Source organism: Verrucomicrobiota bacterium (assembly GCA_038744685.1).
Taxonomy (GTDB): Bacteria; Verrucomicrobiota; Verrucomicrobiia; order Opitutales; family Puniceicoccaceae; genus Puniceicoccus.
Genome location: JBCDMB010000002.1, coordinates 227,258 through 274,215, shown reverse-complemented (window position 1 = coordinate 274,215; position 46,958 = coordinate 227,258). Strand labels below are relative to the sequence as shown.

Annotated in this window: 34 protein-coding genes (1 of these 34 cut by a window edge); 24 read left to right on the top strand and 10 right to left on the bottom strand. The window is 53.2% G+C overall.

Annotated features, from left to right (window positions below; translation table 11 throughout):
• Window positions 1-723: 723 nt before the first annotated feature.
• Window positions 724-1,170 (bottom strand): MaoC/PaaZ C-terminal domain-containing protein, encoded by a 447-nt coding sequence (locus tag AAGJ81_02410; GenBank protein ID MEM0964992.1) that lies wholly within the window; start codon window positions 1,168-1,170, stop codon window positions 724-726.
• Window positions 1,167-1,946 (bottom strand): IclR family transcriptional regulator, encoded by a 780-nt coding sequence (locus AAGJ81_02405; GenBank protein MEM0964991.1) that lies wholly within the window; start codon window positions 1,944-1,946, stop codon window positions 1,167-1,169. Before AAGJ81_02405 ends, AAGJ81_02410 begins: the two co-directional genes overlap by 4 nt.
• A 98-nt stretch (window positions 1,947-2,044) precedes the next feature.
• Between AAGJ81_02405 and AAGJ81_02400 the strand changes: the two genes are divergently transcribed.
• The 8 genes from AAGJ81_02400 (at window position 2,045) to AAGJ81_02365 (ending at window position 11,037) form a co-directional block, all read left to right on the top strand.
• Window positions 2,045-3,193, top strand: a complete 1,149-nt coding sequence (locus tag AAGJ81_02400; protein ID MEM0964990.1) for an extracellular solute-binding protein — start codon at window positions 2,045-2,047, stop codon at window positions 3,191-3,193.
• Window positions 3,190-4,323 (top strand): CoA transferase, encoded by a 1,134-nt coding sequence (locus tag AAGJ81_02395; GenBank protein MEM0964989.1) that lies wholly within the window; start codon window positions 3,190-3,192, stop codon window positions 4,321-4,323. The genes AAGJ81_02400 and AAGJ81_02395 overlap by 4 nt, the downstream gene beginning before the upstream one ends.
• Complete coding sequence (locus tag AAGJ81_02390; protein MEM0964988.1) at window positions 4,316-5,470, top strand: CaiB/BaiF CoA-transferase family protein; 1,155 nt, start codon at window positions 4,316-4,318, stop codon at window positions 5,468-5,470. The genes AAGJ81_02395 and AAGJ81_02390 overlap by 8 nt, the downstream gene beginning before the upstream one ends.
• Window positions 5,467-6,249, top strand: a complete 783-nt coding sequence (locus AAGJ81_02385; protein MEM0964987.1) for an enoyl-CoA hydratase-related protein — start codon at window positions 5,467-5,469, stop codon at window positions 6,247-6,249. The genes AAGJ81_02390 and AAGJ81_02385 overlap by 4 nt, the downstream gene beginning before the upstream one ends.
• A 30-nt stretch (window positions 6,250-6,279) precedes the next feature.
• Entirely contained in the window at window positions 6,280-7,737 is a 1,458-nt protein-coding gene (locus AAGJ81_02380; GenBank protein ID MEM0964986.1) for an aldehyde dehydrogenase family protein, read from the top strand.
• 49 nt (window positions 7,738-7,786) lie between these two features.
• Entirely contained in the window at window positions 7,787-8,851 is a 1,065-nt protein-coding gene (locus tag AAGJ81_02375) for a Gfo/Idh/MocA family oxidoreductase (GenBank protein ID MEM0964985.1), read from the top strand.
• A gap of 20 nt (window positions 8,852-8,871) precedes the next feature.
• A complete protein-coding gene (locus AAGJ81_02370; protein MEM0964984.1) occupies window positions 8,872-9,888 on the top strand; it encodes a zinc-binding dehydrogenase in 1,017 nt (338 codons plus the stop codon).
• Window positions 9,889-10,272: 384 nt separating this feature from the next.
• The gene (locus AAGJ81_02365) at window positions 10,273-11,037 is read left to right on the top strand and encodes an SDR family NAD(P)-dependent oxidoreductase (protein MEM0964983.1); all 765 of its coding nucleotides are present in this window, start codon (window positions 10,273-10,275) and stop codon (window positions 11,035-11,037) included.
• A 383-nt stretch (window positions 11,038-11,420) separates the two neighbouring features.
• On the opposite strand, the gene AAGJ81_02360 is transcribed toward AAGJ81_02365, so the two are convergent.
• Entirely contained in the window at window positions 11,421-12,209 is a 789-nt protein-coding gene (locus AAGJ81_02360; protein MEM0964982.1) for a PEP-CTERM sorting domain-containing protein, read from the bottom strand.
• Between the two features lie 125 nt (window positions 12,210-12,334).
• Between AAGJ81_02360 and AAGJ81_02355 the strand changes: the two genes are divergently transcribed.
• On the top strand, window positions 12,335-13,171 hold the full coding sequence (locus tag AAGJ81_02355; GenBank protein MEM0964981.1) for a helix-turn-helix transcriptional regulator: 837 nt from the start codon (window positions 12,335-12,337) through the stop codon (window positions 13,169-13,171).
• A gap of 99 nt (window positions 13,172-13,270) precedes the next feature.
• Here AAGJ81_02355 and AAGJ81_02350 read toward each other — a convergent pair whose 3' ends face one another.
• Both AAGJ81_02350 and AAGJ81_02345 read right to left on the bottom strand, forming a co-directional pair.
• Entirely contained in the window at window positions 13,271-14,029 is a 759-nt protein-coding gene (locus tag AAGJ81_02350; protein ID MEM0964980.1) for a hypothetical protein, read from the bottom strand.
• A gap of 671 nt (window positions 14,030-14,700) precedes the next feature.
• On the bottom strand, window positions 14,701-15,507 hold the full coding sequence (locus tag AAGJ81_02345; protein ID MEM0964979.1) for a PEP-CTERM sorting domain-containing protein: 807 nt from the start codon (window positions 15,505-15,507) through the stop codon (window positions 14,701-14,703).
• 544 nt (window positions 15,508-16,051) lie between these two features.
• Here AAGJ81_02345 and AAGJ81_02340 point away from each other — a divergent pair.
• The gene (locus AAGJ81_02340) at window positions 16,052-16,864 is read left to right on the top strand and encodes a PEP-CTERM sorting domain-containing protein (GenBank protein ID MEM0964978.1); all 813 of its coding nucleotides are present in this window, start codon (window positions 16,052-16,054) and stop codon (window positions 16,862-16,864) included.
• 223 nt (window positions 16,865-17,087) lie between these two features.
• Here the strand turns inward: AAGJ81_02340 and AAGJ81_02335 are convergent, their stop codons facing one another.
• The 4 genes from AAGJ81_02335 to AAGJ81_02320 form a co-directional block, all read right to left on the bottom strand.
• Window positions 17,088-18,179, bottom strand: a complete 1,092-nt coding sequence (locus AAGJ81_02335; protein MEM0964977.1) for a mandelate racemase/muconate lactonizing enzyme family protein — start codon at window positions 18,177-18,179, stop codon at window positions 17,088-17,090.
• 55 nt (window positions 18,180-18,234) lie between these two features.
• The gene (locus AAGJ81_02330) at window positions 18,235-19,719 is read right to left on the bottom strand and encodes an arylsulfatase (GenBank protein MEM0964976.1); all 1,485 of its coding nucleotides are present in this window, start codon (window positions 19,717-19,719) and stop codon (window positions 18,235-18,237) included.
• A gap of 122 nt (window positions 19,720-19,841) precedes the next feature.
• Window positions 19,842-21,302: an aldehyde dehydrogenase gene (gene aldA, locus AAGJ81_02325; GenBank protein MEM0964975.1), complete on the bottom strand. Its 1,461-nt coding sequence runs from the start codon at window positions 21,300-21,302 to the stop codon at window positions 19,842-19,844.
• Between the two features lie 20 nt (window positions 21,303-21,322).
• On the bottom strand, window positions 21,323-23,689 hold the full coding sequence (locus AAGJ81_02320; GenBank protein MEM0964974.1) for a sugar-binding domain-containing protein: 2,367 nt from the start codon (window positions 23,687-23,689) through the stop codon (window positions 21,323-21,325).
• 418 nt (window positions 23,690-24,107) lie between these two features.
• Between AAGJ81_02320 and AAGJ81_02315 the strand changes: the two genes are divergently transcribed.
• The 12 genes from AAGJ81_02315 to AAGJ81_02260 all read left to right on the top strand — a co-directional run bounded on the left by AAGJ81_02315 (window position 24,108) and on the right by AAGJ81_02260 (window position 42,932).
• Window positions 24,108-24,887 (top strand): hypothetical protein, encoded by a 780-nt coding sequence (locus AAGJ81_02315; GenBank protein ID MEM0964973.1) that lies wholly within the window; start codon window positions 24,108-24,110, stop codon window positions 24,885-24,887.
• Window positions 24,888-25,039: 152 nt separating this feature from the next.
• The gene (locus AAGJ81_02310) at window positions 25,040-25,882 is read left to right on the top strand and encodes an AraC family transcriptional regulator (protein ID MEM0964972.1); all 843 of its coding nucleotides are present in this window, start codon (window positions 25,040-25,042) and stop codon (window positions 25,880-25,882) included.
• A gap of 40 nt (window positions 25,883-25,922) precedes the next feature.
• On the top strand, window positions 25,923-27,623 hold the full coding sequence (locus tag AAGJ81_02305; GenBank protein ID MEM0964971.1) for a sulfatase-like hydrolase/transferase: 1,701 nt from the start codon (window positions 25,923-25,925) through the stop codon (window positions 27,621-27,623).
• Between the two features lie 52 nt (window positions 27,624-27,675).
• On the top strand, window positions 27,676-30,072 hold the full coding sequence (locus AAGJ81_02300; protein ID MEM0964970.1) for a glycoside hydrolase family 2 TIM barrel-domain containing protein: 2,397 nt from the start codon (window positions 27,676-27,678) through the stop codon (window positions 30,070-30,072).
• On the top strand, window positions 30,056-32,143 hold the full coding sequence (locus tag AAGJ81_02295) for a beta-agarase (GenBank protein ID MEM0964969.1): 2,088 nt from the start codon (window positions 30,056-30,058) through the stop codon (window positions 32,141-32,143). The genes AAGJ81_02300 and AAGJ81_02295 overlap by 17 nt, the downstream gene beginning before the upstream one ends.
• Before the next feature lie 4 nt (window positions 32,144-32,147).
• The gene (locus AAGJ81_02290) at window positions 32,148-33,743 is read left to right on the top strand and encodes an MFS transporter (protein ID MEM0964968.1); all 1,596 of its coding nucleotides are present in this window, start codon (window positions 32,148-32,150) and stop codon (window positions 33,741-33,743) included.
• A gap of 17 nt (window positions 33,744-33,760) precedes the next feature.
• Entirely contained in the window at window positions 33,761-35,620 is a 1,860-nt protein-coding gene (locus AAGJ81_02285; GenBank protein MEM0964967.1) for a beta-agarase, read from the top strand.
• Window positions 35,621-35,623: 3 nt separating this feature from the next.
• Window positions 35,624-36,700, top strand: a complete 1,077-nt coding sequence (locus AAGJ81_02280) for a glycosyl hydrolase (GenBank protein MEM0964966.1) — start codon at window positions 35,624-35,626, stop codon at window positions 36,698-36,700.
• Window positions 36,701-36,710: 10 nt separating this feature from the next.
• Window positions 36,711-38,336 carry a sulfatase-like hydrolase/transferase gene (locus tag AAGJ81_02275; protein ID MEM0964965.1) on the top strand — a complete coding sequence of 542 codons (1,626 nt, stop codon included), beginning with the start codon at window positions 36,711-36,713 and terminating at the stop codon, window positions 38,334-38,336.
• A 20-nt stretch (window positions 38,337-38,356) separates the two neighbouring features.
• Window positions 38,357-40,294, top strand: coding sequence for a beta-agarase (locus AAGJ81_02270; protein MEM0964964.1), 1,938 nt, complete (start codon window positions 38,357-38,359; stop codon window positions 40,292-40,294).
• A 29-nt stretch (window positions 40,295-40,323) separates the two neighbouring features.
• Window positions 40,324-41,742, top strand: coding sequence for a hypothetical protein (locus AAGJ81_02265; GenBank protein ID MEM0964963.1), 1,419 nt, complete (start codon window positions 40,324-40,326; stop codon window positions 41,740-41,742).
• 74 nt (window positions 41,743-41,816) lie between these two features.
• Window positions 41,817-42,932, top strand: coding sequence for a hypothetical protein (locus AAGJ81_02260; protein ID MEM0964962.1), 1,116 nt, complete (start codon window positions 41,817-41,819; stop codon window positions 42,930-42,932).
• A gap of 205 nt (window positions 42,933-43,137) precedes the next feature.
• On the opposite strand, the gene AAGJ81_02255 is transcribed toward AAGJ81_02260, so the two are convergent.
• Window positions 43,138-44,376 (bottom strand): kappa-carrageenase, encoded by a 1,239-nt coding sequence (locus AAGJ81_02255; GenBank protein ID MEM0964961.1) that lies wholly within the window; start codon window positions 44,374-44,376, stop codon window positions 43,138-43,140.
• A 147-nt stretch (window positions 44,377-44,523) separates the two neighbouring features.
• Here AAGJ81_02255 and AAGJ81_02250 point away from each other — a divergent pair, with 147 nt between their 5' ends.
• Complete coding sequence (locus AAGJ81_02250; protein ID MEM0964960.1) at window positions 44,524-45,384, top strand: DUF1080 domain-containing protein; 861 nt, start codon at window positions 44,524-44,526, stop codon at window positions 45,382-45,384.
• 359 nt (window positions 45,385-45,743) lie between these two features.
• Window positions 45,744-46,958 carry the 5' portion of a sulfatase-like hydrolase/transferase gene (locus tag AAGJ81_02245; protein MEM0964959.1) on the top strand. Its footprint extends 660 nt past the window's final position, so the window shows 1,215 of its 1,875 coding nt (coding positions 1-1,215); the start codon lies at window positions 45,744-45,746; its stop codon lies beyond the right edge, outside the window.

Below are 46,958 nucleotides of genomic sequence, written 5' to 3'. Positions count from 1 at the left end.
TCTATATTACTCTCTCCAGCTAGCATCAGCTCTACGGCATTTGCCTTGAACTCTTTGCTGTAGCTGCGACGACTTTCGATTTCCATGGTTTTATCTCCTTATTTAAGATAGACACATGGCAACTTTTTTGGGGGAGGTTCATTCCAGCATGGGCGATTATGATTACGATTAGGATTAAGAATTTCGCTCAGGTGTCCCATTGTTGAACTCAGGTCGGACGGCGGCGATAGCCGCGAGTGTTTTTGGCTGAACAGTCTTTCTGAGCAAATTCACGTGGCATCGGTCGCAAAGACCGATGACCAGAGAGGGCCGACGGTTACCAGTAGAACCGACATCATCCGCCTCGGCGGACTTCGGCGAGCTCAGTCGAGCCGCGGATGCTACACCATCTTTCCGAAAGTAGCTTTTTCTAGTGTGGTGTCAGCAAAGGTTGTTTCTGAAAATATCTCAGGGTAGCCAATTCGCCGTTTCAACCAAAGAGTCGCTGGAGGGTCCGCGTCTCGCGGACCGTTTGATAATCTGAATTGCCAAGCGTTGCGGACGCCGAGACGGCGTCCCTCCATCGTTCGGGATGCCAATCTGTCGGTTAATTCCCTGACACCACACTAGTTTCATTCGGCGATAGCCATTGTGAACGGCTGACCCCGAGCCAACACTATGATCCGGATTTGGAATGGATTTGCCTGTAACAAATGCGCCAGAATTAAAGCGAAGCTGCATCATTCACTTTTCCCTCCGCTGCACCAAGTAAAGATGTTCGCAGACCAAAACGGTTTCTCCCTGCTGATTCGAAACCTCGATTTTTTCGATGACGAATCCTTTGTCGGGCCGCTTGTAATCCCGTTTCTCCGAGATCGTCGCGGTCGTTGTAATGGTATCGTTGATGAAGACCGGTTTGATGAATCGAAGCTTGTCGTAGCCATAGGACATTGCGACGGGGTTGATGTCTTCAGCGGTCGAGCCGATAGCGATGCTGAAGACGAGAGTTCCGTGTGCAATTCTCTGTCCAAAGTCCTGCTTGGAGCACCACTCGGCGTCCATATGGTGCGGAAAGAAATCTCCCGTTTGCCCGGCGTGGATCACGATATCGCTTTCGGTAATCGTGCGTCCGGAGGTCTTGCGGGTCTGACCTACCTCATAATCCTCAAAATAGACTTCTTCCGTTTTCATGATAGCTGCGTGACCCCAAGGGTTTGGTTGATGCGCATGGCGCAGTTCTGGATCGCTTTAAGATTTTGGGAGATTTTCGGTGCTCGAACATCGTTGCCTAACTGACTGACGGCCAGAGAGGCACACAAGCCGGTCGTTGCAATCCCTACAGCAACTGCGATGTCGACCACTCCCTGTGAAACCTCACTTTGTGAAATCTCGAAGCCCCGTTCTCGAACCATTTCGATTCGTTTCAGGTAAGCCTCCTGTTTATTGGATGAGAGTGATAAAAAATGGGAATCCTCGCCAAGGAATGACCGGACAGCCTCTTCGTCCTGAAGGCTGAGCTGAACGCGTCCCGACACAGTTTGAGTAAGTGGAAAGGTGGTTCCTTCGCCAACCGCCAGGCACACCTGGCGAGGCGGCATCCGCTCCATCATGATCAGGAGATTGTTTCCGTTTTGAATGCCGAGGTGACAGGCCTCGCTGATTTCACTGGAAAGCTGCTCCATGGGTATACGGGCTGCCTTGCGAAGGGTGCTAATGGATGCCTGTTGATGACCGAGTTCGAAAAGCCGCATGCTGAGGCCGTAGGCTGCTGTGCCCTCCTGTTTTTGAACATAGCCACGCTCTTCGAGGACGCAGAGCATACGGTAGATTTCACTCGGTGTGCGCTCCAAAGCGTCGCCGATTTCAGATTTTGAGCAAGGTACGTTCCTTCCGGCAAGGAACTCGAGGATGTCGAGCCCCTTTTCAAGAGCGGGGGCACTGTAGCGTTGATCGGAGAGCTCGGTCATTAGCAGGTAACGTTTCCCACATTGAGGAATATTTTCGCTTGATCAATTCATTTATAAATAAAATATTCATATACGAATTGTTTAAACCCTAATCCCTCATGTTTCAAAAAGCTACTCTAAGAGGTATCACCTGGGACCATATGCGCGGCTTCACGTCGGTGGTTAGCACTGCGCAGCGTTTCCATGAGCTGAATCCCGCTGTCGATATCCTCTGGCAAAAGCGTTCGCTACAGGAGTTCGCTGATAAGCCCTTGGCGCAGCTCGCGTCCGAGTATGATCTTTTGGTAATCGACCATCCTTGGGCAGGTTTTGCAGCTGCGAGTGGTGTGCTGGCAAATCTCTCCGAACTTCTGGATGAATCCTTCATGATGGATCAGGCGGAAAATTCCGTGGGCCAGTCTTATGCAAGCTACAACTTTGATGGAAGCCAATGGGCACTTGCAACGGACGCTGCCTGCCCGGTCTCAGTCTACCGACCGGATCTGCTCGAACAGGCTGGTGCTGAAATTCCAAGGACTTACGATCAGCTCATGGATCTGGCGGGGCAGGGGCTGGTTTGTTGTCCGAGTATCCCGCTGGATACCTACGGGAACTTTCTCAATTTACTGACAGCGGCAGGCGAAGAGATCTTCCCGAATGAGGAAGAGGTGGCTGACCGCGATGCCGCGATCCTAGCACTCGAAAGGCTCAAAGCGTTCTCTGATTTAATACCGGACCAGTTTTTCGATTTAAACCCGATCCAAACCCTCGAAGTGATGTCGCAAGGTGGAGAATGGGCCTATGCGCCTTACACTTATGGCTATTCAAACTACTCGCGGAAGGGCTATGCCCCGCATCTTCTCCATTTTGCTGATGTGATCGGAGTCGACGCGGGTAAGCCAGGATCTACTATGCTCGGTGGAGCGGGTCTTGCGGTTTCCTCAAAGTGCAAACATTTGGATATCGCGAAAGCTTACGCTGAATTTACGGGCTGTGCCGCGACGCAAACCGGCATCTACTTTGAGTCCGGCGGGCAACCGGGCCATCGGAGCGCGTGGCTGAATCCTGAACTCAACGGCCAAACCGCCGACTTTTTCAGTGCTACGCTGCCAACATTGGACCGAGCGTTTGTGCGTCCTCGTCACGAGGGCTATCTCCAGTTTCAAGATACCGCGTGTTTGCATATCCACGAGTATCTTCGCAATGGAGGAAATGTTGGAGCGACCTTGGATTTAGTGAACGAGATTTACCGGGAGACGCGCGTATGAAACTTCCCCTCGAAGGGCTGACTGTTCTTGAATTCAGTCAATACTTGGCCGGGCCCTACGCGGGACTTCGTTTGGCGGATTTGGGCGCGCGGGTGATTAAGGTCGAGCGTCCGGGTGCTGGTGATGCTTGCCGGAAGTTGGTCACCAAGAATCTGGTTGTTGATGGCGATAGTCTCGTCTTCCACACCATCAACCGGAACAAGGAATCCTTCGCGGCAAATCTCAAAGACCCGGATGACCTTAAGACGGTGAAGAAGCTCATCGCCACTGCCGATGTGATGACGCATAACTTCCGTCCCGGCGTGATGGAAAAGATCGGGCTCGATTACGAGCAAGTGAAGGCGATCAACCCATCGATTGTTTATGGCACAGTCACTGGGTATGGCAAAGAAGGTCCTTGGAAAGATAAACCAGGGCAGGATCTACTCGCGCAATCCATGTCGGGAATCACTTGGTTGACTGGGAAAGCGGGCGGTCCTCCAGTGCCGCTTGGCATGGCTACAGCCGACATGCTTTGTGGCACACACCTCGCACAGGGAATTCTCGCAGCGTTGATCCATCGCGGAAAAACCGGGGAAGGCACCACGGTCGAGGTCAGCTTGTTGGAATCGATGATTGATTTTCAATTTGAAGTGCTCACCACGCATCTCAACGACGGCCGTAAACCGCCTCAGAGAGCCGAAGTTAGCAATGCACATACTTACCTGGGAGCACCTTATGGCATCTATGCGACAGCCGATGGGCATATCGCGATCGCGATGGGCTGTCTCAATAACCTTGGAAAGCTCATCGGTTGCGTTGGTCTGGAAGGAGATGCGTTCGAGGATCGCACACGACTACAGACCGTTCTTGCGGAGCACCTTGCAACCGAGACGACAGAGCATTGGTTGGATATTTTACAGCCTGCCGACTACTGGTGCGCCGATGTGTTCAACTACGCGAAATTGATCCACCATGCTGCCTTCAGGACCCTGCGAATGGAGCAGACCGTTAGACGTCCGAGCAGTGAACCAGTCAAAACCTTGCGATGCCCAATCAGAATCGATGGGCAGCGAATTTTTTCTGAGAAAGCAGCCCCGGTCCTCGGCGAAGCAAATGAGCGGCTAGCTCGGGAGGTTGCGCATGGCTAAGGAGTCCCTTCCGCTCGAAGGCATCACAGTTGTTGACTTCAGCCAGTTTCTCTCGGCACCTTCAGCCAGTTTGCGAATGGCAGATATGGGCGCGCGAGTCATTAAGATCGAGCGCCCGGAGACGGGCGATATCTGTCGCCAGCTGTATGTTTCAAACACGGAAATCGATGGTGAATCGACCATCTTTCATGCGATCAATCGCAACAAGGAAAGTTACTGTGCCGATTTGAAGGAAGAGAGTGACCGTGAGAAGGTTCGTCAACTCGTCGCGAAGGCAGATGTGGTCATGCACAACTTTCGTCCATCTGTGATGGACCGGCTCGGCTTTGATTTCGAATCGGTGAAGGCACTCAATCCCGACGTGGTCTACGGCGTGATCACGGGCTATGGGGACGAAGGTCCATGGGCGGGAAAACCGGGCCAGGATTTGTTGGTGCAGTCTCTCAGTGGCTTGACTTGGTTGAGCGGCAACCGCGACGACGGACCCGTGCCGATGGGTCTGGCCATCGCGGATATTTTTGCTGGTGCACAGCTTTGTCAGGGGATTCTTGCTGCGCTTGTGCGCCGTGGTATTGGCGGGGGAGGTGCGCTGGTTGAAATCAGCATGTTGGAGTCGATCCTTGATTTTCAGTTCGAGCCGCTGACTGTTCACTTTCAGGACGGGGGAGAAGAGCCGGAAAGGACCGTGAGCAATAATGCTCACGCACTCGTCGGCGCACCCTACGGCGTTTATGAAACTCAAGACGGCTACCTTTCTCTCGCCATGGGCTCAGTGACACAACTCGGCGAGCTTCTAGAGTGTCCAGCTCTCCTCGAGTTCTCGGATCCGTCGCAATGGTTCACTCTCCGGAACGAAATCAAGACCGTCCTCGCCGAACATCTCAAAACCGGGCCGACTGCAAAATGGCTACCTGTCCTTGAAGGTGCCGACATCTGGTGTGCCGAGGTCCTCGATTGGAATGAGCTTCTTCAACACAATGGTTTCAAGGTGCTCGATATGTTGCAGGCAGTAGAACGAACGAGTGGTGCTTCCTACGAGACGACCCGTGTGCCGATTAAGTTTGGTGGTGTCCGCGAAGCCTCTGCGATCGGTTCGCCTGCGATCGGAGAGCACAACGGAAGGATTGAGGAGGATTTCTTGTCATGAGCGAGCTAGTCGTTCGGTATTCAAGCACTGGCAGTGTTGGGTGTATCACTTTTAACCGTCCGCCAGCCAACGCTTATGACCTCGGTTTCCACCTGCAGTTGATTGACGCCGTCGATGCAGCCGATGCGGATAGCGATGCACGGGTGGTCTTGGTGGTTAGTGCGCTGGATCGTTTCTATTGTGCGGGGGCGGACATCAAGGCATTCGCGTCGAATTCGGTTGAGGAAAACAAACGGATGGTGGATACGGCACGCACTGCGCTCTCAAAGATCGAGGCGAGTGGTAAGGCCTTTATAGCCTGTATCTCAGGGCACTGCCTGGGAGGTGGCCTGGAGATTGCGTTGGCCTGCGATCTTCGATTCGGTGCGGAGGGGGAGTACAAGATTGGCCTACCGGAAGCAAAGCTTGGATTGCTGCCGGGTAATGGCGGTTCCCAGCGCCTTCCTCGTATCATCGGTCCGAGCCATGCCTTTGTGCTTCTTGCCAGTGGCGAGAGTATCGACCCGGATGAAGCACTTCGAATCGGTCTGTTGAATCGAATTTTTCCGGAGACTGAACTCATCAGTGGCGCAACCAAACTCGCCAAAGAAATCGCAAAGTCTGCTCCCCTGGCGGTCGCCGCCTGTAAAACGGCTGTACGGAAAGGCCTGTCGATGCCGATGGTCGATGCGTTGGAGCTGGAAGCGAACCTGGTCGAGGAACTCTATACGACAGAAGACGCGCGCGAAGGTTTTCGCGCATCCACTGAGAAACGCGTTCCAATTTTCAAAGGCTGCTAATGACTCCAATCCTCCAAATCCCACACTACCATGAGACATTCTGAAACCATTCACGACTACCGCTGCTATATCAACGGCCAATGGGTCGAATCCGATTCAGGTGCGCGGATCGACGTTGAGAATCCAGCCAATCACGAGGTCTTTGCTACGGTTCCGTCCTGCTCCACGGCGCAGGCGATGGAAGCACTCGAAGCTGCTGAAAAAGCGCAACCGGCCTGGCAGGCCCTCCCACCCATCGAGCGTGCCGGTTACCTCTTCAAGATCGCTGACGGCATCAAGCACCAGCGCGAACACCTTGCAAAGCTTCTTGTGCTGGAGCAAGGCAAGTCACTGGTTGAAGCCTTGGGTGAGGTGGACGACACGATTCGCTACATTAGGTACAGTGCAGAGGCGGCGCGTCGCATTACCGGCGAGATTCTGCCCTCGGATATGCCCAATGAGCAGCTGTTCATTCACCGCGTGCCCTACGGAGTGACCCTTGGGCTTTGTGCGTTCAACTACCCGCTCGCACTCATCGGTCGCAAGATCGGTCCCGCTCTGATTACGGGAAACACGATGGTGGTCAAACCGCATGATGTTACTCCGGTGACCGGTTGTGAGTTCGGAAAAATCATTGAGGCTTCCGGGCTTCCGGCGGGCGTTCTCAGTGTGGTGACCGGAACCCCAACAGAAGTGGGTGTTCCTTTGGTAGAGAGCCCGCTCACGCGTCTGGTTACGATGACGGGCAGCACTCCTGCCGGTCAGGCGATCTATGCAAGTGCCGCGAAGAACATGGCCGGACTTTGTCTCGAGCTTGGAGGTAAAGCCCCGTTTATCGTGCTTGATGATGCGGATATTGACAAAGCCGTCGAAGCAGCCGTCATCGCCCGCTACGCAAACTGTGGTCAGGTCTGCATCTGCAACGAAGCGGTGCTCGTCGATGAACGTGTGGCCGATGAGTTTACTGATAAACTGCTCAAGCGAGTCGCCGAAGTGAAAGTCGGCGATCCGATGCAAAACATCGGGATGGGTCCGAGCACCAGTAAGGCAGGCCTGGATCGAGTGTTCGGAATTGTTGAAAAGACGATCGAGCAAGGGGCTGAGCTTGCCTGCGGTGGTAAGCGCCCGGAAGGGGTCGAGTTCGAGAAGGGAAACTGGATGGAACCAACCGTCCTACTGAACGCCAACCCGTCAATGGCCGCTTTCGCTGAGGAGATTTTTGGCCCGGTAATGCCAGTCGCAAAGATCTCCGGTTACGACGAAGCCCTTTCGATCTGCAACGCCCGTGATGAAGGTCTTTCGGCCTATCTCTGGACCAAGGACTACAATCGCATTATGCACGCGACTCAATACCTCCAGACTGGAACGATCTTTGTGAACAAGGGTATCTGTGGATACATTCAAGGCTATCACAATGGCCACAAGCTGAGTGGCGTTGGTGGTGAGGATGGGACCCATGGTCTCGAAGGCTACCTACAGAAGAAGACCATCTACATGGCTTGGGACTGACCTGCGTTCCTTTTCATTTTGACCGATTGCTGAAACAGACTTTGACGCGATGATCGACTATCTTCCCCAGCTTCCTCAACAAAAGCGCCCGATCTACATTATTGGTGCGGGAGGCATCGTAAAGGATGCGCACCTGCCGGCTTACCGGAAGGCGGGCTTCGAAGTCTTGGGTATTACGAACCGAACTCGGTCGAGGGCAGAAGTGATTGCTGCCGAATTTGGAATTCCGAATGTCTTCGACACGATCGAGGAGTTGATTGCAGCCGCACTCGCCGATGCGGTATTTGATTTGACCCTGATGCCTGCGCAGTTCGTGCCGACGCTTGAACTGCTCCCGGATAAGGCTGCGGTATTGATCCAGAAACCAATGGGCGATTCGCTGGCTGAGGCCTTGGAGATCCTAGAGGTCTGCCGACGCAAACAACTGGTTGCGGCAATCAATTGCCAGCTTCGTTTTGCTCCGTTCGTGATTGCGGCTCGGAATTTGATCGAAAGTGGAAAGATTGGTGAGCTTTACGACCTGGAGGTGCGTGTTTCCGTTCAGACACCTTGGGATCTTTTTCCCAACGTAAAGTTTCATCCGCGTCTCGAAATTGCCCAACACTCCGTTCACTACATCGACCTCGTGAGGTCCTTTCTTGGAGATCCCCGGTCGGTCATGGCGAAGACGGTTGGGCACCCAGCCAAGCCAATGTCGAGCACGCGAACTGGGCTAGTGATGGATTATGGAGAGAAGTGCCGCGCTGTTTTGAACATCAACCATGACCATGATTTTGGTGCTCAAAATCAGGAGAGTTTCATCAAGTGGGAAGGGACCAAGGGAGCGATCAAAGCGAAGATGGGTCTGCTCATGAACTACCCGGACGGCGTTCCCGATGTGTTCGAATATTGTCTTTTGAATGGAGGTGAACCTCCCCAATGGATCGAAGAAAAGCTCGAGGGTTCGTGGTTCCCCGAGGCTTTTATCGGAACGATGGCGAGCCTGATGTGTTTTCTCGAAGGTTCTACGAAAGAGTTGCCCACGAACGTGGAGGACGTAGTCAATACGATGGCGGTTGTTGAAGCGGCCTATGGCTCGAACGATGCCGGTGGAGTGGTTCCAGAGTATCAATAAAAACTTCTAGAAAGAGATTTATGAAAGCAGCCTACTACAATGGAAATCAGGAGTTCGCTATCGATGGATGTGAGCCCGTCGCACCAGCGGCCGGTGACATTCGTCTCAACGTCGCTTACTGTGGTGTTTGTGGAACCGATATTCACATCGCCCACGGTGCGATGGATGCCAGGGTGCCATCGCCAATGGTGATTGGCCATGAAATGTCAGGCACAGTTGCGGAGCTCGGAGAGGGAGTTGATGGATTCTCAGTCGGTGACAAGGTGGTCGTTCGCCCCCTTGACAACCGCGGTGAAACGGATGCAGACCGGGGATTTAGTCATATTTGCAAAGACCTGAAGTTTATCGGTATTGATTCTCCTGGGGCCTTTCAAAGTTCGTGGACGGTCCCTGCGTTTACGGTCCATAAGGTTCCCGCGAATATCGATTTGAAGCTGGCTGCTCTCGCTGAGCCGTTGGCGGTGGCCTGCCATGATGTTCGTCTGGGAAAGGTCCGCGAAGGTGAACTCGCCTTCGTCCTCGGTGGGGGACCCATTGGTATGCTGGTCGCTTTGGTCGCTAAGGCGGCCGGTGCCCGGGTCGTCGTCTCGGAGATCAGTCCGTTTCGTCTCGAATTCGCTCAATCGCTCGGTCTGGAAGCGCTCAGTCCAGTCGATACCGATCTTGAGCGATGGGCGAAAGACGAGAGCGGAGGATTTGGGGCCGACATCGTCTTTGAGGTTTCCGGGGCGAAATCTGCGGCTGCTTCGATGACGAAACTACTCGGGATACGCGGCCGCATCGTCGTGGTGGCAATCTATCCGCAGCCGATCGAGATCAACCTCTTCGACTTCTTCTGGAAAGAGCTCTCGATGAGTGGTGCGCGGGTTTACGAACCGGAAGACTATGAGAAGGCAATCTCATTGATCGCGGGCGGCGATATTCCTTTCGACAAACTCATTTCTCTCGTCGAGCCGCTGGAGAAGTTGCCCGAAGTCTTCCAGCAACTCGATAGCAACCCGGAGGCAATGAAGGTCCTTATTGATTGTCAGTCTTAACTCCACACTTGTAGTGCATATTATCAATTCCCTTGTATCGATTGTAGGGCTCGACCTTGTGTCGATGCCGATAGCCCCTTGTAAATCAGACAAGCCACGAGTGGCGCGCAGACAACCTCCGTCGGTCTTCGAGCTATGGCGGTCGAGAGCTGCTACTCCACAAAGGTTGAATTATCCAAAAAAAGAATGTTCTATGATCAGGCCAGCGGTCAAAGGAGCGATAGAGTCATAGTGGTCTCAAAATCGAAATCGGTATCGAAATCTCTATCGGAAGGCGTCGATGGGCGATTTGGATTTCGATTTCGAACATCGAATATCTTCTATTTCACAGGCGGAGTAATACATCCTGCTAAAACACCAAACAGTTTTTTTTGAATCATGAGCATACTAAACGATTTCGATCTCACCGGTAAGGTAGCGCTTGTTACTGGTGCGAAGCGCGGAATAGGAAAAGCGATGGCCGTCGGCCTGGCAGAAGCTGGGGCAGACATTATTGGTGTGAGCGCCAGCCTGGAAGAGAGCGGCAGCGAGGTAGAACAGGAGATCACGGCGCTTGGGCGTCAGTTTAATGGCTACAGTTGCGACTTTAGCGACCGGGCAGCTCTCTACACCTTCATCGAGCAAGTGAAGGTAGATTACCCGGTGATCGACATTCTCGTAAACAACGCGGGGACAATTCTCCGTGCGCCGGCTGTCGAGCACGGTGACGACCTTTGGGACAAAGTGATCGAGGTGAATCTCAACGCCCAATTTGTTCTCACCCGCGAGCTTGGTAAAGAAATGGTGGCGCGAGGGGAGGGCAAGGTGATCTTTACGGCATCTTTGCTCACTTTTCAGGGTGGAATCACGGTCCCCGGCTATGCCGCCAGCAAGGGCGGGATTGGGCAGCTTACGATGGCCTTCGCCAACGAGTGGGCGGGTAAGGGTGTGAATGTCAACGCCATCGCGCCGGGCTATATCGACACCGACAACACCGAGGCTCTTCGCAACGATCCGGTCCGCAGTGAGCAAATCCTTGCGCGGATTCCAGCCGGACGATGGGGGCAACCTCAGGACTTTAAGGGGCCCGTTGTCTTCCTCGCGTCTCCAGCGGCCAATTACATGAGCGGCCATACGATGTTGGTCGACGGCGGCTGGATGGGACGTTAGATACAGTCCTTTTTCATGTACTTTCTGTTCCTCTCTGTTCGGTAAGTCATTTTATTTCGAAGGGGGAACTGAGGTAGCTCTCGAATCGGGCGCCTTGTCGATCTGCTTTATCGTATGCCAAGACAGTTTCGGACTTTCGGCTACAGGTTTAACTGGTAAAATTCTGCAATGCTCCTCGGGACAGCTCAACAGACGCTCTTTCGCAGTGGGCAGAGGCTCTTTAAATCCAGAACAGCTTTTGGATATACGGTTACTGTAGGACAGGCGTCCCGCTTGGTTGTAAGATTAGAAGAGCCAAGACGGCCGTCCTAATTTAAAAGTGTTCGAAAAAAACGCCTCAACCGCGAACGGTCGAGACGTATCAATAGCTCGACTTTGCAGGCTTACAGGCGGCGGCGAGTTACCGCGAATCCGATTCCAAGCACTCCGAAAAGAAGCGCGAACTGATTTGGCTCGGGAACCGCCGTGTATGAAAAACTCAATGCGTCGATCGTCGCTGCACCACCTCCGAAGTCCTGAAAGTGTCCGACCGCTTGCGTCCCGCTATTACTGAAATTAAAAGACTGTCCAGTTTCAGAAAAAATCAGATTTCCGTTGATGATCTGCTCAACGGTAAATATCTCTGCCGCAGTCGCCGTAAAGCGGACTTCGTAGTTAAAGGTCTCTCCGACATCAACACCCGTATCAATGCGACCGGCTGTGTCCACGCTGAAATTACTGTTTTGCGCGAAGATATTTGTGCCGTCGGACGTCAAATGCCCGCCATCAGCCATCGAAGAATTTCCAAGGATATTTCCGTCATCCACGTTCGAAAGACCTAAAACAAAATTGTTATTTCCGCCCGCGCTGATCGTCACGCCAGTAGCGGCAACCGAGATCGTAGAACCGATGTCCAGAGCCAAAACTTCAGCTTCAGAGAATCCACTATTCCATCCAAACAGTGCGCGATTGAAACTACTCGCGCCGTTGAGTATCCCTGTTGTTGCGGTGTCCGAAAGTGACATACCACCTTGTCCGATGAGGCTATCAGGGTTGTCACCCCCGAAATTTATACCTCCGTCGAACCATCCGTCCGAGGCAGTGAATGAAGTGTCAAAGAGCGTAACTGTCTGTGCGCTCAAAGATGTGGCTAGGGTTGCAATCAAGAGGAATTTCAGGGCGCTTGTTTTCATTGTGGTACTGTTTTGGGGTTTTAGGGGAGTAGGGCTGTAGGATAGCCGCCTACGCAAGACAGTTTACTCTTATCAGGTGTAAAGCAAGTTGACAAAATCGGTCAAAACTTGTCGATTCTGAACATATGAAACCGCTCAAAGAGGCGACCTATCCAATCAATCTATCGGAGAGGCCGCGAATCGTATGGGCGGGGGTAGACACCTACGAGCACATGCTCGGGAATCCATTCAAGCTCGGTAATATCTGGACGCTTCATCTCTACGAGTATTCAGCGAGAATAAGACTCGGTGAAGAAGATCATCCGTTTAGTGCGGGGTCGATTGGCATCTGTGAGCCTTACAGTAGGATTGAGTATCACAGCTGTTGGGCGGGTGAGGGTCGCCATTTCGCGTTTAATTTTCAGGTACCGGATGTCCGCGGTGATGCTATCTGGGAAATCCCCCGTTTTACTAGGGCAGAGGTTTTACAGGGGCAGCACTATGAATCGGGAATTCACAGAGCAATCACGGCCTGCAACGAGTTCCCATTCCGGGCGGAGATCGAGCTCTGGTCGATCCTTCTCAATTTGGCTCATCCACCGGACTCTCAAAAACAACGTGACGAACGTTCGCTTGACCAGCGCCGGATAGATCGGGCCTGCTCCATGATTGATCTTGGTTTGGATAAGCCGATCTACGCCCAACGGATTGCAGACGAGCTCCAAATATCGGTCACCCATGTTGGGCGCTTGTTCAAGAAATACCTCGATTGTCCGGTTGCGACCTACATTCGGCGAAAGCGAGCCCAGCGAGCCCATGAGCTACTGGTCTTTTCGTCGGTCTCGATCAGCGACATCGCAGTGCGGGTTGGAATACCGGATCTGGGAAACTTCAACCGCCTGATCCGCACGACCTACGGACTCTCTCCAAGAAAAGTAAGGGATTTGAAACCGGGGCTTCAGGTTGTCGAGGGACTCGATTAGGGAAGCTACGGCTTTTCAACTTTGGCGAGCTGATCTACGTGCTTCGGCTTGTTGCAACCGAGCGCAAGGCAAAGGCGCTCGCTTAAGGTGTCCGAAGGGTTATTGTCCCGAAGCGACTGTCAGCGAGTAGTCCTCGATGGTCACAGAACTGAATAAACCAGTATCAACTCCGGCGGAACCGAGAGAAGATGGGTGTGTTTGGAAACCTGCTGCAACGCCGGAAGGTGTGTTTTCTAGACCAGAAACTCCGCTTACCGAGTAGGAGAGGGATAGGGGTGAAGCAAGAGTGCCGCCGGTGAGCGTTGTTACCACGTCCCATTTGTCTTCCCCTTTCTTCGTAGTTTTCATCGACAGTGTCCAAGTGGTAGGATCCGTCAGATCCGAGGCGAGATCGATAAAGTGGGTTTCAGAACCTCCACCAAGTCCAGAGCGGAGCTCGAGCTCACCGGTGCTGGGGAAGTAGTAGATTCCGGAGCTAAGGGTGGGGGAGAAGTTCACCTTGCCCACTTCGTCGAAGATTCCGAAAGTCAAAATACCCTCTTCAAAGCTATCAATGTCATTTGAAGGCGTTTGAGCAGCTGAAAGAGTAAATTTTACTGTTTGAGTGATCGACTCGCCGACTGTGTTCGACCCTACAAGGTTTATCTGGTGAGCACGGATGAACGCACCCGAGGTGTCGTTGGCAACAGTGCCCAATCCGTCGGCTTTCCACTGGGTCTGTGCAACCCACCCGTCCTGTCCGTTCAGGTTTCCGGGGATCAGGCCGTCGAATGAGGTCGCATATTCAGATTGAGCTGAAGCAGAACCAGCGATGATTGCTGCAAGAGACACTGCAAGGAGTTTAGTGAGGGTTTGCATAGGGAAGAGGTTTAAAAAATCACACGTGTAAAGTTGGGCCACGAATACCTTGTGTCAAAAGCAAATTTCCTCCGGATCTTGTTTCGGATGTGGTCGTGTTTAATGTGTTTTTTTCGAGGGCTTTAGAAAACCAAGCTTAGCCGAGTACGTAAACAGTCAGAGGCTTTCTTTTTTTACTACCCCTCTTATCCCATTTCCAAACACGTTAGTTCCTCAGCTATCGACCGCGAATTTTTGAGACATCTATTTCATAACATTTGATCTATTCGTTCTAGCCATAGATTCTCAGAGACTGCTCAAGATAAATTTGCCCAACGATTCGACGAGCCGGCTTTTCTGAACGCTGACGAGATGGAACGTTTGAATCTGGGAATTCACCTTGGCTCTTGGAGTCCTGTGAGAGCGCTTTGACGTAAGTGGAAAGAGTAATCGTCTACATCCCCACAGTTAATAGATCCTGTCGAAAATCCGTCTTGGCTTTGGAGTCAACCCCAAGATTTCAAAGGACCAGGGGTCTCTCCCGTCTCGAGCAGTCAACTATACGAGCAGCCGAAGGACGTTGGTCGATGTTGGCTGGATGGGACGGCGACAGTCTTTCGCCTTAAAAGAAAATAAAAAAAAGGCCGACACAGTTTAGGGTGCCGGCCCTTCTCGAATTTACAGGTTCTCGCTTATCTACGACGGCGCATCGCTACGGCTGCTAGACCGAGGACACCTGCCAAAAGCGGGAAAGTTGTAGGCTCAGGGACGACACTGATAGAGAAACTATTGACCGTGACGCCCTGGAATGGTCCGGTCACGACCCCACCAGAAGACAGTGCCGACGGGCGCATTTGGAATCCACCAGCGATGCCTCCACCGTCAGAGTCGGTGTCGATATCTGTAAACCCGGTCGCCGTTCCAGCTATATTTGCGGATCCCGCGCCGGAAATTGATGCAACATAATCCCAGGTTTCCGAGCCAGTTTTTGTGTATGTTGTGGAAAGAATCCAGTTTGATGGGCTGGTGAAACCGTCCGCCGCAGAAAGTGATGCCGACGTGTCGGCAGTGAGGCCTCCTTCTCCGCGTAGTTCAAGGTTGCCTGTGCCCACGTCAAAAAAGAGACCAGCGAAGGGGCCGCTCGCAAACCCTTGAACTCCCTGCTGGTGAGTTAGGTCGAGGGTTACGATACCTTCCTCGAACACTGCGATGTCGGTGGACGGAGTGCGATAAGATGATAGAGTGAAGTCGAGCGTAATCGTCATGCTTTCTCCGATAGCAGTGGATCCCAAAACACCGGTGTTGTGAGCGCGGATAAACGCACCCGATGTGTTGTTTACCACTTCGTTGCTTGCGACTTGCCATTGGGACTGTGCAACCCATCCGTCTTGGCCCTGTAGCGGACCATCGGTAAAGCCATCAAAGTTGGTGTTGTAAGTTATTGCGTAACTCGTCGCCGAGGTTGCTGCGACGATGAGAAGAGGGGCCAGTGATTTCATTGTAGGGATTAGAGGGGTTGGTATAGTTGTGTTTCCCGATAGGGTTAGAGATACGATGTTAGTCGTTCATGGTTTTTGCAAGAAAAACTACATTCGAGTAAAGTATCTTTTGTGTTCAGGGAATAGCTAGCCAGTTTCACGTGGATGTTGCGGCAGTTGCAGGGTTGTAGAGCGTCGCGTCTGCAACACCACGGGTTAAGGGAACAAGTTCGATGGAGTGCCCAAATCTTGTTTGAGCTGTCTTCGATCCACGGGATCCGCGATCATCGCCTCGCAGCACTTGAGGACATGTGCCTTCCAAATTTTCCTTGGGGTTATCCTGATCATCAAATGAGATTGTTCTCAGGTATTACGGCCTGCTCGAGAATCGGCTCTGCGTCACTTGGAAATCCGGTTCGGCTCTGGCCGTGAAAATATTGCCTTTTATCGAGGTGCTTCGAAAAGAGTTGACTTCGGTGATTAGCTGACTTTGCATGTGTAAAGCGTTGGTGATTTTGCGTTTTGTAAAAACCACAACCCTATAAAATTCACCCCATCATCACCCATGAGTTCAATATACAAGCATATCCTCTTCGTTTTTTCCTCAGCCCTCACTGTCTCCGCCGTGGACATTGTTAACTTCACCGCTGGAGAAGGTTACGTAGACGGAAACCTCAACAACAATCCGGCTTGGGTTGCTCAAGCGCAGTGGCAGGTGGACAGCTCGGGAGCTGGGTCTGTTACGTCAAATACCGGAGCTTTTATTCGCGGGTTATACCTCGGCTCATCAAGCACCAATTCGATAGGTGATCAGATTACGATGTCCCTCGATTTCAGCTTCACGAGTAACTACTTCTCTCCTACCAACCCGCCATCAACTAACGGCCAACAACAGTTCTTTCTCATGGGCCTTGCAAACACCGATGGATCAGCTGCAGCCGTGCCACAACTCCTTGGTGTTGCACTCGCCCGGGGGGCCAGCGATGACTCGCTTCAGCTACGTCTTGGGAGCGGTGGTTCGGGAACTTCGCTTGGAAACGCCAGTGACTTCGACGGCGATTCTTTTTTGTTCACAACAACATGGACGAAGCTCGATGCAGACTCTTACGGAATAGCAAGCACAATTGTGGCTTCCAGTGGGCCAACGGTCTACGAACTGAACACAACAGTCGACGACGCAACCGCAGGAGACAGCTCCATTTTTCGCGGTATTTTTAATATACTGCCGTCTGCTGGAACCGCTGGGCCAGACGTGAACTCTTATGATGGGATTTCGATTGACACATTCACTTTCGGCGTCGTCCCTGAGCCTGGGACGTTCCCTCTTCTGGCTGGACTTACGGCTCTCGCGTTCGGTCTTTTTCGCCGTCGTCGTTAGAAAAGGCTTTTCTACCGGCAGACTGTGAACCTCTGTAGCTTCAGGGCTTCGGTAACTAGCGGTTTGATTCTTTCAAAGTCTTCTGCCCCTAAGGCGTGACGGATGGCTAAAGCCAGCCGAAAAGGTTGTGATCGTCTCCCTCGTTGATCTTCTTCTGGTTAGGGGAGTGATTCTAAATCTATAGATTGGGCACACAACAGGCTTAAATCGGCTTCTCCAGATATTACTTCGATTCGTGAACAGATAGCTTATTCCAATCGAAGGTAACGCCGACTCCGGGCTGATCGGGAGCGACGGCTCGGTGGTTTTCTACTACCAGTGGTCGGGTGGTGTATTGGTCGATGGGGAAACTGTGGACCTCTAGCCAGCCTGCGTCGGGTTGGCTGGAGAGGAGACTGACGTGAAGCTCCTGCATGCCGTGGGTGCAGACGGTAACGCCGTGCACGTGGGCTAACTTGGCAGCGGCGAGCCAGCCGCTTACTCCGCCGCAGTTGGAGGCGTCCGGTTGGATATAGCTGAGCTTCGCCTGATTGAGAGCATACCCGTGCTCGTAGATGGTGTGAAGGTTTTCGCCCATCGCGAGAGGCACTCCGGTGGCCTCTGCGATTTTGGCAAATCCTTGGTAGTCGTCCGGTAGGGTGGGCTCTTCGAACCAGAGAATATCGAATTTGGCGAACTCTTTGGCTGCCAGGATCGCCTCGTCGACCGTCATCGAGTAGTTGGCGTCTACCATAAAGGTGATGTCCGGCCCGATCAGCTCGCGCACGGCTTTTACCCTTTCGACATCTTCTTCGAGCTTTTCGCGGCCGACTTTGATCTTTACCCCGTTGAAACCCGCATCGAGATAGCTCTTAATATTTTTCAAAAGCTTCTCGAGTGGGAAGTTCAGGTCGATGCCGCCGCAGTAGGCCTTACAGGTTTGGTCGGCACCACCAGCCATCTTCCAGAGTGGTTGGCCGGCCTTCTTGCAGCGGATATCCCAGAGTGCGATATCGATCGCTGAAATCGCAAAGGAAGCGATGCCTCCCCGGGCCACATAGTGTACATGCCACTCCATGAAGTCGTAGATTCCCTCGATGTCGGTTCCGTCTTTTCCGATGAGAGCCGATTCGAAATCGTGCTCAACCATCGCCTTGATTGCGTAGCCACCTTTGCCACCGGTGTAGGTGTAGCCGGTGCCTTCGGAGCCATCTTCGAGGCGAACGGTAACCGTGATAAGCTCGAAGTGAGTGTGGTCGCCGTGTTTGGCATCAGTCAGCACTTCCGGCAGCGGGACTTCGAAGAGTCGGGTGGTGATGGAACTAATTGTATTCATAGAATAAAGGGATTTGTAGTCGGGAGATCGAAATTCCTGTGGCCGAACCCGTTGCCTATGGTTGGTAAGGTTGGTGACCGGCGGGCGTATCTGCGCCGTGAATTTGTTCAAGGAGTTCATTGAGCTCCTGAACGACTTCGGGATGTTTGTTGGCAAGGTTGGAAAGTTGGGCGATGTCGCCTTCGAGATCATAAAGCTGCGGTTCTCTTGCATTCCCGGTTTCGATATTCTTGAAGGGCATCCATTCCGGTCCGTCGTGGGGAGGGATGAAGACCCACTTGCCTTTGCGCACCACTGTTTTGGCGCCAATGCCCTCGGTGACCAGGCTCTCGCGACCCTTTTCGTCATTACCAAGAATCACGTTGCTCATTTCTTGACTGTCGGCGGTTTCGCCGCTCGTAAGATGCACCCCGGCAAGCTCCGCGAAGCTGGCAAGGAAGTCGTTATGGCTGAACAAGGCCGGACTCTCTCCGGGGGTAATCCGTCCCGGTGACCATGCGATCATCGGCACACGGGAGCCACCGTCGAACAGGCTGTATTTGCCCCCACGTAAAGGTCCGGCCGGACTGTGGTCACCGGTCAGCTCGCGAGCCTGATCAACGTAACCGTCATCCAATACGGGGCCGTTGTCGCTGGAAAAGACGACAATGGTATCTTGATCGAGGCCTTGTTTGCGCAAGTGATTCAGAAGTTCTCCCACAGACCAATCCAGCTCGGCAATCACATCGCCTCGAGGCCCTTTATTTGTCGATCCCTTGAAGCGCGGACTGGGAATGCGCGGTACGTGTGGCTGATGGAGTGCGTAGTAGAGAAAGAAGGGAGTTTCCCGGTTCTCCTCGATGAAGCCTTTGGCACGATTGAGAAAGACATCACTCATGGTTTCGTCATCCCATTGAGCGGACTGGCCACCGCGACTAAATCCAATGCGGCCGACGCCATTCACGATTGTATCGTGGTGGTGATCGTCGCTGTGCGGCATCGTGAGGAGCTCAGGGTTACCTTTTCCGGTTGGGACTTCAGGGAAGGGGTTATTGCCACCATAGCGGACTTCGATGGGGTCCTTGGGATCGAGGTTGTCGACGTGGCTCCCGTCGACATAAACGCAGGGCACACGGTCGTTGGTGGCCGCCATGATGTAACTGGTGTCAAAGCCGACATCAGTGGGGCAGGGATGGATCTCGCCATTCCAGTCGACGTGACCATTGCCAAGCCCGATGTGCCATTTTCCCACCACTCCGGTGCGATAGCCCACCTCTCGAAGCGTTTTTGGCAAGGTGCGTTCGCTCTCGCCGATGATCATGGGCGCATCGCCTGCCAGAATCTGCGCGCGTGGATTCCGCCATGGATAGGAACCCGTCAGGAGGCTGTAGCGCGAAGGGGTACAGGTGGCCGCAGTGGCGTAGCTATTGGTGAAGCGAATGCCTTCGGTCGCCATCCGATCCAGGTTCGGCGTTGGCAGCCCTGAAGCGCTGTAGCAAGAAAGATCCCCAAAACCAAGGTCGTCAGCGTAGATGATGACGAAGTTAGGCTTTTTTTTCATGGGAACCATACTGTAGCAGTTTCTCCGAAGTCGAAATCAGCGGAGCGGAAATCAAACTCGAAATCGATTCGTTTCGCGATTTCCGTTGCGCTTCGTCGACTTCGATTTCGAGGGCAACCTTCTCAGTCAAAGTTTACGTAGTAGGTCTTCTTTTCAAGATACTGTTCGAAGCCGTATTTGCCGTCTTCGCCACCGGTGCCACTAAGCTTGTAGCCATTGTGGAATCCTTGGTGTTGTTCGCCGTGTCCGCGGTTGATGTAGATTTCACCGAACTCGAGCGCTTTGTTGAGGCGAAGAATGGTCTTCATGTCCTTGGTGCAGACCATTGCAGCGAGACCGTAGTCGCAGTCATTGGCGTAGGTCATGACTTCATCGAAGCTGCTGAACTTGAGCACGGGGAGAATCGGACCGAACGACTCTTCGTGCACGATGGTCATCTCCTGTTTCACATCGGTTAGGATGGTCGGTTCGAACCAATAACCTTTGTTAAGGTCGGCACCTTTGGCACGCTTGCCGCCGAATGCGAGCGTAGCTCCTTCCTCAAGACTCACCTTGACGAGTTCTTCCATGTGTTCGAGTTCAGTCTTGCTGACTTTCGGGCCGATGTCGCTGCTTTCCTCCATCGGGTCGCCGACCTTTAGCTGGGCCACTTGAGCCATGAATCTCTCCATGAATGCATCGTAGATGTCTTCATGGAGGTACATGCGTTCGTTGCAGGTACAGACCTGGCCGCAGTTGTCGAAGCGTGAATGGAGCGCGGCTGCGACCGCGGTGTCGAGATCGGCGTCCGGAAAGACGATGAACGGTGCCTTTCCGCCCAGCTCGAGCTGGCAGTGTGCCATGTTGTCGGCAGTGGCCTTGATGATTGCCTGGCCTGCTGGCGTGGAACCGGTCATCGTGACCATGTTGGTCAAGCGGCTCCGGCATAGGGCATCCCCCATGGTGCGTCCGGGCCCTGTGACAATATTGAGAACTCCATCCGGAATGCCAGACTTCTTCGCGAGATTGCCCAGCTCGAGAGTCGCCAAAGGCGTCTCTGTAGTTGGCTTGAGAACGACTGTGTTGCCCGCAACCAAAGCCGGACCGAGCTTTCGTCCTGCAAGTGCCATCGGGAAGTTCCATGCAGTGATGGCAACGACAACCCCGCGCGGATTCTTATGGATCCAAATGTGCTCGTTTTCGTTGTCCGATTGGACGATGTCGCCGTCCATCTGACGCGCCCAGTCGCAGGCGTATTCGATGAAGGAACAGACGACGTCGACTTCAAAGCGGGCTACCTTAAGCAGTTTGCCCTGCTCGCTTACGAGCAAGCGGGCGAGACGTTCATTGTTTGTGCGGACGAGATCGCAAAACTTTCGGAGGAGCTCGGCACGCTGCCGTGCAGGGGTTGCGCCCCAGGCGGGCTGAGCGGCTTTTGCTGCCTCCAGCGCGGCCTGAGCGTCGTCTTCATTACCGTTTTGGACGATACCGGCGACGGATTCGTCGGATGGGTTGATCACCTTTACGGTTTCACCCGATGCGGACTCGACCCACTGGCCGTTGATGAAGAGTTTGTAAGAAGGGGTTTTAGCGGTTTCGCTCATGATACGTTTGTTTTAAAGGGTTATTCAAAGTTCCAGAGTTCTGGGAAGTAACGGTAGTAGCTCTTGCCGTAGGAATTTGCTGAGGCGGCGATTTCCCTGTGCATTTCAGCACAGTGTTTCTTGGCTTTTAACTGGTCACCGATGGTGAGAGTGTGCCAGTTTTCCGCAAGAATATCTCCGTTGCGATCAACGATTTGTAATTCCACACGAAACGTCGAGCTGTCCTTGCCTTCGACCTTCCAGTTGACTCGGCCAAACTCCTTGGAGCTGTTCGCCTCGACTTCGATTTCGATACGGTCTCCCTGCTGCACCTTGCCATTGGAATGGATTACTCTCCATTGTAAATTGAGGTCCTTCAGATCCTTGTGATGGTCGTTGACGACCCAAAGCCCAGCATCAAATAGACTTCCCGGATTCCAGCGCCGTTTGGTGTATTCCAAACTCGGCAGCAAGGGCTGATAGGCGCGTTTCACGTAGTCGAAACAGAGCTTCTTCTCGCCGTAGTAGTCAACGATGCCCCATTTGATGTCGGGCATGTGGGTGATGAAGTGGCAAAGCGAGACACAGCTCACCCGTGGCTTGCGTCGGCGGAAATGTTCCAGTGCAAACTGTGCGATGATGCCGTGTGCGGTTTGGGTGGCTTCAACGAAGTCTTCGAGGGAATCTGTTCGGGGCTCCCCAAAGACTTCGACGTTCAGTGTTTTGAGGATGTCGATGTCGGCCCAGTGGTAGCCCCAGCTCGGTCCCATGGGCCAAAGCTCGTTTTCCGGGATGAATTTTTTCAGGCTTTTGATCGAGGGTGCGGATGCGGCTGTGAGTTCGGGGACTACACAGAAATCGAGCTTTGGATAATACTCTTCCATCAGCACGTCGCCCGCTCCATAGTAGTGCTCGTTCGCATGTGTGGACTCCTTTGGCTTGAAACCGAGCTTGCGTCCGAAGGTTTCACTCATCGGAGAAGCGATTCCGTAAGGGATGTTGGTCACCTTTCGCACGGCTTCGCCGATCGATTCCATGATGAACTTGTTGTCGCTCTCCACGTGGGCGTTGGAGAAAAAGACCTCTTCTCCGCCCATGAACATGATTGCGCTGGGGTGGTTGCGGCGTTGCTCGACGATTTGCACGCACTCGGCTACCGCCGGATGGAAAACCTCGGGATCTGCCTTGTAGGCCTGTGTCGCGAAACAGAAATTGGTCCAGACGGTGATCCCGAGCCGGTCGCAGAGCTCATAGAAGTAGGGGACCTCCGGCGGGTGCCAGCCGAAGATGCGGAGGTTGTTGATATTCGCCTCCCTGACCATCTTCAGTAGTGCATCGTACTTCTCGTTGCGGTTTCGACCGTAGAGCATCGAGGGGGGACCACTCCAGCAAGCGGAGCGCAGAAACATCGGTTTGCCGTTGATGTTGAACGTCCAGTCGTACTCGACCTCGTCCTTCGAAAAGCCGGGGTTTCGGGTCATCTCGACCTCTCTTATTCCAAAGACCTCGCGGTAGCTGTCTTGTTCGGTTCTACCGGTCTTGAGCCCGATTTCGACCTCGTAGAGCCTTTGCTCGCCCATACCCATGGGCCACCAGAGCTTGGCGTTGCGCACCGGGACTTCGACACGCACCACGTTTTTTCCCGGGGCGAGCTGGGCTTTTTGTCGGATGACTATCGGTCTTGAGCGGAAATTTTCTCCCTTAACGGAGAGGTCCAAGGTTCCGAGAACGGGTGCGTCCATTTTACTGCTGATTTCGACATCGATTGAGACCACCGCGTCCTTGCCATCGATGGTGGACTCAATACGGGTCTTTTCGATCCGGTGAGCACCGGTGGCACGGACTCTAACGGGTTGCCAGATGCCCATCGGGATGACATCGGGCATGTAGTCGCCGCCGAAGACGAACTTCCTCCCCATAACACGGCGATGGTTTCGCGGCGGCGGGTCTAGTTTAAGCATGAGGATGTTGCAGCCTTCGGCCCACTTTTCGAATCGAACGAGAGGGCTGATATCAAAATCAAAGTGAGAAAACATGCCCTCGTGGCTCCCGAGGTGCGTGCCGTTGACCCAGGCGTCGCAGCTGTAGTCGACGCCCTCAAACACAAGGCTGATCCGTTTGCCGCGCATCTCCTCTGGCGTTTCGAATTTCGTAATGTACCACCACTCAAGCTCCATGGCCCATTTGGCGCGAATGAAGTTTCGCCCGAAGTAGGGATCGTCGATGGCGCCTGCCCGTTGGAGGTCGGTGTAGACATCGCCGGGAACGCAGCCCTGGTTCCAGTTGTAAAAAGTGCCCTGATACTCGGAGGCAAGCTCATGAAAACCTTCGATGATCCCCTGGCCAGGGCGAATGCCCTGCATCTTCCAGTGGTTACCGCTTAAGTCGATTTCGATACGGGAGGGCATGCTTACCAATTTTTTGGGAACTAGTGTTGATGGGGAAGGGGGATGGAAACCAAGGATCTGTTGTTAAAAATACCAAAAATTACATAGTCAAGGATGATCGTGCTTCTGCCCACTAATATCGTTGGTGAAAAAGATTTGTAAGTTTTGGGTATAAGGGTAAAACCGAAAAACTTACACAAAAACCGCTGTTTGTTGGCGAATAGGGATGACTCGAAAGGGTTCGATTATCCTTTGCACCTTGTTTTTTAGGGATTTTGGTTACAAAATCCGGAAAAAAAAGTAAGGTCCTTATTCGGTCTGTATTTCTGGACTTTAGTAGGGTAATTATTTGTTGAAAATGGTATTGACAGAAAAGATCTTTGGGAGAGACTGAGTTTGTTCAATCGCAAGATTCTTAACGCTAACCCAATCGCCCCATATGAAAAGTAATGTAATAACCCTCGCGCTTGCCGGCCTCATGGTGAGCGCCACAGCGCACTCGGCTGTCGTCACAATCTCCGCTCTTGATCTCCGCTCCGGTGGCGTGTACGGTCACGATGCGAATGTTGGCACCCCGTGGACAGGGACCCCAGCAGTCCCGGGAACGCAGGTAAGCGGTGGTACGGTTTTGATCAACGAGGACCCGCCTACCAACGTGAATACCGCGGCTAATCCCCTAGACTACTTCGTCCGGTACTCGGGTCTCGATCTAGATGGGGACTCGACTGCAAACGACACCGTGTCGTTCACGATGAGGTTTGATGGCTCTGGGGCGTCGCCGAACGCAATGAATCAAGGCATCGATGCTGGTTTTGGTAACTTGGAGGGAATAACTATCTCGATGCTTAGCGTTTCTGGAACGACCACTGACAACGGTGACATTATTGTTTTCGATGGTTTCACCTCGATCAACATCGGCAAGGGTTCTGGTATTCCGGCAAGCGGTTCGGTCGATGTGACTGGAGCTGGTGAAACGACGCAAACAGCTAATGTTTCAACTACCGAAAACACTTTTCAATTTGTCCAAGACTCGATTGATTTCACGGGTCCCGTTGCGAGTATCTTGCTAAACAATTCTGTCCAAGGGGCAGCGGGGACTATGGTCGCTCGGAACTACGATCTTCAGTTCAGCACCACTCCTATTCCGGAGGCAAACTCCTTCGCATTCCTCGGTGGTTTGATTGCGATGGGTTGCGTAGTTGCACGGCGGCGTAGGTAGTTTCCCAGCGTATTTTATCTTCTCAGGCGCTCGCCCACTGTGGCGGGCGCTTTTTTTTGGTTTGTTGAAAGTGGTTCTTCCTGGCTCAGAAATATCAATGGATATAGACTTTTGTAGTGGACGACAGGTGGTCGGTATGTAAGTTTTGGGGTATGGATTTGCCCCGAGAACCCGAGATTTACCACTGGATCGACACTCCGACACCCCTCGGCGCCCTCAACTATGCCGGTTTCTTTGTAACGGATCAGGATTGGGGGTTGAAGCAGATGCGGAGCCTCGAATTCTACTCACTTGCCCTGATCATTGAGGGTGGGGGTGTTTTTCGGGACGAGAACGGCATTGAGACGGAGGTAAAACCAGGGGACTGTATTGTGGTGCCGCCGGGCTTGACTCACCAATACGGCTGTCGGACCGGTGGGTTCTGGAAGGAGATCTACGCTTGTTTCCATGGCGACGCTTTCGATCCGTGGCGGGAGTGTGCAGGTCTTGAACAGCGGCAGGTCTTCCACTTGGGGAGCGTCGATCTGTGGTTGCCGCGTTGGAAGCGGATCGTCGACAGCCGGCCACGAAATCACTTTGAAGCCGTTGTCACGCTATCAGATATCCACCTCCTGCTGAATCACGTCTCGGCTGCGGACCGGGCGGATTGGAGCTTTGAAGAACGCATGATTGCCAGCCGACAGCACCTGCAGTCCCTGCCACCCGAGGATCAGCCGGACTGGGAACTGCTGGCCAACGAATGCGGTTGCAGCTACGAAACCTGGCGCAAGGGCTTTACCAAGCAGTTCAATGTGTCTCCGATGCGCTATCGCAGGGCGGCGTTGATGCGGCAGGCAGGTCGCCTGATGACGCGCACCAGTCTTTCGAACGAAGAGCTAGCCTCTCAATTTGGCTGTAGCGACGGCTTTCACTTTTCCAAACTCTTTAAATCTGTCATGGGAGTGACCCCTCAGGACTTCCGCAAGCAAGTGAAAGCCGTTGCAGAAGGCAACTGAGCTTTCCTCGCTGTTTCTCTCCTACAAACTTTTAACCCCGATGAATTGCACGAGTAAACCCACGCTCGCTTTGAGTTCCTATTTCTTATTTGCGAGTCTCCTTTTGATCGTGAACGGAGTTTCTGGTGAGACGAGGCCGAATGTCATCATTATCCTGTCCGACGATTCCGGTTATTCGGACCTGGGATCCTACGGAGGAGAAATCGAGACACCGAACCTGGATCGGCTCGCAGAGAATGGAATGCGTCTGACGAACTTCTACACGAATGGAAGGTGCAGTCCGACCCGTGCCTCGCTGATGACCGGACTCGAGTCAGCCAAAGTGGGATTTGGTGGCGGTGTGGTGGGCGATTGGTCACGTGAGATGCCTTTCCCAGCAAGGCGCGGCCGCCTGTCGTACGATTTTCCGACCCTTGCCGAGCTTCTGAGAGACGAGGGTTACCAGACCTCAATGGTGGGCAAGTGGCACCTGGGAGGGAGTCTGATGAAGTTTTCGGAGGGACTGCAAAAAGCCTGGAAGCAGTCTCACGAAGGCTGGGAGTTGACGGATGAAGAGATTGAGGCCGATTTCCTCGCTCTGCCGAAACAGCGCGGGTTTGATGAGTACTTTGGTATTTTCAAAGCCCAGGATAATCTCTTTTTCAAACCCGGCCAACCGCACCCGTATGTGGATGGCAATGAAAAGGCCGAGATCGAATACGACCGCGACTACACGATTCACACTTATCCATCCGAGCCGGGCACGCCCTACAGCCAGAATCACGGGAAAAGCGGACCGGTCTTCCACGCCACCGATGGGATCACCGACCGAGCCATCGAAATGATAGAGGATGCCTCTAAGGAAGATGCGCCTTTCTTCCTCTATGTAGCCTATCGCGCTCCCCACCGTCCTTGGCAGGCGCCGGAATCTTTAGTTCAGAAGTACCTTCCGAAATACGAAGACCTACGGGCTGCCCAACGCGAACGTGTGGAGCGCTTGAAGTCCGAGGGTCTTTTCCCCGACGATGGCGCCTACAAGCCGAGCTGGCTTCCGCCGGATCAGGACACCTTCCGTCGGCAGCTGGCGTTGCATGCAGCGATGATGGAGGGTATCGATCAGAACGTGGCTCGCTTGATGCAAGCGCTGGTCGACACTGGCGAGCTGGACAATACGCTCATCCTTTACTTTTCGGACAATGGGTCAGTTTCCAAGCTCCATGAATTCATGAACGCTCCCTACCGGGGGAGTAAAGCTTTGGTCTGGGAGGGCGGACTGAAGTCTCACTGCATTGCCTACTGGAGGGGTCGCATCGCTCCCGGCACGATTTCTAATGAGCAAGTGTGGGTCGGTGATTGGATGCCCACGATACTGGACATCATTGATGCCGATTATCCCACAGAGTTCCGTGGTAACGAACTTGCGCCGATGGACGGGCGTAGTGTGGTCTCTGTCCTCAAGGGCGAGTCCATTGCGCCGCATGAAGTGCTTTATTTTAACGACAAGGGACAACAGAGTGTCATTTACAAAGGCCGGTGGAAGCTTCTGATCGAGCCCGGTTGGTATTTACAGACGATTGCTAAACCCGGGATTGTTCACGAGTTGTACGACCTCGAAAACGATCCTTCTGAGTCGAAGAATCTGGCAAGGCAAAACCCCGAGCTCGTCGAGCAGCTTGCAAAGATCGCCCGGCAACGGGAGTCCGATCAGGAAATCGTCGACTACGCCGAGGTGGTCAAGGTGCGGCCACGTGACCCCTATTGAACTCAGTTTGCTCAACAAAATTGGAAAAAGACCGAAACCGTTGGAAAATTTAATGAGAGTCGATTCAACACCGCGCCAAACCGTTCCGCTTACTGAAGGCTGGCGGTTTCTTCTTGGCGATATGGAGGGTGCCGAAGCACCGGTCTTTGACGATGGTGATTGGCGATCGGTTCATATCCCCCATGACTGGAGCGTCGAATCCTCTTTTGACGAAGGTCTGGAAGGCGCGACGGCCTACCTACCCGGTGGAATCGGCTGGTATCGAAAGAAGTTTCGTCCCCTGGGTACGGAGCGGACGTACCTTCACTTCGATGGCATCTACAATCACTCGACAGTTTATCTGAACGGGAAAAAACTGGGTGACCACCCCTATGGCTATTCGCCGTTTTACTTCGATATCACGGATTGGATTGTTGATGGCGAGAATGTCGTTTCTGTCCGGGTCGATCGTAGCCGTTACTGTGACAGCCGCTGGTATACCGGCTCCGGAATCTACCGACGCGCCGAGCTAATTGGAACATCGGAGACCCACGTTCCCGTCTGGGGCACCTTTGTGACTACTCCGGAAGTTTCGAGGGATCGTGCGACCGTCCGGATCGAAGTCGAGATCGCTGGTCCTCTGGACGAAGTCACAGTGGAAACAGAAATCGTTGATCCGACCGGCGAGACCGTCGCCAAGGTAGAGAGCGCCGCCTTGGACAAGGTCACACAGATTGCGGAAGTTTTGGATCCCGAGTTCTGGGAATTGACTACGCCACAGCTTTACCAAGCGGTGACCCGAGTCTGGATGCGTAGTGAACTTTTGGATACCTACGTCACTCGATTCGGTATCCGCACGATTCATTTCGATGCCGACAAGGGCTTTTTCCTGAACGGGAAGAACACCAAGGTTAAGGGTGTCTGCCTGCATCACGATGCCGGCTGTGTTGGTGCAGCTGTGCCGGATGATGTCTGGCGGCGTCGACTCGAAACACTGAAGGAAGCGGGATGCAATGCGGTCCGGATTGCGCACAATCCGGCTTCCTCTGATTTTCTCAGTCTCTGTGATGAGATCGGACTCCTCGTTCAGGACGAGTTCTTTGATGAGTGGGACAACCCGAAGGACAAACGTCTGAACATGAATGATAGGCACTCGGACTACATTTCGAGGGGTTATGCAGAGCATTTTGAAGAGTGGGCTGAACGGGATTTGAAGGATACGATTCGCTCGCATCGGAACCACCCCTCGATTTTCCAGTGGAGCATTGGAAACGAGATCGAGTGGACCTATCCGCGCAACGCGGAAGCGACTGGTTTCTTCCATGTCGATTGGAGCGGAAATTACTTCTGGGATCAGCCGCCGAATTCGCCAGAGGAAATCAGGCGGTTGCTTGAAACCCTTCCCAATGGCGAACACGGCATCGGTAGAACAGCGCAGAAACTCTCAAAATGGACGAAAGAGCTCGATACCTCGCGTCCGGTAATAGCGAATTGTATCCTTCCTTCCTCCAGCTACCTGTCCGGCTACGCAGACGCTCTCGATGTAATTGGATTTAGCTACCGGAGGGTGATGTACGACTACGGTCACAAGAACTACCCCCGCCTCCCGTTGATGGGAACCGAAAACCTACCTCAGTGGCATGAGTGGAAGGCTGTTGCCGAGCGACCTTTTGTCGCCGGTACCTTTCTTTGGACCGGAATCGACTACCTGGGCGAGGTAGATAACCGCTGGCCGGTCCGTGCCAACGAAAGTGGTTTACTCGACACTGCTGGTTTCCCACGAGGTTCCTACCACATGTTGAAAACCCTCTGGTCTGATGATCCGCATCTCCATCTCACGACCCAGACGCTGGAATGGTCTCCGTACTCTTACGACGAGAAGACTGGTTTCATTGGAGAGGACGATCCCACTGCCTGGGAGCGGAAACTCTGGGCTTGGCAAGAGGTCAACACGCACTGGAACTATACTGACGGCGAGATGATAGCAGTCGAGGTGTATTCGAATTCCGACGACGTTGAACTGTTTCTCAATGGACAATCGCTCGGTTCCAAGAAGCTTTCGGATTTCCCTGACCGGATCTTCAAGTGGGCCGTTCCGTTCGAAGCGGGAAAACTCGAAGCGAGAGCAGCCGCAGCAAGTGATGCGATCGAGACGTCCGGCAGTCCGGTCGGAATTGAGCTCATGCGCGACGGCGTTCACGTCATCGCTCAGCTGGTCGATGAGGAGGGCCGTCCAGTGAAGTCGGAAGAGCGAGAGGTGCGGTTCAGTGTATCGGGGGTTGCCCGTATCCTTGGCGTGGACAATGGCAGCATTTGCAGCACCCAGGATTTTCAGTCGGATCGACTTACAACCTCACAGGGTAGGTGTTTGCTTGTGCTCTCGGATAGTAGTTCGGGAGAGGTTTTTGCCCATTCGCCGGAGATCGAATCGGCTCAAATCGAATTAGAGGCCTATGCAGCGCTATCTTAGAGTCTGTGCCATGGTAGCGACTGCTCCCTTTTTGTCTTGTGCCGAAAGCGAGAACCGGACCCATAGCTTGGTTTCGCTGGAAGAAGGTTCGCTCCACCCGAATATATCGCATTATGATAGCCGCATTTTGGGACACCGCGACGACGGGCTCCTAGTCGAGGCGGGTGGTTCTGAAGCGTGGCCAAGCATTACCTTTAGCTCAGGGGATGACGCTTGGGACTTGAGGGGTTACTTTCGGGTTAAAGTGGATGTAACCAACCTCGGTAGCCTTCCGCTGTTCGCTGGCATTCGGCTTGATTCGAAGAGTGCCGGCCAGACAAATACCCCGCAGCATGCCCAGGGATTTGAGTCCATCGAGCCGGGGCAAACGATGACCATCAGTATGCGTCTCAGCACCGAGGACTGGATTTTTGATGAACCGCTTCCGCTGGTCGGTATGCGGCGTGCGCCGGGAATCGAGCTGATGAATCTCGCTGCTGTTGAAAAGATTCAGGTTTTCATTGGTCACGCTGATGAGCCGAGAACCTTTCTGATACAAAACCTTCGCGCAGAAGGAACTGTTGAGATCCGACCGACAGAGGGATTCTTGCCTTTCGTCGATCGGTATGGACAAAACAAGCACAAGGAGTGGCCGGAAAAGATTCGCGACGACGGCGACTTTGCGAAGGTGATCCGGATTGAAGAGTCAGATCTTTCGCGAAACCCTGGAATTTCCAGCTGGAGCCGATTCGGTGGTTGGAAGGACGGACCGAAGCTCGAGGCGACAGGCTTTTTCCGGGTCGAAAAGGTCGACGGCAAATGGTGGTTCGTTGATCCCGAGGGATACCTCTTTTGGTCGAATGGACCCACCTGCATGAGTCCCGACTTTGGCTACACTGGGGTTGAGGGCCGGGAACACTATTTCGAAGGACTGCCCGAAGATGGGAGTGAACTCGCTCAGTTCTACCAGTTGAGCAATTGGGCACCGCACGGCTTCTACTCAGACAAGATTCCCTATCGAATCCTTCAGGTTTACAAAGCGAACCTTTATCGGAAATACGGAGAGGATTGGCTGGAGAGTTTTATCAAGATGGCTCATCTTCGTTTGCGTAGTTGGGGAATGAATACAGTGGCGAACTGGGCGCTGCCGGAGCTTTACCGTGGAAACGATACCGCCTACATCGCGAGCTTCTTTGTCGTGGGCAATCGCACGCTGGAAGGCTCTGAAGGCTATTGGGGTAAATTTCACGACGTGTTCGATCCCTCGTTTCGCGAGTCGGTCAAGAATGGCTTTCGAGAACGTCGTTTTGAAGCACAGGACCCCTGGTGCATTGGCTTTTTCGTGGATAACGAGCTTTCCTGGGGGAACGACGGGATTTCGCTTTCCTTGGAGACGCTGACAAGTCCGGCCGATCAGCCCGCCAAGATCGAGTTTGGGCGGGACTTGAGACGCAAATACCGTGATATCGAGTCTTTGAATCTTGCCTGGGGAACTGGCTACAGGTCTTGGACGGACTTCCTCGAGACGCGAACGGTTCCCTCTATCGATCGGGCGATCGGAGACCTTCGTAGTTTCTACCGCAAGACAGCGGATACGTACTTTCGGACGATTAGAGAGGAACAAAAGGCTGCAGCCCCAAATCACCTTTACATGGGTTGCCGGTTCGCGTGGGTGAATGACACCGTAGCCCTTTCGTCTGCGGAATACTGCGATGTCGTCAGCTACAACAAATATGAGCGCAGCATCCGAAGCATGCGCTTGCCCTACGATACTGATCGACCGATGATTATCGGAGAGTACCACTTTGGTGCGACCGACAAAGGACACTTTCACCCCGGTTTGCGCGAAGGGAAGGACCAAAACGAACGCGCCGAACTCTTCAAGGACTATCTACAAAGCGCGCTGGAGAATCCTCAAATGGTCGGCGTGCACTGGTTTCAATGGGTAGACGAGCATTTTGCCGGAAGAGCCGATGAAGAGAACTACAACGTCGGTCTCGTCGATATCGCAGACACGCCCTACCGGGAGATGGTCGAGGTCATCCGTTCGGTAGGCAAGAGAATGTACCCCTTCCGATACGAATACAAATAAAGCCATGACTGACACCCCAGCCGAGAACGAAGAATTCGATATTGATAAGACTAGACCAGAGGACGTTGTTCCTCTCAAGGAGAAGATCGCCTACTCTATGGGGGTAGTCTCCGATCACTATGCGAACGTTTGTCTGGCTTTTGTCTTCATTACGCCTTTCTTTGTCGACTTCCTTGGCCTGGGAGCTTCGGTAGTGGGTTTGGCATTGGCAGCGGCACGGTGCTGGGATGCATTTACGGATATATTTGCGGGTCGGTTTTCTGATTCCTGCAAGAGCCGCTTCGGTCGCCGGAAACCTTTTATCTTTGTCGGCGCTATTTTAACTGGCTTGCTCTTCCCGACCATCTGGATGGTTCCTGATGCTTGGTCGACGACGGCGATTACGGTTTATCTCTTCGTCATTCTGATGCTGTTTTACTCGGTTTATTCGATCTTCTCGGTGCCCTACGAAGCATTAGGTGCCGAGCTGACGCCGGACTATAAGGAGCGGAGTCGTATTTTCGTGGTGCGGAAGTATGTGCAGGAATTTTTTAATCTTGGGATTGTCTGGATCTTTCCTCTCGCTGCTTGGTTAGGAACGTTTGATTCAATCGGAGGTGAGATTGGAGGTGTTCGCACGGTAAGTTGGATTGTCGCAGCCGTCATCATCGGTGCGGGTATTCTTCCCTCCATATTCAACGTCGAGCGATACAAGCAAATTGCGGAGAAGGAAGGGGCCGGATCTTTTATAGGTGCGATTAAGGCGCTGCTCGGGAATAAGCCTTTGTTGATCGTTGTGGGTGTGATCTGCATTTACCTTTTCTCAATCTTGGCAACGGCTAATCTCTCTTACTTTGTCAACGTATACTATATCTACGGAGGGGATTTCGTTAAGGGAGCCAGCCTTGGCGGGATAGATGGAACTTTGCGACTTTTCTTTGCTCTCGCTGCTGCTGCAGTGATCGGAAAGCTGACTAACAAGGTGGATAAACATAAGATCATGATGGCGTCAGTGGTCGTTCTGATTGTCGCTTTTGTTGGGATGTATTTCACGACCTTGCCAGGCCGTCCATGGCTCTCACTTGTTTTCAAGCCTCTGGTTGCTGTTGGCGAGTGTGGTTTTTGGGTCTTAATCCTCTCGATGCGGGCAGACGTTTGTGATTGGGATGAATATAGGTCCGGGACTCGCAGCGAGGGTCTGATCGCTGCGATAACGAACTGGTGCAACAAGATTGCGATGACCATTGCGATTGGGATTTCAGGATTCGTTCTCCAATTCGTCGTCCAATTCGATAGTAAACTCCCCGATGAGGTGAAGGCCGAGATAACGATTCAGGCCGAGGAAGAGTACGCAACGCTCTCTGATGCGGACAAGTATGCGGGAGAGGGCGAAGAGCCCATCTCGCTCGGCATGTATACCGACAATCTCGAACGGAAGGCAGTTATGGAGCGGCAAAAGCCAGGGACGATGGAGCGCATGCGCTTACTCTACTCTCTCCCACAGGCAGGCGCGCTCATCGTTTGCCTCATCCTTCTTTGGCGATATCCATTGACCAAGGCAAAGATGACAGAGATTCGCCGAGAGCTTGAAGCACGCCGCGGAACTACCTCGTCTCGTTGAAGACCCCTCTATCGAACATGAAAAATACATTTGTATTCTCTGCGAGCTGCACACTTTTCTCGTGTATAGTCTCCCATGCTGCTGACGTTGAGGTCCATCTTCGCCCGGATACGATCCGCAACATAGGCGGCGTGACGACGTTTGATCGCGATCAGTTTGTGACTATCCACGAGTCTTATGGCTCGAAGGATATGACGGATGAGGAGATCGCGTTTTATGAGGATACACTCGACGTGCGTTATGGACGGGACGGGGGCTTGCTTTCGTGGCAGGCCTCTCAAGTGGAGGCGGATCCGATGGATCCGAACATGCCCTCTGTCGAAAGCATCAAAGAGGCTGCCGAGCTCTACCGCGAGAGCCTTCGCGGTCGGCAGCGGGATCAGCATGAGAAGATGCGGGAAGTGGTTCTTTGCACGCATCCTGAACTGATGCATGGAGTCCCGGGAAACGATTATACGGAATGGGGCCCGCGCAACTATGAGGCGGCGGCCGAATTTACGGCACAGCTGCTCAAGCATTTCTTTACCGATGAAGATCGACCGAAGTATTTGGAGGTGTTTAACGAGCCGTTTGTGAAGATCAAAAACATTGAGGGATCTTCCGTTCAGACGATGTCGGAACAACACAACGTCGTTGCCGAGCGTGTCAAAGAGCTCACCCCGGACGTAATGGTGGGAGGTTATGCGGCTGCATGGATCGAGCTCGAGCACGACAACTTCGGTCATTGGGATCGGTGGCAGAAAGAGTTCATGGACATCGCGGGTGAGAACATGGACTTCTTCTCCTACCACCTCTACGATGGCGTAAACGTTGAGGGAAATCCGCGCGATCGCACTGGGAGTAATTCTGAGGCGATCATGGATATCATCGATACCTACAGCTACCTGCGATTTGGCTACGCGAAGCCCCTCATGATTACCGAGTATGGAAAGATTCCGGACGGCAATATGGATTCGCTCAACTACAGCCCGGAGCGCTCGGCCGGAATGCTCTATTCGATCAACGGTCAGCACATGACCTTTATGGATCATCCGGACCGGATCCTGAAAGCCGTTCCGTTTATTCTTGGAAAGGCGATGTGGACTTACGATATGGATCCTGACGGAGAGCCTGGTCAGGCCAATCCTTTCCTGCTTTGGCGAAAAGATGCCGATGGAGACTTTGTCATGACCGATCTTTTTCTGTTCTACGATTTTTGGAACGGAGTCGAGGGAGAGTGGCGAGCGGCGACCAGTTCGAATCCAGACGTGCGGGTCCATCTGTTAGAGGACGATGACCGTTTGATCGTGATTCTCGCTAATCTGGACAGGAACCCCCACACCGTGTCCCTGTCCGGTTTGGAAGGAGTGGATGCGACTTCGGTCCGACTGCGTGAGCTGGTGACAGACACGGAACACCCCGTCGTAGGAGAACGACTGATGGACCGCATTCCAAAGACAGTCGAGCTGGGTGCAGGGATGGGGGCAATGATCTTCATCGACCTCGAGGAACCCCTGGTGCCGACTCGCCAGTTGCGGGAGTATCGCGTCTACGCGGAGAACTACCTGGAAGACATAATCGCGGATACGCCGATCACCTTTACCTTTCAAAACACGCCCACGGGTCAAGGGTCGGCTATTGTGCGCGTTTCGCCGGGGCGCCAACTGGGTAAAGCGGTCCTGCCGAGCAGCATCACCTTCAATGGACAGCCGCTTGACATCCCCGATAACTGGGCGGGCGACGATCAGGCAGGACGTTCAGCGTTCTTTGGGATGATCGAATTCCACGTCCCGATGGAGATCGTAGGTGAACGCAACGAAGTAGAGATAGTTTACCCGGACACCGGCGGAAAGCTCGCCAGTGTGGTGCTCCAGGTGAATCGCGAGGAGGAGGTTTAGCGAATGTCTGAGGAGAAGAAACTGAGCGCCGCTTCGAAGCGAGCGATCGAGCGAGGCTATTGGGAGAAGGGTTCGGAGTGGTTCTGCGAGTTTAAACTTCAGGATCTCGGCGGGGACTTTGCTTTCGAAGAAGGCGTAATTCGTCGCGACCCGAGTGCCGTCCTTCAGGTCGACGGTGTCTACTACTGCTGGTATACCAAGGGAACTGGAGAGACGGTCGGATTTGGATCAGAAGACCCGGATGATAAGGTATTTCCCTGGGACAAGACGCAGGTTTGGTATGCCTCTTCAAAGGACGGATGGGAATGGAAGGAAGAGGGACCGGCGATTACCCAAGGGCCCGCCGGCTCTTTTGACGACCGGGCCTGTTTCACCCCCGAGGTGTTGGAGCACAAGGGACAGTTCATTCTCGTTTACCAAGTGGTCCAGGCGCCTTACCTGAACCGTTCGATTGAGCAAGTGGCGATGGCTGTTGCAGATAGTGTCCACGGCCCTTGGCGAAAGTTGGATGCGCCGATCTTATCGCCAGCGACCAATGGCAAATGGAAGGGTGATATCGACAATCGTTTCATCGTCGAGGAAAAGGGCGACTTCGATAGCCACAAGACGCACGACCCTTGCCTGCTCTTCTTTAGAGAGAAGTTTTACCTCTACTACAAGGGCGAGACCATGGGGGAGGAGATGACGATGGGCGGCCGCGAGATCAAGTGGGGGGTTGCGATTTCCGACAAGCTGGAGGGTCCTTATGCCAAATCACCTTACAACCCGATCACCAACAGCGGCCACGAAGTGTGTTGCTGGAATTATAAGTCCGGAATCGCGGCGATGCTGATCACCGACGGGGTCGAGAAGAATACCATTCAATTCGCTGAGGACGGCGTGAACTTTGAGATCATGTCCCACATTAAGTGGGGCCCGGAGGCCGCCGGGCTGGTCAAGAGCCTCGATGCCAATGCCGAACCGCTCGCCGGTCTCGATTGGGGCCTTTGCCACCAATATGATGAGAGCTGGAATTGGAACTATATCCGTCGTTTCGAAAAGCACATCCCCTGGAGCGAGATGGGCGAGTACCACTGTTAAGAAAACTATTATGAAAAAGTCTGCCCCGATCCTTATTCTACTGTTCGCGATGCTCTCTGCGGCTTATGCCGAGCGCACCCAGCCGAACATTCTTTTCATCATCACAGATGACATGTTCGAGGACCACTACGGTTTCCTGGGAGGTGAATCCTTGACCCCTCACATGGACCGTCTGGCCAACGAAGGGATTTACTTCGAAAACGGGTTTGTTTCGTCGAGTGTGTGTTCGCCTAGTCGCTACACGGCGATGGCGGGTCACTACGCCAGCCGCTGCCCGCAACCTTATTTCCAGACGGGAACCACTGAGGATGGAGTAACCCGAATTCTTTGGAACCTAGGCTTTTCCGAGGATCAGCCAAACATTCCGAGGGTGCTCCAAGCTAATGGTTACGCGACAGGCTTTACCGGAAAATGGCATCTCAATGGAACAATGCATTTGGTGACGCCGATCGAGAAGGGTAGTGATCCGTATGATCCGGAGATTCAGGCCATCATGCACGAGAATCAGGAGATTATTGCCAACGAGATTAAGCGTTGGGGATTCGATTTCGCGCAGGCGGTCTACGGAGGCAATCCGGACGACGACAAGACGTTGATCAACACTGGGACAAACGTCCACAATCAGGAGTGGAACACGAAGGCCGCGATCGACTTCATCGAGGCTAACAAGGATCGGCCTTGGTATCTTTATTTCGCTCCAACGCTCATGCATGTACCGGATACCTACGCGTCTTTGACGGGTGATCCCCGCCTGAGCGGGATGGGTGTTTTGGATGAGCCGATTGTTGGGGTGCAGCCTTCCCGGGAATCCGTTCTTGAGCGAACTGAGGCAGCTGGGATACCCAATCGCAACAAGGCAGCGACTTGGCTCGACGACGGCATTGGCGCAATCTTAGCGAAGATAGAGGAGCTCGGCCTCGCGGAGGACACCCTCGTGATCTACTTCAACGACAACGGCATGGAGTACAACTCCAAGGGGACTAACTACCAAGGCGGGATTCGCACACAAATTATGGCCTATTGGCCTGGGGTGATCGAGCCCGGCGCGCGCCCACAGGAGCTGGTTCAAAACGTCGATTTTGGCACGACTTTTTTTGATGCGGCAGGGATTACGCCTCCTGATGATATGATTCTCGATGGTCTAAGCTTGATGCCGGTCTTCCGAGGTGAGTCTCCAGAGGATTGGCGGACAGCGGTTTACAGTGAGATCGGGCTGGCACGGGCGGTTTCGACCTCAGACTGGAGCTACGTGGCCTTTTACGTTCCGCCTAGTTTGGAAAGAATAAAGGAAGAGCGGGTCAAGGAAGCGAAAGAGTATTATTATGGAGAGATGCTCGAAAAGAATCCCTGGATGGCAGACCAATACCCTTTTCTTGAAGATGCACCTTACTTCCAACTCGGTATGTCACCAGGTGGTTTCGCATTTGAGCGTTGGCAGCTGAAGGATCCAGAGAACACCCCGTGGGCTTCGAGTTATTTTGATCGGGACCAATTGTTTAATCTACAAGTCGATCCCAAAGAATCGACCAACCTCGCCAGCAACCCCGAATACGCGGGTCGGCTGGAGAAAATGCAAAAGCTACTTGTCGAATTTCTGGACGACGTGCCCGGCACCTATCCGGGCCTAAAGGACTGATCATCGAACTCTTTCAAATCGTGAGAAATCTATTCTTTTCCGTGTCTGCGACTCTTGCGGTCGCGTGTTTTTCAAACGCTGAAGATTCCATTCTTTCCTCAACACCTGAAGAAAGTATCTCGAAAATCGTTGTTCGTCCGGAAGTAACCCGGGCAGTCGGGGGCGTTTCCGAAGTGGATCGAAAACGTTATTTTGCCGTCGCTGATCACGGAGGAGGATTTGACCAGCGGATGCCTCCTGAGATTTACGACTACCTAGTCAACGATCTTGGCGTCAGTTTCGGTCGACAGCTGGGTCCAGTGATGTGGACGGCGAAATCCATCGGTGAAGACCCGAATCGTCCCGGCTTCGCTAACACCGAAAAGCTCAGAAGCAGTAGGGTGCCGGAATCCGGTGTGCGATTTGTGGATGACCTGGGCCCGAATCTCGATGTAGCCGCGCACGGCAATCATAATGCCTACCCCGAATACATGGGAAGATACCAGCTCGAGGGTGCGACCTATGGCGGTAAGCCGGAGTGGGTCCCGGAAAACATCGAGGCGGCGGTAGACCTTGCGACCGCTGTATTCAAATACAACTACAACGACTTCACTCGTCCGCGCTATTTCGAACCGCTGAATGAACCGCACTGGAAGTATTTTGTGGATCAACATTTCGCCGACTGGCACCTCGCGGTAAAGGAGCGATTTGAGGAGGAGTTGCCGGACGTTCTTGTGGGGGGTATGTGCCAATCGGTTTCCTACTTTTGGCGGGAGAACTACCAAAACTTTAATGGGATGTCCGGCTTCTACGACAACACCGATGGGCAGATGGATTTCTACTCTTTCCATACCTACGACTACTTTGACTGGGTCGATGGCGATTTCCGTGGCCGGGTGCAGTCCGGTAGCCCACTCGAAGGGTCGCTGGACCTCCTGCAGAACTACACGATGCTCCAGGATGGTAAGGAAGTGGATGTAGTGATCAGCGAGCAGGGTGGTTACATCAATGTGCAGCCGAAAGGCGAATACGATGGAGAGCGTCTCGCTGCTCAGATCGCTGCTGAGTTTTTTCCGGAAGATACCTGGGAAAACGAGCTGAAGAAGCGGTCGATCGTCGCCTTCGTCCATACCAGCAGCATCATCGCGAATACGCTCACGCTCATGGACCACCCCCATACCGTGGTGAAGTCGGTGCCTTTCCTCCTGCCCAACACATGGGCATGGGATCCGAAATACTATGCGGGTCTTTACGTGCCGGAAAACTATACCGACGAGTCAAAGTGGGTGCCCACTCACATGCTTGATTTCTACAAACTCTTTCGTGGTGTCGATGGAAGACGCGTCTCTGTTTTTTCCGACGACCCCGACTTGCAAACGCGTGCCTTCGTTGACGGCTCGAAGCTCTATCTAGTGATCAACAACCAGAGCTGGTATCCGGAACGAGTGGTTCTTGAGGGAATTGCAACTGACGAGGTCGAGCTTCGTCGGTTCGGTCGCAACGAGGATTTTACGGCTTACCTTGATGAGTCTAACGAACCTACGCCCCATCAGCTGGAGATTGCGGGTCGCGAGACGATAGTGCTCGTTGCGGATTACGGAACGGAGATTGCCGAGACTTCCACGGTCAATGAAGTGAACTGCTACGGGGATCGTACCCGAGTCTTTTTGTCTGAGGGTGCCGATTTTAAGGTAAAGGTTCCCGTTGAGAAAGAAATCGAATACGCGGTTCTTCGGGTGGGGTTAACCCGGCCGAGTGGTTCAAACCCTGATCCCGTCATCACACTCAATGGTCAAGAACTGGACGTGCCGCTCGAAGATGCGGCAGATCGTTTCGATAAAGGCGAATACGCTATGACAAAGATGGTTTATCTGGAGCCGGACCAGCTTCTCGAGGAAAACACAATCAATGTTTCGTTTGATGACGGGGATGATGGTGCGGTTGGTTCGGTAGTCATTCGGGCGGCGGTCCGCGAATGATTGGAGATCTGGAACCCAGAGACTGAAGGATGGTGATAAGGGGACAGAAGAAGCAGGCCAAAAGACCGTTGCTCCCCTCAATGATTGTCGTTGTAGCGATTGCGCTGCCGGCAGCTCTCTTTCTCTACCTCCAAACAAGCGAAGACGAGCTTGTAGAGCAGGCGGTTCCTGAACCGGTTGCGAAGAGCGCCGAGAGAGAAGTGGAGCCTGCGCCGGTGGTTGAGGTCGAGTTACCGAGAGTTGTCGAAGTAGTTGAGGAGCAAATTGTCCCAGAAGAACCGGTCCCCCAGGAAGTTCCTCCGCAAGAAGTGAAGGAGCCAGTGGTGATCGCAGATGATCGCTTCAAAACGTATACGCTGGTGTCGTCAGGCGGACGTGAGCTCGAGGCCCAGATCCTCGATGTCGTGGGTGAGTCCGCTTTCATCCGGCGTTTTGACAGGAGAATTTTTGAGATTGGTTTTGACCGGTTTGATGCGAAAACGCAGGCCCTGGTTGAAAATTGGCGGGAACGCTACGCGCACTTGGTGACCGACGAGCAGAAGGCGTTCCTGACTACGCCCCCGGAGGAAAGAGTCGCTGAGCAAGAGGTTGCCGCGATTGATTCGGCTGATGCTCAGGTTGATGACGGAGAGTTGGAAGGGGATGTTACCGGGCCCTATCTGAAGACGCGCATCCGTGGAGTAGAATGGGAACTGGTCGACAACATGTCCGACGAGTTTGAAGGACGACGGATGGATGAAGACAAGTGGCAGCTCGAACCACGGGCGAACGGATGGGTCTGGATTGGCCGCCCACCGGGCCTGTTTCGGGCTGAGAATGTGCGGGTGGAGGACGGCAAAATGAAAGTCACGGTTGGAAAACTCGATGAGCCAGTCGTCGTACGGGGAAATGAGTTTCTTTACGAAGGAGCGATTGTGAGATCGCTGAACGCAGGGGAAGTTGGCTGGTTTTACGAGTGTAAGATGAAGGCAAACGCTACTGAAATGTCATCGACGTTTTGGCTGATGACGAAAGGCCATCCGATTAAAAAGCTGGAGTTGGATATTCAGGAGTGCGTTGGGGTGGTTTCTCCCGAGGCGGATCCGTGGGCGGCCGGATGGGACCGGATATATCACTCCAACATGATCCATCGTGCGAACAAGCACAATCCTGAACCAGTTCAGCACCAGGGCAGCATCAAACTGGATCGCAAGAACTCGAGCCGCTACTTCGTTTACGGAGCGTGGTGGAAGTCCGAATACGAAGTGGATTTCTTCCTCGATGGTGAGTATGTTTATACGATCCAAGCACCAATTGAGTGGGATGTGCCTGCCTACTTGACGATGGCGATCGAGACCTACGACTGGAATCCGGTGCCGGAAGAAGAAAGTAGAGTCGAGGAAGGCTCGGAAGAGGAGCGCACGACATCCTATGAGTGGGTGCGGACTTGGAAATCGATTCCGAACTGATCGCCAAGTGCTCTGGAAAGCCCTGTAATCTTTGATTGCCAACCTCCACGAATCCCAAGAAAAGGATCCTTGTCATGAAAACTCCTCCCTTATCCCGAATTCTGACTCTTACGGGTCTTTCCTTTGTCTTCTTATCCGGCCCTTTGCTCCTGGCAAATGACGATGCGGCGATCGGGTCGGCAGTTCTGAAGATTATGCCGGGATCGAACCAGGTGCAGAAGTCAAACTTTGGGAAGAACTCCTTCCAGCTTTCCAATACTGGAGACAAAGATATTGTGGAATTTGAGTTGGACGTTTCCACGGCCCTATTTCCCGACAGTGTTTTCGATCCAGAGGGAATCGCGGGTGACAGTGTGGCAAAACCGCTCTCGATTGATAAGGATGAGGGGACCGGCTTTGTGCCTCTGGCAGAGGCTGAGGGTAAGCCCTACCTCGGAGATGGTGGAACAAAGGGCTACCGTGGATTGCGACTCACTTTTGAATCAGATCGTGCGGATGGTTTTAATCCGGGAGAAACGCTCGGATTCTCGATCGATATGGATCCCAATTCAATTGCGGGAACGAAAAAGCGGCCCCTCGATCAAGGCAGCTCTCCGAAATGGGATGTCGGTGGTGTTTCTGGTGCCGAACTGATTGGTTCAGTTTTCACGGTGGTTTTTGCAGATGGTTCCGAGGCTAGCGGACAGCTCTTCTCAACGGGAACTCAGGCAGGCGCTCAGGGCATAGCGACACAACTTCCCTTGGACGAAACGGCGGATTTGTTGGTAAACGGGAAAAAAGGAGGCGAGACCGGAACTTATTCTCAGGGCGGGCCTACGGTCATGGTTTCCGGTCCGAAAGGCAGTCTGGTGCGCGTTGTGTTGGCAAAGGGTTTTATCCAGCCTGTCTCTCCCTACAACGAGAAACTGGAGAAACAACTTAGGCGGCTCGAGAGAGAAGCGTTTCCTGCAAACAACGCTGTCGAGTTCCAGTTCGCCGATGTCAAGATGACAGGCGAGTTGATCGATATCTCAGAGAATTTTGATTTTGATGGAGTGTCCGGTTACGATTTTTCCCAAGACCCAGAGCAGCCTTTCAGTATCGATGAAGACAAAGTGCCTTTGGCTTTCGTGGCGGCTGTGGTCGACCCTGATAACCAGGACATGCCTCTTGGACCAGTCACAGATCCTATCTACCTCACTTTTGAGTAGGTCTTGGATCCGCCAGTGGTAGAATTGTCTTAAGTCGGATCGCGCAAGGGTGAGCCTCTTGAATGCTCTAGGAAGATAGTGTAGCATCCGCCGCAGAGGCGGATGATTTCGTCGCCGTAACTAAATTTGGTATAACTACAGGCCTCTATGGGTCATGGGTCTGGGCGGCCGATGCTACGTGAATTTACACTGAAAAGCTCATAGCCTACTCATCCCGCACCCACGTCCGCACGTAGTCGACTTCCATGTGGGTTGGAAAGCCATCGGGGGTTGCGGCCTCTGGTACAGGAAGACGCTTGCCATCACCTGCCCAGGCGATGAGTGGTGGACGTAGCTCCATGGTCAAAGTGATATTCATCGGAAGGTGCCAGTAGTGGTTTTCCTTTTCGGCCATTTTCTCACCGTCAATATACCAAGTGATCTTTTCCGGCGTGTTCTCGACAGCATAAACATGAAAATCGTCGCGAGGATCCCAGGGGGCTTCCCATCCACCACGGCAGAGCTCCGGCACGCCGTTGGGGCGCAACCAAATTTCTTCGCCGTCTTCCATGATTCGGGCGTGGAGGTTTAAGTCGATGTAGTTCACATCAACCCTCCGCTTCAAACCGGGATTGTAGAGACCTTGCTGCAGCTCCACGATGTCGATCTCACTGTAGGTGACATCGGGGTAGTCCGGGTTGGTTTCTCCTCTGTTGCTGTAGAGCCAGAAGGCCGGACAGAGGCCGGGGAAGCGACTGCAACCTTTTATCCGCGCCTCAAAATAGCCGTAGGTCGTCTTCGTTTGGCTCTGGAGGATACCGAGTTTGTAGAAAAACTCCCGACCCTGGGAGTCAGTGTGAGGTTCGTAAACGGCCTGAATCTTCAACGTCCCATCTTCCTGCCAAACGTTATCGGGTGTCCAGGCGCGCTCTCCCCAAGGCCTCATAAAGCGAAACCATTTCCTTTCGTCGATATACCCTCCCTCGAATTCATCAGAGAAATCATCTACCAATCTCCAATTTGCCGTGGGGTCTGGGTTATCGAGGTAGGGCAACGGGTCTCCATCTACCGTGGTCTGGGGCGTATCGACGTTCTGGTCGACAGTGCTTTCCTCTTCGACTGTCTCAGGCGGTTCACTGAGGCTTCTGAGGTAAGCCAGTTGCGTTTCTGTCGTGAGATGAGCGTAATTCGTTTGCCACTGAGCGACCAGTTGCCGGCTCGACGGATCGAGCATCTCGAGCTGGAGTTCGAAATCCCCACCATTTTCCCGCCGAATGAATGCGGTAACTTCATCAACATGAAGGATCCGAGCTTCGATGGAACGTCCGCTCGTATCCGTTAGCGTGTGGAAGGCATCTTTGGAAGGTGGTGAGATTTCCTCCCCCGATGTCTGCTTATCGGGCATCCAGCCAAAGAGAAGAGCAGCAAGAAGCAAAGCGACGGGAAGTGGACGATTCGGTTTCATTGGCAAGGGTGAAGGGGCACTTTGTTCGGCGCCCCAAGGGGAATAAGAATCGCCCGATAGGGCAACGGTTTTAGAGCTATCATTCGATAGCGACTCCACGTAATTGTTGGGTTGAATGAGAGTTTGGATCGGACATGCTTGTCGTCCATGAAACCCATAAGCCCCCTGTTTCGACTTTCAGCCCTCCTCAGTGCATCAGCATGCTCAGTTTTTGCTTCAGAGTGGGTAGAGCTTTTCGACGAAGACCTTTCAAACTTTGAAATTTGGATGGGCGTTCCCCACTCGACAGTGGAGGGCCTGCCTGAAGGAACTTATCAGTCAAACGATGTGCACAATGGCACGCCGATGGGGCTCGATGCTGACGTGAAGGAGGTTTTCACTGTGGTTGAAGAAGATGGGGATCTGATCCTTCGGGTGACCGGGGAGATCTACGGAGGGCTGACCACCATAGACGATTTTTCTGACTATCACTTAAGCATTGAAATGCGATGGGGTGACAAGAAATGGGAACCTCGACTGAACCGTCTGCGGGACAGCGGGATACTCTACCACTGTTACGGGGACCACGGTAGGTTTTGGAACGTGTGGAAGTCGTCCCTCGAGTATCAGGTGCAGGAGGGCGACCTTGGTGATTTCATTGCTCTTGCCGGGCCTAAAGCGGAAATCCGGACGACTCTCCTTGAGGGAGTCAAGCGTCCCCGCTTTGATCCAGACAGCGAAGAGTATCGAGGTGGTTACATTAGTGCCTTTCCTGAGCCGGATGCTCCCCATGGTGAGTGGAATCAGCTAGACCTTTACGTTATCGGAAACAACGCGATCCACGTTGCAAATGGCGAGGTTGTTAACGTGGTTGAAAACGCGCGAAAGCCCGATGGGACTCCACTCACTTCTGGCCAGATTCAACTTCAGTCGGAAGCCGCTGAGGTCGATTATCGAAACTTTCGGATTCGTCCGATAGACGAATTTCCTGAAGAAATCCGATCACAGGTTCGTTTTAAGGGCGAGTAACTCAAGGGCCATCAAGTCTAGCCGAAGGTTTTGTTCGATTCAGCGTTTTTACGCAGGATTGAGTAGCATCCGCTGCGCAGGCGGATGATCTTTGAGTGTCGAGAGAACCCGACTCGACATCGGTCTACGCGAGCGAAGCCACGTGAAAGCCTCCCGGGAAGTTCTAACCTAGAATCATTTGCGATTAGGCGACCTCGCTGATGGTTCCTTAATTTTTCGGATCGTCAGTTTCTCGGAAACTGGATGCTGTCTTGGGTTGAGCGAGCAGGATCAGTCAGCCTCGTCTATCCAAAGATATGAGCTAAACCGTCGACGCTCTCGGTGGTGGACCGGAGACTTTTCTCCAGCTTTCCCTCACCATGAATCATACCCCTTTCACTGTCCGATTTGTCGGATCCGTGCTGATCTTTTTTACGTCGCTTCTCGAAGCTGCTGATCAGCCAAACATTCTTTGGATCATTACCGACGACCAGCGAAGTGACTCTATTGCGGCCTACAATATGGCCACCACTGGATTGGCCGAGAGCGCACTCGGTTATGTGGAATCACCGAATATCGACGCCCTTGCAGGCGAAGGTACATTTTTCACGAACGCCTTCTGTAACTCAATGGCCTGTGCGCCCTCACGAAGCTCGATGCACACAGGAAAGTATCCTCACCGGAACGGGATGTATGGCTTTCGGAAGGCACACCAGGCGATCGATGAGAAAGTCCGTAGCCGTATAATCCCGGAAGTAATGTTGGAGAATGGCTACCAACCTTCGTTGTTTGGAAAGAGTGGTTATTACGTTTTCGACTGGGAACACTACAACCAGTGGAAGGATCCTGGGTTCTACCAGCCTTTTGTTAGGAACAACGACCTTCAGAAAACGGAGGGAAGCGATTTTTGGTTCAACCGCCCTTGGTCTCCTGAGCTAGGGAAAGTAGTTGGAACCGAGGAGGTGTATCGCTTCGCCGATGGATCGGTGAAACGTTTCTGGCGTTCGCGTGTCGACCGCGAATTGACGCGTGAGGAAATCGCGATGCGTGAGGAGGTCGAGGAAGAGCTGGATATTCTGCGCTCATACACTCGGAGAAATCCCGACCTGATCATCGGGGGAGTCTCGCCTGCTGAAACCGGTGAAACGCTTGATGGTGCGATCGTGAAGGCGATGCAGCGTTACCTCAGTAATGAGGGGAAGAGCTACGAAACTGTTTCGGGGGTGCTTGCAGAGGGACCCGATCCTTCTAAGCCGGTTTTCATTCACCTCGGTTTTGTGTTTCCCCATACGCCAGTGCTACCGAGTAAGGAGTTCCGTGATCGATTTGAGGGAAAGATGTATCGTATTCCTGAATACAGTTCTGAGGAAGCCGAATTGATGCCGGATTCACTTCGTGACCTGCGCGATGATATGGATTTTTCGAGTATGACGGACGAGGAAAAGCAGCAGGCGATTCGTGATTACTATGCCTTTTGCGCGATGGGTGATCATCTCATTGGGCAGGCAGTGCAGTCTTTCAAGGACTACTGCGAAAAGCACGATCAGGAGTATCTGATCGTCTACGTCTGTGGTGATCATGGCTGGCATTTGGGT

Bases quoted from the DNA above. Each gene is read 5' to 3' on its own strand.
- AAGJ81_02360 (MEM0964982.1), bottom strand. From the start codon at position 12,209: ATGAAAACAAGCGCCCTGAAATTCCTCTTGATTGCAACCCTAGCCACA.
- AAGJ81_02320 (MEM0964974.1), bottom strand. From the start codon at position 23,689: ATGCCCTCCCGTATCGAAATCGACTTAAGCGGTAACCACTGGAAGATG.
- AAGJ81_02335 (MEM0964977.1), bottom strand. From the start codon at position 18,179: ATGAATACAATTAGTTCCATCACCACCCGACTCTTCGAAGTCCCGCTG.
- AAGJ81_02260 (MEM0964962.1), top strand. From the start codon at position 41,817: ATGAAAACTCCTCCCTTATCCCGAATTCTGACTCTTACGGGTCTTTCC.
- AAGJ81_02350 (MEM0964980.1), bottom strand. From the start codon at position 14,029: ATGCAAACCCTCACTAAACTCCTTGCAGTGTCTCTTGCAGCAATCATC.
- AAGJ81_02300 (MEM0964970.1), top strand. From the start codon at position 27,676: ATGAGAGTCGATTCAACACCGCGCCAAACCGTTCCGCTTACTGAAGGC.
- AAGJ81_02395 (MEM0964989.1), top strand. From the start codon at position 3,190: ATGAAACTTCCCCTCGAAGGGCTGACTGTTCTTGAATTCAGTCAATAC.
- AAGJ81_02370 (MEM0964984.1), top strand. From the start codon at position 8,872: ATGAAAGCAGCCTACTACAATGGAAATCAGGAGTTCGCTATCGATGGA.
- AAGJ81_02250 (MEM0964960.1), top strand. From the start codon at position 44,524: ATGAAACCCATAAGCCCCCTGTTTCGACTTTCAGCCCTCCTCAGTGCA.
- AAGJ81_02405 (MEM0964991.1), bottom strand. From the start codon at position 1,946: ATGACCGAGCTCTCCGATCAACGCTACAGTGCCCCCGCTCTTGAAAAG.
- AAGJ81_02280 (MEM0964966.1), top strand. From the start codon at position 35,624: ATGTCTGAGGAGAAGAAACTGAGCGCCGCTTCGAAGCGAGCGATCGAG.
- AAGJ81_02330 (MEM0964976.1), bottom strand. From the start codon at position 19,719: ATGAAAAAAAAGCCTAACTTCGTCATCATCTACGCTGACGACCTTGGT.
- AAGJ81_02275 (MEM0964965.1), top strand. From the start codon at position 36,711: ATGAAAAAGTCTGCCCCGATCCTTATTCTACTGTTCGCGATGCTCTCT.
- AAGJ81_02255 (MEM0964961.1), bottom strand. From the start codon at position 44,376: ATGAAACCGAATCGTCCACTTCCCGTCGCTTTGCTTCTTGCTGCTCTT.
- aldA (MEM0964975.1), bottom strand. From the start codon at position 21,302: ATGAGCGAAACCGCTAAAACCCCTTCTTACAAACTCTTCATCAACGGC.
- AAGJ81_02355 (MEM0964981.1), top strand. From the start codon at position 12,335: ATGAAACCGCTCAAAGAGGCGACCTATCCAATCAATCTATCGGAGAGG.
- AAGJ81_02340 (MEM0964978.1), top strand. From the start codon at position 16,052: ATGAGTTCAATATACAAGCATATCCTCTTCGTTTTTTCCTCAGCCCTC.
- AAGJ81_02285 (MEM0964967.1), top strand. From the start codon at position 33,761: ATGAAAAATACATTTGTATTCTCTGCGAGCTGCACACTTTTCTCGTGT.
- AAGJ81_02345 (MEM0964979.1), bottom strand. From the start codon at position 15,507: ATGAAATCACTGGCCCCTCTTCTCATCGTCGCAGCAACCTCGGCGACG.
- AAGJ81_02410 (MEM0964992.1), bottom strand. From the start codon at position 1,170: ATGAAAACGGAAGAAGTCTATTTTGAGGATTATGAGGTAGGTCAGACC.
- AAGJ81_02305 (MEM0964971.1), top strand. From the start codon at position 25,923: ATGAATTGCACGAGTAAACCCACGCTCGCTTTGAGTTCCTATTTCTTA.
- AAGJ81_02400 (MEM0964990.1), top strand. From the start codon at position 2,045: ATGTTTCAAAAAGCTACTCTAAGAGGTATCACCTGGGACCATATGCGC.
- AAGJ81_02385 (MEM0964987.1), top strand. From the start codon at position 5,467: ATGAGCGAGCTAGTCGTTCGGTATTCAAGCACTGGCAGTGTTGGGTGT.
- AAGJ81_02375 (MEM0964985.1), top strand. From the start codon at position 7,787: ATGATCGACTATCTTCCCCAGCTTCCTCAACAAAAGCGCCCGATCTAC.
- AAGJ81_02290 (MEM0964968.1), top strand. From the start codon at position 32,148: ATGACTGACACCCCAGCCGAGAACGAAGAATTCGATATTGATAAGACT.
- AAGJ81_02310 (MEM0964972.1), top strand. From the start codon at position 25,040: ATGGATTTGCCCCGAGAACCCGAGATTTACCACTGGATCGACACTCCG.
- AAGJ81_02390 (MEM0964988.1), top strand. From the start codon at position 4,316: ATGGCTAAGGAGTCCCTTCCGCTCGAAGGCATCACAGTTGTTGACTTC.
- AAGJ81_02380 (MEM0964986.1), top strand. From the start codon at position 6,280: ATGAGACATTCTGAAACCATTCACGACTACCGCTGCTATATCAACGGC.
- AAGJ81_02265 (MEM0964963.1), top strand. From the start codon at position 40,324: ATGGTGATAAGGGGACAGAAGAAGCAGGCCAAAAGACCGTTGCTCCCC.
- AAGJ81_02295 (MEM0964969.1), top strand. From the start codon at position 30,056: ATGCAGCGCTATCTTAGAGTCTGTGCCATGGTAGCGACTGCTCCCTTT.
- AAGJ81_02315 (MEM0964973.1), top strand. From the start codon at position 24,108: ATGAAAAGTAATGTAATAACCCTCGCGCTTGCCGGCCTCATGGTGAGC.